General features: G+C 59.8%; 45 protein-coding genes, 3 rRNA genes and 1 pseudogene (2 of these 49 running past the window's edge). 21 read left to right on the top strand and 28 right to left on the bottom strand.

What is annotated here, in order from left to right; all coding sequences use genetic code 11:
- The 3 genes and pseudogenes from H2O65_RS04025 to H2O65_RS04015 form a co-directional block, all read right to left on the bottom strand.
- A pseudogene (locus H2O65_RS04025) lies at positions 1–1,388 on the bottom strand (IS1634 family transposase) (it extends 177 nt beyond the left edge of the window).
- A gap of 25 nt (positions 1,389–1,413) precedes the next feature.
- A complete protein-coding gene (locus tag H2O65_RS04020; protein ID WP_182142366.1) occupies positions 1,414–1,716 on the bottom strand; it encodes a hypothetical protein in 303 nt (100 codons plus the stop codon).
- Positions 1,717–1,803: 87 nt separating this feature from the next.
- Positions 1,804–2,379 (bottom strand): hypothetical protein, encoded by a 576-nt coding sequence (locus H2O65_RS04015; protein WP_182142365.1) that lies wholly within the window; start codon positions 2,377–2,379, stop codon positions 1,804–1,806.
- A gap of 792 nt (positions 2,380–3,171) precedes the next feature.
- Here H2O65_RS04015 and H2O65_RS04010 point away from each other — a divergent pair.
- Positions 3,172–3,660 (top strand): hypothetical protein, encoded by a 489-nt coding sequence (locus H2O65_RS04010; protein WP_182142364.1) that lies wholly within the window; start codon positions 3,172–3,174, stop codon positions 3,658–3,660.
- Positions 3,661–4,718: 1,058 nt separating this feature from the next.
- Here H2O65_RS04010 and H2O65_RS04005 read toward each other — a convergent pair.
- Positions 4,719–4,907: a hypothetical protein gene (locus H2O65_RS04005; RefSeq protein ID WP_182142363.1), complete on the bottom strand. Its 189-nt coding sequence runs from the start codon at positions 4,905–4,907 to the stop codon at positions 4,719–4,721.
- Between the two features lie 463 nt (positions 4,908–5,370).
- Here H2O65_RS04005 and H2O65_RS04000 point away from each other — a divergent pair, with 463 nt between their 5' ends.
- The 7 genes from H2O65_RS04000 (at position 5,371) to H2O65_RS03970 (ending at position 10,176) form a co-directional block, all read left to right on the top strand.
- The gene (locus tag H2O65_RS04000) at positions 5,371–6,531 is read left to right on the top strand and encodes a DegT/DnrJ/EryC1/StrS aminotransferase family protein (protein ID WP_220458792.1); all 1,161 of its coding nucleotides are present in this window, start codon (positions 5,371–5,373) and stop codon (positions 6,529–6,531) included.
- Positions 6,524–7,141 (top strand): sugar transferase, encoded by a 618-nt coding sequence (locus H2O65_RS03995; RefSeq protein WP_182142362.1) that lies wholly within the window; start codon positions 6,524–6,526, stop codon positions 7,139–7,141. Before H2O65_RS04000 ends, H2O65_RS03995 begins: the two co-directional genes overlap by 8 nt.
- Complete coding sequence (locus tag H2O65_RS03990; RefSeq protein WP_182142361.1) at positions 7,138–7,794, top strand: NeuD/PglB/VioB family sugar acetyltransferase; 657 nt, start codon at positions 7,138–7,140, stop codon at positions 7,792–7,794. Before H2O65_RS03995 ends, H2O65_RS03990 begins: the two co-directional genes overlap by 4 nt.
- A gap of 121 nt (positions 7,795–7,915) precedes the next feature.
- Entirely contained in the window at positions 7,916–8,434 is a 519-nt protein-coding gene (locus tag H2O65_RS03985) for a hypothetical protein (protein WP_182142360.1), read from the top strand.
- 37 nt (positions 8,435–8,471) lie between these two features.
- The gene (locus tag H2O65_RS03980; protein WP_182142359.1) at positions 8,472–8,849 is read left to right on the top strand and encodes a helix-turn-helix domain-containing protein; all 378 of its coding nucleotides are present in this window, start codon (positions 8,472–8,474) and stop codon (positions 8,847–8,849) included.
- On the top strand, positions 8,846–9,307 hold the full coding sequence (locus tag H2O65_RS03975) for a hypothetical protein (protein ID WP_182142358.1): 462 nt from the start codon (positions 8,846–8,848) through the stop codon (positions 9,305–9,307). The genes H2O65_RS03980 and H2O65_RS03975 overlap by 4 nt, the downstream gene beginning before the upstream one ends.
- Positions 9,308–9,669: 362 nt before the next feature.
- A complete protein-coding gene (locus H2O65_RS03970) occupies positions 9,670–10,176 on the top strand; it encodes a hypothetical protein (RefSeq protein ID WP_182142357.1) in 507 nt (168 codons plus the stop codon).
- Here the strand turns inward: H2O65_RS03970 and H2O65_RS03965 are convergent.
- Entirely contained in the window at positions 10,173–12,086 is a 1,914-nt protein-coding gene (locus tag H2O65_RS03965) for a nucleoside-diphosphate sugar epimerase/dehydratase (protein ID WP_220458791.1), read from the bottom strand. The genes H2O65_RS03970 and H2O65_RS03965 overlap by 4 nt on opposite strands.
- 227 nt (positions 12,087–12,313) lie before the next feature.
- Between H2O65_RS03965 and H2O65_RS03960 the strand changes: the two genes are divergently transcribed.
- Complete coding sequence (locus H2O65_RS03960) at positions 12,314–13,285, top strand: hypothetical protein (protein WP_182142356.1); 972 nt, start codon at positions 12,314–12,316, stop codon at positions 13,283–13,285.
- On the opposite strand, the gene H2O65_RS03955 is transcribed toward H2O65_RS03960, so the two are convergent.
- Entirely contained in the window at positions 13,282–13,953 is a 672-nt protein-coding gene (locus H2O65_RS03955) for a TetR/AcrR family transcriptional regulator (protein ID WP_182142355.1), read from the bottom strand. The genes H2O65_RS03960 and H2O65_RS03955 overlap by 4 nt on opposite strands.
- A 79-nt stretch (positions 13,954–14,032) precedes the next feature.
- Here H2O65_RS03955 and H2O65_RS10365 point away from each other — a divergent pair, with 79 nt between their 5' ends.
- From H2O65_RS10365 to H2O65_RS03940, 4 genes are all read left to right on the top strand, one after another.
- A complete protein-coding gene (locus H2O65_RS10365; RefSeq protein ID WP_220458790.1) occupies positions 14,033–14,239 on the top strand; it encodes an FAD-binding protein in 207 nt (68 codons plus the stop codon).
- Entirely contained in the window at positions 14,221–15,306 is a 1,086-nt protein-coding gene (locus H2O65_RS03950; protein WP_220458789.1) for an FAD-binding protein, read from the top strand. Before H2O65_RS10365 ends, H2O65_RS03950 begins: the two co-directional genes overlap by 19 nt.
- Positions 15,307–15,526: 220 nt before the next feature.
- Positions 15,527–16,153 (top strand): nucleotidyltransferase domain-containing protein, encoded by a 627-nt coding sequence (locus H2O65_RS03945; RefSeq protein ID WP_182142354.1) that lies wholly within the window; start codon positions 15,527–15,529, stop codon positions 16,151–16,153.
- Positions 16,150–16,554 (top strand): hypothetical protein, encoded by a 405-nt coding sequence (locus H2O65_RS03940; RefSeq protein ID WP_220458788.1) that lies wholly within the window; start codon positions 16,150–16,152, stop codon positions 16,552–16,554. Before H2O65_RS03945 ends, H2O65_RS03940 begins: the two co-directional genes overlap by 4 nt.
- 252 nt (positions 16,555–16,806) lie before the next feature.
- On the opposite strand, the gene H2O65_RS03935 is transcribed toward H2O65_RS03940, so the two are convergent.
- The 3 genes from H2O65_RS03935 to H2O65_RS03925 are packed head-to-tail and all read right to left on the bottom strand — an operon-like array spanning position 16,807 to position 22,685.
- A complete protein-coding gene (locus H2O65_RS03935) occupies positions 16,807–17,676 on the bottom strand; it encodes a fructosamine kinase family protein (RefSeq protein WP_182142353.1) in 870 nt (289 codons plus the stop codon).
- 9 nt (positions 17,677–17,685) lie between these two features.
- A complete protein-coding gene (locus tag H2O65_RS03930) occupies positions 17,686–19,971 on the bottom strand; it encodes a hypothetical protein (RefSeq protein ID WP_182142352.1) in 2,286 nt (761 codons plus the stop codon).
- The gene (locus H2O65_RS03925; protein WP_182142351.1) at positions 19,971–22,685 is read right to left on the bottom strand and encodes an MMPL family transporter; all 2,715 of its coding nucleotides are present in this window, start codon (positions 22,683–22,685) and stop codon (positions 19,971–19,973) included. Before H2O65_RS03925 ends, H2O65_RS03930 begins: the two co-directional genes overlap by 1 nt.
- A gap of 114 nt (positions 22,686–22,799) precedes the next feature.
- Between H2O65_RS03925 and H2O65_RS03920 the strand changes: the two genes are divergently transcribed.
- Together H2O65_RS03920 and H2O65_RS03915 are read left to right on the top strand one after the other, a co-directional pair.
- On the top strand, positions 22,800–23,438 hold the full coding sequence (locus H2O65_RS03920) for a TetR/AcrR family transcriptional regulator (protein ID WP_182142350.1): 639 nt from the start codon (positions 22,800–22,802) through the stop codon (positions 23,436–23,438).
- Between the two features lie 122 nt (positions 23,439–23,560).
- Entirely contained in the window at positions 23,561–24,394 is an 834-nt protein-coding gene (locus H2O65_RS03915) for a Sir2 family NAD-dependent protein deacetylase (protein WP_220458787.1), read from the top strand.
- A gap of 141 nt (positions 24,395–24,535) precedes the next feature.
- Here H2O65_RS03915 and otsB read toward each other — a convergent pair whose 3' ends face one another.
- Positions 24,536–25,378, bottom strand: coding sequence for a trehalose-phosphatase (gene otsB / locus H2O65_RS03910; protein WP_182142349.1), 843 nt, complete (start codon positions 25,376–25,378; stop codon positions 24,536–24,538).
- Between the two features lie 112 nt (positions 25,379–25,490).
- Between otsB and H2O65_RS03905 the strand changes: the two genes are divergently transcribed.
- Positions 25,491–26,927: a trehalose-6-phosphate synthase gene (locus H2O65_RS03905; protein WP_182142348.1), complete on the top strand. Its 1,437-nt coding sequence runs from the start codon at positions 25,491–25,493 to the stop codon at positions 26,925–26,927.
- A gap of 233 nt (positions 26,928–27,160) precedes the next feature.
- Positions 27,161–28,294, top strand: a complete 1,134-nt coding sequence (locus H2O65_RS03900; protein ID WP_182142347.1) for a hypothetical protein — start codon at positions 27,161–27,163, stop codon at positions 28,292–28,294.
- Positions 28,295–28,643: 349 nt separating this feature from the next.
- Here the strand turns inward: H2O65_RS03900 and eda are convergent, their stop codons facing one another.
- The gene (gene eda / locus H2O65_RS03895; protein WP_182142346.1) at positions 28,644–29,285 is read right to left on the bottom strand and encodes a bifunctional 4-hydroxy-2-oxoglutarate aldolase/2-dehydro-3-deoxy-phosphogluconate aldolase; all 642 of its coding nucleotides are present in this window, start codon (positions 29,283–29,285) and stop codon (positions 28,644–28,646) included.
- A gap of 240 nt (positions 29,286–29,525) precedes the next feature.
- Here eda and H2O65_RS03890 point away from each other — a divergent pair, with 240 nt between their 5' ends.
- Positions 29,526–29,735 (top strand): CsbD family protein, encoded by a 210-nt coding sequence (locus H2O65_RS03890; protein WP_182142345.1) that lies wholly within the window; start codon positions 29,526–29,528, stop codon positions 29,733–29,735.
- Between the two features lie 44 nt (positions 29,736–29,779).
- Complete coding sequence (locus tag H2O65_RS03885; RefSeq protein WP_182142344.1) at positions 29,780–30,043, top strand: GlsB/YeaQ/YmgE family stress response membrane protein; 264 nt, start codon at positions 29,780–29,782, stop codon at positions 30,041–30,043.
- A gap of 89 nt (positions 30,044–30,132) precedes the next feature.
- On the opposite strand, the gene H2O65_RS03880 is transcribed toward H2O65_RS03885, so the two are convergent.
- The 9 genes from H2O65_RS03880 to H2O65_RS03840 all read right to left on the bottom strand — a co-directional run bounded on the left by H2O65_RS03880 (position 30,133) and on the right by H2O65_RS03840 (position 40,589).
- Positions 30,133–31,059, bottom strand: a complete 927-nt coding sequence (locus H2O65_RS03880) for an N-acetylglucosamine kinase (RefSeq protein WP_182142343.1) — start codon at positions 31,057–31,059, stop codon at positions 30,133–30,135.
- Entirely contained in the window at positions 31,049–31,933 is an 885-nt protein-coding gene (locus H2O65_RS03875) for a MurR/RpiR family transcriptional regulator (protein ID WP_182142342.1), read from the bottom strand. The genes H2O65_RS03880 and H2O65_RS03875 overlap by 11 nt, the downstream gene beginning before the upstream one ends.
- Positions 31,930–32,802, bottom strand: coding sequence for an ABC transporter ATP-binding protein (locus tag H2O65_RS03870; protein WP_182142341.1), 873 nt, complete (start codon positions 32,800–32,802; stop codon positions 31,930–31,932). Before H2O65_RS03870 ends, H2O65_RS03875 begins: the two co-directional genes overlap by 4 nt.
- Positions 32,799–33,731, bottom strand: coding sequence for an ABC transporter ATP-binding protein (locus H2O65_RS03865; protein ID WP_220458786.1), 933 nt, complete (start codon positions 33,729–33,731; stop codon positions 32,799–32,801). The genes H2O65_RS03870 and H2O65_RS03865 overlap by 4 nt, the downstream gene beginning before the upstream one ends.
- Positions 33,728–34,804, bottom strand: a complete 1,077-nt coding sequence (locus tag H2O65_RS03860) for an ABC transporter permease (RefSeq protein WP_220458785.1) — start codon at positions 34,802–34,804, stop codon at positions 33,728–33,730. The genes H2O65_RS03865 and H2O65_RS03860 overlap by 4 nt, the downstream gene beginning before the upstream one ends.
- Entirely contained in the window at positions 34,797–35,792 is a 996-nt protein-coding gene (locus H2O65_RS03855) for an ABC transporter permease (protein ID WP_182142340.1), read from the bottom strand. The genes H2O65_RS03860 and H2O65_RS03855 overlap by 8 nt, the downstream gene beginning before the upstream one ends.
- 97 nt (positions 35,793–35,889) lie before the next feature.
- Positions 35,890–37,590: an ABC transporter substrate-binding protein gene (locus H2O65_RS03850; RefSeq protein ID WP_182142339.1), complete on the bottom strand. Its 1,701-nt coding sequence runs from the start codon at positions 37,588–37,590 to the stop codon at positions 35,890–35,892.
- A gap of 166 nt (positions 37,591–37,756) precedes the next feature.
- On the bottom strand, positions 37,757–38,920 hold the full coding sequence (locus tag H2O65_RS03845) for an exo-beta-N-acetylmuramidase NamZ domain-containing protein (RefSeq protein ID WP_182142338.1): 1,164 nt from the start codon (positions 38,918–38,920) through the stop codon (positions 37,757–37,759).
- Between the two features lies 1 nt (position 38,921).
- A complete protein-coding gene (locus tag H2O65_RS03840) occupies positions 38,922–40,589 on the bottom strand; it encodes a glycoside hydrolase family 3 protein (protein WP_182142337.1) in 1,668 nt (555 codons plus the stop codon).
- A 158-nt stretch (positions 40,590–40,747) separates the two neighbouring features.
- Here H2O65_RS03840 and murQ point away from each other — a divergent pair, with 158 nt between their 5' ends.
- Entirely contained in the window at positions 40,748–41,665 is a 918-nt protein-coding gene (gene murQ / locus H2O65_RS03835; protein ID WP_182142336.1) for an N-acetylmuramic acid 6-phosphate etherase, read from the top strand.
- Between the two features lie 63 nt (positions 41,666–41,728).
- Here the strand turns inward: murQ and H2O65_RS03830 are convergent, their stop codons facing one another.
- From H2O65_RS03830 to argH, 7 genes are all read right to left on the bottom strand, one after another.
- Positions 41,729–44,767, bottom strand: coding sequence for an FAD-binding and (Fe-S)-binding domain-containing protein (locus tag H2O65_RS03830; RefSeq protein ID WP_182142335.1), 3,039 nt, complete (start codon positions 44,765–44,767; stop codon positions 41,729–41,731).
- A 534-nt stretch (positions 44,768–45,301) separates the two neighbouring features.
- Positions 45,302–45,418, bottom strand: a 5S ribosomal RNA gene (gene rrf, locus H2O65_RS03825).
- A gap of 233 nt (positions 45,419–45,651) precedes the next feature.
- Positions 45,652–48,784: ribosomal RNA gene (locus H2O65_RS03820) — 23S ribosomal RNA — on the bottom strand.
- Positions 48,785–49,197: 413 nt separating this feature from the next.
- Positions 49,198–50,732, bottom strand: a 16S ribosomal RNA gene (locus H2O65_RS03815).
- The 16S, 23S and 5S rRNA genes sit together here, the layout of an rRNA operon.
- Before the next feature lie 406 nt (positions 50,733–51,138).
- Complete coding sequence (locus tag H2O65_RS03810) at positions 51,139–52,554, bottom strand: threonine/serine exporter ThrE family protein (RefSeq protein ID WP_182142333.1); 1,416 nt, start codon at positions 52,552–52,554, stop codon at positions 51,139–51,141.
- A 72-nt stretch (positions 52,555–52,626) separates the two neighbouring features.
- Complete coding sequence (gene tyrS / locus H2O65_RS03805; RefSeq protein WP_182142331.1) at positions 52,627–53,895, bottom strand: tyrosine--tRNA ligase; 1,269 nt, start codon at positions 53,893–53,895, stop codon at positions 52,627–52,629.
- 114 nt (positions 53,896–54,009) lie between these two features.
- Complete coding sequence (gene argH, locus H2O65_RS03800) at positions 54,010–55,452, bottom strand: argininosuccinate lyase (RefSeq protein ID WP_182142329.1); 1,443 nt, start codon at positions 55,450–55,452, stop codon at positions 54,010–54,012.
- A gap of 132 nt (positions 55,453–55,584) precedes the next feature.
- Between argH and H2O65_RS03795 the strand changes: the two genes are divergently transcribed.
- Positions 55,585–56,838: an arginine deiminase gene (locus H2O65_RS03795; RefSeq protein WP_182142327.1), complete on the top strand. Its 1,254-nt coding sequence runs from the start codon at positions 55,585–55,587 to the stop codon at positions 56,836–56,838.
- On the opposite strand, the gene H2O65_RS03790 is transcribed toward H2O65_RS03795, so the two are convergent.
- Positions 56,835–57,671, bottom strand: partial view of an argininosuccinate synthase gene (locus tag H2O65_RS03790; protein WP_182142326.1) — the 3' portion only. 387 nt of this gene lie beyond the right edge of the window; the window shows 837 of its 1,224 coding nt (coding positions 388–1,224); its start codon lies off the right edge, out of view — the gene reads right to left on this strand; it ends in the stop codon at positions 56,835–56,837. The two genes, H2O65_RS03795 and H2O65_RS03790, sit on opposite strands and share 4 nt — an antisense overlap.

Raw genomic sequence — 57,671 nt, 5'->3', positions numbered from 1 at the left:
GGCGAGAGCCGTGAACACCACGGTCAAATGGGCTTCAACAGCATCTCGCTCACGATGGAAGATAGGGCGAGCCTGCAGATCGGTTTTACTCATGCGGAAAGACTGCTCCACATGCCACAACTCGTGGTAAGACCCCACGATCTCTTGGGCGTCCATCACGGTTTTAGGGATGTTAGTGATGTAGCCTTTCCACCCGGCAAGCAGGAGGGCCCGCTCAAAAGTGGCTTGGTCAAAAACACGTTTGGTGCCAGTGGTTTTCACAAACCTGGCCGCTTTACCGGGCCTTTCACCGCTGATGACTGCTTCGGCTCGTTCACGCTGCTTCTGGAGAGTGTGACGGTCCCTGACTGCGCGTTTGTGGCGGTGTTGCCACACCGTGCGCCACGACCTGGCGTGGGCCGCATTGTTTGGGTCCCACACCGGCTGAGTGAGAGGAACACTGCCCTCCGGGTCAGGGCGGGGCTTACCGCGTTTCAAGGTAGTGGTGTCAACGATTTGACCATCGGTAGCGTCACTGCCGTGCCAGTGGAAGTGGCCCGCCAGGTCCTGGGGTGCTTTCGTCATTCGCGATCCCACAATGAACCGCAACCCGGCTTCCTCGATGGCATCCAGGTTGGTGGCTGACAGCATTCCCGCATCTGCTACCACCACCATGTCAACCACGTTATTACGGTCAGCGAAGGCTTTGATGACTGGAAGGATGGTTTGGGTTTCGGGTTTGTTACCAGCAAAACAGTGGATCTCTAAAGGGAAACCCGCCCGATCCACCAGTAAGCCCACCACGATTTGAGGTCAACCCGGCGTTCTTTAGAGAACCCAACTTTGCGGTAGTCATCCTCCTTCTCAGCCTCAAAATACAAGGTCGTCACGTCGTAAAGCAGCAAAGACAAGCCACTCGTAACCAGGGAATGATTGAAACAGGCCTTCGCGATTTGGCCCCGGTAATCACGCTCCCCAGCCCGCGTCAAGGCTCGTTTGAAGGTTGAGTAATGCACGGGGGTGACCCCCAGTTCTTCCAACACGCGGCGACTATCAACCATTGAAGTTGGCTCCACCAAACGGGCCAGGACCAGTTGAAAGAACCCCTCATCTGCAATTACATCAAACCCCAGAGCATCCCACGCATTCTGGATCACTTCCACCAACAAGCGTGATGACTGAGACTGCACAACAGCCCCACCACGCACGGCTGGGTCTAAACCTAAATCCAGTTCCTCTTGACCCGGATGCAACCGCTCCCGACCTACCTGCATTAGTGCGGCAAGCTCACCGGGGCTGTGAGCTGACCCCAGATGCTCAACAATGCGGTACTGGCCCCCACTCTTATCCACGATCTGCACCGCGGTCGCCCCCGAAGCGGTGGGAACTTTACGCAAAAAGGGACTCACCTGGGCATTCTACCAACCCCGTTAGTTACCCAAACCCCAAACCCAAACCACCCATGACCAGCACAAACACAAACCCAACACACCAAAAGAGCCCCAGGTGGTCCAAGTCAGGTGCGACAAGGGCTGTTTTGAAGGACGTCTTATCGGCGATTGATTCCGTCAGGAGATCATTGATCGCTTGTGTATGCGTAATAAACGCACGAAGCTCAGGCACGAAATCGGCATGATTGCCGGTGGCCGCATAGTACCTAGACACAGCAGCCTGTAGATCACGCATGCGAGACCGTAGCGCCTCTGCCGTCAGCAGGACGGTTTGAGCTGTTTCCACATAACGATGCTACCAAGGTCGTTCTCCGCTCACCTAGTCAAAGGTGCCGGGTGCAGCAGTGATCTCGCGAACCTCAGCAAGGGGACATCACTCGATGTCAGGTTTCCACGCGATCTCACGTCGCAGAGCCTCCCCTAGAATAGACGTGAGGGCCTGATACCCGTCGTTTAGTTCCACCATGCTAACCGCGGCCCGGTTCTCCAACTCGTCACCAGTGAGTCCATCGAGGTGTCGCGGCGAGGTGGACAGACGAGCAGATGTCTCGTCGAAGGCGTCAACGGCGGCACGAACTCCGGGATCGAGCACGCGGGTTGCCAGACGGCGCACCTCGACACCGTTGGAGTGTATGTCATCACTGAGAGCGTCGGGAAGCTGTGTGTATTTATGTCCACGTGCCTGCATGTGATCAAAGTGCATCGCCTTGTAGGTAAGCCGCGCCATGAGCTGAACTGCATCCTGAAGCGCCAGTAGGGTCTCGCGCTGGAAGGCATGCGCCGCATCGTCACGCCGTGACGCTCGCTCGGCACCGCGAAGCTCCATCTCGCGCGCCAGCGTCCGAGCATCGCGGCGGCGCTCATTCACTCCGGCAAGCAAGTAGCCACCCAATGACGCGAGCAGCGTCGCAGCGGCAATGACGAGCTGGGTAAAGACCACAGGTTCCACGCGCACCCACCTCTCTCGCTTACAAGTCACACTATCGAGGAACGTGGTCATACTGGGAAGCAATTCGTATGGCTTGCCTTACACCACACGCGTTCTCACATGATGAGAGGCCGTCCATCTGAACCTTCTAACGTTCCAACTTCAATTCATTCTGTGTCCTCGCCGCTGTCGACCGTCTCGTACGTCTCTCTGTGTAGCCACTGCGCCCAAGTGGAGAGAGGAAGCCGGAGTGACGGCTTCTCGATCCCAGCCCAGCACGATATGAACTGGCAGCAAGCACAGAGGGGATCGACACAACTCCGAACGGCGTATTGCTGCCCGTGATCATGGCTTCGTTTACCGAATTCCACTCCCGCAACCTTGCGCAAGAAGTCATAAGAGGGATGCGTCAGAAAGCCATGCGTGGCGGCATGCCGAGTCACGCACCGATCAGCTACGGCAATGTTCCATGACAGCCCGCTGACGGTCGGGAGGTCCGAACCGTCGTGATCGACGCAGAAAGAGCTCCGCATGTCGTGGGTGCATTCAAGGCATACGCAACCGGCGAGTGGAACGTCGCTCAACTCGTAGCTGGGCTCAAGAAGTGGGGTCTGCAAACACGACCTGCCCCGGCACGACCGGCTGCTGTTCCCACGGTCACGAGCTTTCACTGGGTGCTGACCGATACATACTAAGAGGGCGTGGTCGCCATGAACGGCGTCAGGTGTCTTTGATCGCACGAGGTTACCGTCTCGGTGGCAAATGGGGATACGGCGCAATGACTCCTCGGGGTAACGACAGACGCAGCGGCAGGTGGGGCAGTCTCACCTCCGACGACTCGACCGCCACGCGTGTGACAATGCGCAGAGTCTGGCCGAACTCGACGAGCAGACTGAGGCTCTGATCTCGCGTCAGGAGAAGCTGCTCGGCCTCTGTTACTCAGGCGGCATCCCGTGTGAGATGCTCACCGAAGATCACAAGAAGCTGTCGCAGGAGTTGGCTCGGATCGCAGGAGAACGCGAACGTCTCAGCCAGGGTCTGGCCTACATCGTGCAGCGTAGCACTGACGTTTTTGATCTTCTCGATGGCGCCCACTCCCGCTGCCTCACTGCTACGTCGGATCCTGCTCGGAAGCAGACGAACAACGCACCGTTCAGTCGTATCTTCATCGGATCACCCATGAGGATCTTCGCGTCGAGATGCGTGCCGGAGTTTCGGCGATTTTGTCCGGCTGAATGGACCAGAGGTGTTCGCGCACCGGTCTTGGGTGGAACTAGCGGGACTCAAACCCCGATGTACTAAATAAAGCAGTGTTCGTATGGCGGGAGTCGGGAGTACATAGAGATGCTTAGCCCTGCGATGGTAAAACCGTCCGTCGACGAAGACCCCAAAACAGCGAAGAACGCTGATCCGGTCACTCCCAAAACGCACCCCAGTAGCGCGAGCGCTCATCAGATGCATACGTAAGAATTCACTCGAAAGGACCTAACGATGACCGCCTCAGCCTCGCCCACGCCGCATCATGTCGTTGCGATTCCACGGCATCCACCGCTTCACAACGTGTATTCATGCATGACCTTCTTTGTCCGAGAACACCCGGACTTGCACGCCGCCATTGTGTCCGCGGAGCGTATCTACGCGAGCATGAGTCAAGATCCCACTCGGAAAGCCGAGCACCTGACGAGTCGCGCAAAGATTGAAAACTCCACGTTCCCTGTCTGCAGAGTCGAAGTCTCTCACGGGGATGCCAAGGGTTTGGAAAGATGTGGTCCAACGTGCAACGATTCACATAATGTAAGCTGGAGAGCGAGTTGCCGGTGTTCGAAGGACTGGCTATTCTTGCCGGAAGGCGGTAGGCCGTGACTGGAAGGGGAGGGTGCCCAAGGGGTGCCTAGTCCCGCGCTCCGAGACTGGCGTCCATTTAGTTGGCCCGCTTCAGGAAGCGCACCCTAACTCTAACCTGAGCCTGCTGGACTTGGCAGCACTTAGCGATGATAAGTCGCGCTCAAATCGGATTTGACAATGCTCTACGGGTTCGGCTCCCTCGCGCCGCTGATCGTTCTCACCTCATCTGCAGTTTTACTGCATGGGTTGATACGAGCGTGCGTCATCGCAGTAGCACTATTCACTCAGGATTCTATTCGTCGACAAACAGCGCTTCGGGTACTGAAGTACATCACGTGCCGCCGGCTTAGTCGTCTGAAGTAGGCTACCCGAAGCAGCCACTCTCAGACGTGCTCTCAGCGGGTCGATGACCGCACGCCGGGCGGGGACAGGACCGTCATCCGCCATGTCCGCCGCTAGCGTGCAGCCTGCCATCGCCGCTGCATCTCTTCGATCGCCTGTAGTCCGGCGCCGTGTCAACCCGTGTCCATGCTGATGGTGAGAGGCGCTGCGACGACGGCTACGGACATCGTCTCAGCCGCGTACGCGATCGCGGCGTGAATCGCATTCGCCTCCTCAGGCGCCAGCGCGCTCCGCGTCAACACTGGCCGACGCAGACGCGAGACGTGATCCATCGGGTTGCGCGACAATACCTCATGCGTCACTGCCAACCCCGACGTGGGTCTTGGAAACGAACCGCTCTGGCCGTTCAAAGGCAGCAAACGGGGTCAAAGTGATGAGTTTGAGATGACCGGATCAGATCTTACCAACAAAAAAGCGAATGTCTCGAGGTACCGCGAGTTCGTGGTCGGGCTGACCGGAAACCTGCGACCCCATGACCTCCGGACATGCACATCGAGCCAGACACCTCTTGGGCCGCAACTTCGGCAGCAATGAGACGATTTACGAACGTGGAGAAGTTCTTACCACCCAGACCCACGACCTGAGCAGCCTCCACCGAGAATGGCCCAGACTCCCCCCACCAGCCACCACTCCCTTTCCATCACACGGTCATATTGCCTATGTCCAAGATAACTACCCGCGGCGATCACCGCGCCCCTTACCCGACCTAAGCTGAACACGTGACCAAACTGGCCTCACCCAAGAACGTGGAGTAGTGGTAACACCGTGCAACCCTCAGCCGCAGAACGCATCTACATGTCATCCCCCGACGTTGGGGAACTGGAACGAGAGTACGTAGAGAAGGCCCTCCGCGGCGGATGGGTCGCTCCCCTGGGTCCGGAGGTGGACGCATTCGAGGACGAGGTCGCTGCCCGCACAGGCCGTGCTTATGCCGTGGCGCTGAGTTCCGGAACTGCTGCCCTGCATCTTGGTCTGCTCGCGATGAGTGTGGGACCGGGCGACACTGTGGTTACCTCATCAATGACGTTCGCAGCGACAGCCAACGCCATCACCTACACCGGTGCGCAGCCGTACTTTGTGGACTGTGACGAGACCGGCAACATGGACCCCGCCCTCCTCGCCGAAGCGTTAGAGACACTAGCGTCCTCCCACGCGCACGTCGCCGCGATTATCCCCGTGGATTTGCTTGGAAAGATGGCAGACTACCCGGCCATCATCGAACTAGCCAATCAGTACGGCATCCCGGTGTTCTCGGATGCGGCCGAGTCCTTTGGCGCCAGCCTTGACGGCCACCCAGCCGGCAGTTTCGGTGAGGCCGCAATCCTGTCCTTCAACGGCAACAAGGTGATGACCACATCCGGTGGTGGCATGTTCCTGACCGACAACAAGGAACTTGCGGACAAGGTCCGCTACCTGGCAACGCAGGCACGCCAGCCCGTCCCCCACTACGAGCACGTCGACATCGGTTTCAACTACCGTATGAGCAACATCTTGGCTGCCCTGGGACGCGCCCAACTTTCCCGCTTGGATGAGATGATCGGCAGGCGTCGTGAGATGCGCTCCACCTACAAGGCATTGTTCGAGGGCGTCCCCGGCGTCACCGTCTTCCAGGCCCAGGTGGATGACGAGGACGAGCAGGAAGACAACTGCTGGCTCACCGCGATCCTTGTAGATGAGGACACAGCAGGCTTCTCCCCCGCTGAGCTCACCGCAGCTTTAGCCGAGCACAACATTGAAACCAGACCACTGTGGAAGCCCATGCACCTGCAGCCGGTGTTCGAGGGCGCACCAGCCATAACCAACGGCATCAGCGAGCAACTCTTCGCAACAGGGCTGACTTTGCCGAGCGGATCTGCGCTCTCCAAGGAACAGCGAGCACTGGTGGTTGATACGCTCACCGACTTTGTGAAGAGTGCACGTGGCTGAGCCATCACGCTTCTACGCTCCGACCAAGAGGCTCCTGGATGTCGCAGCCGCAAGCGTTGGCCTGATTGTTGCGGCCCCCATTATGGCGGTCACGGCTGTGGCAGTGCGACAGAACCTCGGTTCCCCTGTCCTGTTCAAGCAGGAGCGGCCCGGGAAAGACGAGAAGATCTTCACCCTCTACAAGTTCCGCAGTATGCGTGATGTGGACCTGGAGAAGGGTCTGATTACAGACGCGGACCGCCTAACAAAGTTTGGCAAGCTGCTCCGTTCATCAAGCCTCGATGAGCTCCCCTCCCTGTGGAACGTTCTGAAGGGCGACATGAGCTTGGTTGGCCCCCGACCCCTGTTGGTCGAGTACCTTGCGCTTTACACCGATGAGCAACGTCGTCGACACCTAGTACGGCCCGGTATCACGGGCCTTGCCCAGGCTAGCGGGCGCAATGGCTTGGAATGGGAAGAGACATTCGCCCTCGATGTCGAATATGTTGACAACCGCTCCCTGGGCGCAGATGCGAGAATCTTGCTGCAAACACTGCTGACAGTCTTACGCCGGGAAGGTATCTCTTACCCCGGTCAAGCCACGATCCATCGGTTCGAAGGTGCGAAATGACCGATGTTGTCGTTGTTGGAGCTGGCGGTTTCGGCCGGGAAACCCTCGATGTGATCGAAGCACACAACCGCGTGTGCATAAGGCCCGAGGATCATTTGAACGTTATGGGCATCATCGATGACAACCCATCAACGATCAACATTGATCGACTGCGGAGCCGTCATTACGAGGTGCTTGGCGGGTTGGACTTCCTTATCGCAAACAGGCCAGCAGAAGCCTACGTGCTTGGTATCGGTTCCCCGCGGGTGAAGAAGCAAATAGCTGAGCGGTTAGACCGTGAGGGGCTCCACGCACAAGGAGTGATCCACCCTCAGGCGGTAGTCGGATCAGACAACATAGTGGAACCCGGCGTGATCGTGTGTTCAGGAGCCCAGATCTCTACCAACGTGCAACTCGACAGGCACGTGCACGTAAATCCGAATGCAACAATCGGGCACGATACCCACCTTGCGGAGTTCACATCTATCAACCCGGGTGCCATTGTCTCTGGCGAAGTGTACGTCGGACCAACCACACTGGTCGGGGCTGGCGCGGTTATCCTGCAGGGTCTGTTTGTGGGCACCGGCTGCACGATCGGTGCAAACGCATGCGTGACCAAGGACGTCCCGTCGGGCAAGACCGCAGTAGGAATACCTGCCCGCTGGGCGACATAACAGTGGTCCTCAGCTGCGAATACCGCGGCGTAGCTTCCGCTACCGGGAGAGACTAGGGAGCTCCACAGAGCCCTGTGGCATCCGAAGCCAAAATGTCGGAACGTCGACTTACCATCGAGATATGCTTCCTGGACATTCCTCATACTGTGCGAGCGGAACCACAGTCACGTTTCACTGGCGCCGCTATGACCACACTTCGCGCGCAATTGATGAAGCGTTGGACTCTCTCGAAGAGGCCGTCTTTGGAAAAGAAGGTCGTCTACGCAATCCCTACATGGTCGGCACTGCCAGAGGCGTCTTCCGCGCAATCCTTGAGCGCGCCGAAATCGGAGCCCTGGAAGACCCAGATGAGGTCAGGAGGATTGTTCGCCCAACGCCAGGGCGAATGTTCGAGTTCCGTTGGAACGACATTGTTGTACTGGAAATGCACGCGGGGGTGCAACGACGGCTTACGGTTCCCGTGCGCCTGCTGGAGATTGAGGCTAGCATCAGGCCGAATGAAGCACTTGGGCTAAGAGCATTTGAGAAAGACACCGCAGGCTCTCCCGATGAAATACGCGCCGCCCAGAACCACGAGATAGATCTGGCCTCCAGAGCATTCACCGCGCTCATTACAGACCAGCCACATTCTCAGAAATAGGAAGTGGCTAGTGCAAATGAAGTATAAGGTTTAGTTTATGAACGATCAGGACAACATCGAAGACGCAGAATCCATCGAACGACGAGCTGCGCATATTCGCCACGATCAACTTCAGATGCTGTCTTCACTTGTCCAGGTGCGCAAGAGGCAAGACCTAAGCCAACTGCAAGTGGCGGAGCGCATGGGTGTCACCCAGCCAATGGTGGCCACTCTTGAGCGGTACGACTCGAATCCGACGCTGTCGACCTTGCTCCGCTATGCAGTGGCAGTCGGCGCGAGGATAAACACCTCTGTTGAGTGCGACGTTTGCGGCTTATGGAGTGATGAAGTGATCCACCAACGGCTCAAGGTGCAGCCCATCGTAAGGAGACCCTCGTGGAAGGCGACGCCCCAACTGAAGAGAGTCGGCGCGTGAGCGCCAGAACGAGTCTGTTTGCCTCACTGGAGTCGGAAGCAGAACTTATCAGTATAAGAACCATGACGGTGAAAGCCTCCAGATACATCGACGACCAAGAATTACAAGAGAACGATCCTCATGGGGACGGGGCATTCGATATAACAGTGTCTTGGCGCGTTGGAAAAGGTGAGGATCCTGGGCACTTTGCCATTGAAGTCACAGGTGAACTTGTTGGGCTCCCGCAGGGAGAGCTTGAACTAACCGTGCAAGCCCGTTTCCATGCTCCTGGTTGGTCAGCAAAGGAACTCTCTACTGAGCTGATCGAACAGTACGGCGCAGAATGCGGAATCAGGATCCTGTACCCGTTCGTACGCCAAGAAATCATGGACCTCTCACGGCGGGTCCTGAACGGCGAGGTCCTGCTGCCGCTCTTGCTGCCACGCGTGGACTGGGTTAGCGCCGAGGAGGCGGACTAAAGTAGTTCATCGGACATTGCGCCATTCGAAACCTGGGCGCATGATGGGGGAACTCTAGAATCACCGTGGAAATGTGCACAGGTTTCCCGCTGCTCTAACACACCCAGAATCACGCAGGTCCGCGTACGCATGTAACTCAGTGTTATGTGTCCCGGACGCGTTCTCCTGGGACCTGCACTTGTGGTCAGTGTTGATGGATGGTGATTGATGGACTGCGCGCAATGGAACCGCGACGTGCTTGGCGAAGAGACCTGTGCTGCGGTTGTTGGTGTCACTGCTAGATTCGTGGCTTAAGCAGCAGGGTTCACTAAGCCGTCTTGCTCGCCTGGCGGGTGACTCATCTGTAGCCGAGGAGAAGAGAAATGACTGAGATTCCTATAAGGGTGCTCGATCTAGAGATCGACAACGAAGCCATTGAAGACGTTCTTACAGAAACGCTGGGAGCGTTTCTTGTTACCGGTTCTGAACCTGTTTGTAGGCTGTCGATTTTTGTTGAGCACGGAGAAGTTGTTGAACAGGCGGTAGGCCTCGTGCGCGAGCTGCAAGAGAGGCTCCCCGCGGCCACATTCTTAGATGTGGACCGCGACCTCGTCGGAAGCTCGCAGATCGCACAGAGAATTGGCGTCTCGCGGGAAGCGGTTAGAAAATGGACTCACTTGCAATCGTTTCCAATAGGCCAAGCCAACCTTGACGGTCAGGGCAAGCAGCTGTGGGTCTGGACCCAGATTGTTGACTGGGTGGAACAGTACAGGGGCTTGGACCTCGAAGAGGCTCTCCCCACTTTGGATGAGATCACGGCCATTGAGTTTGGGATCCTCACAGCAAGAAAGCAGAGCAAGAGGGAACGCCATTCGTCAACCGAAAACTAGACCTGCACGCCCTTACCTGCGTCCACGTGCTCAGCGTCAAATGCGTCCTTAGCCTCTTCAACGGCGGCCATCGACTCCAGCTCGATGCGATGTGCTTCTTGTGAGCGCTGGTTTGCGTCGTAGGCGACCATGTCGTTCCAGGCGTCCTTGTCGAGGTCTGTGGGGCACAGGCCAAGGACTGGGGCGTGGCTGATCTTGGGGTGCAGGGGTGCGACCTCGACCTCAAAGTCGCTGTGCAGTTCTTCGTGGAGTTTTTCGCCCTCACGCAAGCCCGTGAAACGCACCTCTAGGTTCTTGCCGGACATGGCAATCATCTTGTTGGCGACGTCAAGAATGCTGACGGGTTCACCCATGTCAAGGATCAGTACCTCACCAATGCGACCGATGGCGCCGGCTTGAAGGACCAGTTGGCAGGCTTCGGGGATGGTCATGAAGTAGCGGGTGGCGTCCGGGTGCGTGACGGTAACCGGCTTACCGGCTTCAATGAGGCTGCGGAAGGTGGGAAGCATGGAACCGCGGCTACCAATGACGTTGCCGAAGCGAACCGACAGGTAGCGGCGGTTGGACTGGCCGCCATGCCATGACACAAGGCGTTCAGCGACACGCTTCGACAAGCCCAACACCGAGGTTGGGTTGGCAGCCTTGTCAGTGGAGATGTTGATCAGAGTCTCAACGCCCGCGGCTTCGCAAGCGCGGATCACGTTGAGCGTGCCAAGGACGTTTGTTTGCCAGGCTTCGCTGGGGTACTGCTCCAGCATTGGCAGGTGCTTCAGGGCTGCGGCGTGGAAGACGACGTCGGGCTTGCGGTCTTGGAAGATAGAGGTCAGGGTTTCGCTGTCGCGAATGTCGGCCAGAACGACCTCGTCCGTATCAAGTAGACCGTTGCCACGAATGTTGATCTCAGTTGCTTGCAGGCCCGTCTCATCACGGTCAAGAAGGATCAGTTCGGCGGGGCCGTGCTTATTGATCTCAACACACAACTGCTGGCCAATGGAGCCGCCAGCGCCGGTAACCAGCACTGTCTTCCCGTTGAGGTAGCCGGCAATCTGAGAAACGTCAGTATCAACCTGGTCGCGGCCCAGAAGGTCTTCAATCTTTAGGTCGCGCAGGTCATGGGAACTAATTCCCTCACCCAGCATGTGAGCCATCGAGGGCGTGACCTGGACTTTGATGCCCAGTGGTGTCGCGGCCTCTTCAACCTTCTTGAGGACGTCTGTGCCCGGGTCGCCCATCGCAACAATGAGGGTTGTCGCACCCGTTGCCTCTGCCACGTCAGGCAGATCGTACAGTGTCCCGGCCACCGGAACGCCTTGCAGTACGAGGTGCTTCTTGCGGATGTCATCATCAAGGAAGGCAACCGGACGAATCGACCCATTTGAATCGGTCATCATCTGCCGTGCTAGGTGATCCCCCACTTGACCGGCCCCGTAAAGAAGAACAGGGTCCCCTGTGGGATCCGGCTTGGAATGGCGCTGGCGGTTATACCTGTCTAGGTAGCGGATCCCGCCCATGAAGAGGACTGCCAGGGCTGTCGCGATGACAGGAACAGTGCGGGGAATACCGATGAAGTCCGGGAACATCAAATCCAACACCCAGATGGTGATACCGACCAGCGCTGTCACTGAGATCAGGGTTCGCAGATTTTCAAACGAGCCGCGCAGGTGACGCCCTCGGTACAGCATGAGGAACCAGCCGTAGAAAAGCTGCAAGGCGATGGCAAGTGCTATTACCCAGCCAATGTGTCCCCAACTGACGTCGCTTGTCAGGCTCTCAAACCTCAGCAGCATCGCCAGAGGTAAGGAAACCCCCCATGCAAGTGCATCAAATGGGAAGGAACGAATAAGGTAGCGGAACCTCGATTCGTCAATGCTTGGTTTATCAGGTACTGCGGTGCGCTCTGAGTCCAGCAACGTTTCCCAACCCCGTTCATTAGACCTCTGGTGGTGAAGTTGGGAACGGCAAGACTTACCACGTTCCCCCACCAGATGACATGCGCCGATTGAGAATCACCCACATTCCCACCGGCGTTTGTCTGATCAGATAGTACAACGTTATAGATGTGGAGCGGCTAGGCCCCAAGGGATGGTTCTTGTACTAATATCGGTGGAGCCGCCGAACGGAAGGTACTGGCCTGAGTATGAACCGCGAACAGGGTGTTAACTGGACCTCAATTGTGGGGGTTGTGGCGATCGGGATCGTGACGGTGATCCTGGCTGTCTTGGCACTCAATAGTGTCCGTGGGCAGGTCCTCAATGCGGGCGAAACCCCAGGTTACAGCCCTTCTGCCCAGGATGATCAACAATCGGAAGGTGCGCCCTCGGACCCCGCAGAAGAGGGCGAGGACGAGGTTACTCCCGCTCCCGAGCCGGTGCTGACTGTTCCCGCGCTCAGTCGGGTTTTGGGTGTGCAAGATAACGATGTGGCGTACCGCGCAACCAGCGGCGCATGCCCTGAAGCTGGGTTCACGGTAGAGACCAGTGGCGATGGTGGAGTGACGTGGACAGTCAACGGTGATGGGGCTGCTACAGGGTTGAGTTCCCCGAATCGGATCCTCACGGGTGCTGACGGTTACGTCAACGTCGTGGCACAGAACGCCTCAAACTGCGCTGAGGTTGTGGTGGCACAATCCTATGGCTATGGCGACTACTGGGAAGCAGTGGCAGGTGGAGCAGACCTGACATGGCACCTGGATCCCAGTAATGCGGCTGCGGCTTTTGTACCCCAGGTTGGCGCAGTGGCGCTGCCTTGCGAGGCGGCGCGGATTGCAAGTTTGAGTGCAACTGCGGCATCGGTACTGTGCTCTGATACGCGGATTGCTACCACTTCCGATTCTGGAGCCAACTGGACGTTGTCCGAAGCATTCCCGGGCGCTGAAGCCCTTTCTGCAACGGGTGACACCTACCTGGTGGCGCAGACCGGCGCGGCAGACTGCGCTGGAACACTTGTGAGTCGGGTCAATCCCGAGCACGCCGTTGAGTCCAGCGCTTGCGTTGGAAGTGCTGCTTCAGTTGGGGCGACGGCTCTGGCTGGCACCGGTAGCGGTGTGGTGTGGCTGTGGGCGGGGGATGTGGTGCTGCGCTCTACTGATGGCGGGGTTAACTGGGGCTAGCGGCCGAGGAGGCGGCGCACAGCCTCCAGTGAGAGAATCTCACCCAGCCACTGCGGTGTCACTTCGCCATCGCGGCTGGTGATGACTAGGCCGTGGGCCATGCGCCACGCTTGGGCTAGATCTTCGGCCTGCAGTTGGCCGACCTCTTCTATGCCTGCTTTGCGGGCGCGGTCCAATGCGATACCCAGTTGGGACCGCAAGCGGGTTGCGCCGTTGTAGTCGGCGACCTCGGCCCGCGCTGTGCGGAGGGCTTCAATGAAACCCACGTCGTCAACGGCTTTGACAAGCAGCCAGTCCCACAGTTGGAAGATGGCGTGCTCGCCCCCATTCTCAACAATGTCTTCCATTGCTACGAAGTTGTCTTCAAACACTTCCAGTGCAAGTTCAAGGCGGCTGCGGAAGTGGCGGTACATGACACCCTGGCTCACCCCTGCTTCGCGGGCGATTAAGGAGAGGGGAATGTCGTAGCCCTGCTCGGCAAGGAGGCGGCGGGCGGCACCGAGGATGGCGGCGCGGTTCTCTGCGGCTGCGGCAGGACCGCGGTTGGCTTGTGTCGGCGTGGAGCGCTTTGGGGCGGCGCGTTTTGGGGCGACGCGCTTTGGGGCGGCGCGGGTGGTGGTATCCGCCGACTTACTTGTGGGGTTGACGGCATCGGTTCGGCTTGTCATGCTTAAAGCATAGCGACCGGACAATACTGTCCGGTAGTTTGTGGGTTTATCGCTTCAACTTCAAGGGGGAAGAAAAGTAATGGCGCAAAGCTTCGATGAGGAATTCGGTGACAAGTTTGATGAGGTCTTTGATGTGGTCGTCGTCGGCAGTGGTGGTGCCGGGTTTGCGACGGCACTAGGTGCGGCTGATTCCGGGCTGTCAACGGTGATCGTTGAGGGGTCGGAAAAGTGGGGTGGCTCGACCTCCATGTCCGGTGGGGGATGTGGTTGCCCAACAACCCGCTGATGCAGAGGGACAGGGTTGGGGACTCTCGCGAAGAGGCCATTGAGTACATGATGTCCGCGATTGGGACGCCCTCGAAATCTGCATCACCGCAGCGGCAGGCGGCGTTCGTGGATGGGGTGACCGGCAAGCGACTGACAGGGATCGGGTCAGCATGGGCGACGGCGTTCCTGGAGGCCGTCGTGCTGAAACTCGGCGTGCCGTTGTGGCTGGACTCCCCCATCGAAGAACTCATCATGGACGACGGGCGCGTGATTGGCGCCGTCATCAACCGTGAGGGGAAGAAGGTACGGGTTGGGGCTCGTCGCGGTGTCATGCTGGCTGCCGGCGGGTTTGAGTCCAACGTGGAGTGGCGTAAGAAGTACCACGGGATTGAGGGCTCGCCCTCGGGCAACGAGTACAACACCGGCGCAACCATCACCTTGGCGCAGAAGGCTGGGGCGGCAGTGGAACTGATGGACGACGCGTGGTGGGGTGGCTCGATTGAGGCCTTCCCGGGTGGCAGCCCGTCATTCATTGTTGGGGAACGGTCAATGCCGTACTGGCTGATCATGGATTCACGCTACGTCGTGCGCTACTTCCGCACCTTCGCGATGGACCCGCGCGCGAACAAGGCGCGCAAGGAAGCGGGGCTCGAAGTCAAGGCGAAGACGCTGGATGAGTTGGCGGGGAAGATGAACGTCAACCCGGCAGTGCTGCGCGGTACAGTGGAGCGATTCAACGGGTTCGCGCGGGCCGGGGTCGACGGTGACTTCGGGCGTGGCAACTCGGCGTATGACCGCTACTACGGGGATCCCACCGTGCACCCCAACCCCAACCTGGGGGCTGTGGAGCGGGCGCCGTACCACGCCTACAGGGTCGTCCTCGGCGACCTCGGCACCAAGGGTGGGGTGCTGACGGACGAGGACGGGCGGGCGCTGCGCTCGGACGGCGGCGTCATCGAGGGGCTGTATGCGGCTGGGAACAACTCTGCATCCGTCATGGGGAACACGTACCCCGGGCCGGGATCAACCATTGCACCGGCTGCGGTGTTTGGGATGCGGGCTGCGCGGGAGATGGCGCGGAAGTAGTTGTCAGGCGCGGGGCCCCGCGGGAGTTGTGTGCGGGGCCCCTGCGGCGACAGCGGAGTCCGGCAACGGGCTATGGCGTGCAAGTACGCACTTCAGTGTCTAGTTGTGTACTTTTGTGTGCATTTGTGTGCTCTTGTGTATATTTGTGTGCACACGTGTATACCCGTATACACCTTGGTGTAGCGGCCTGTAACGGTCCACCAACGCGAAGGGGCAGCAATTGCGCTTACAGAACCCGTTTGCGGCCCTCGCGCCGGTAGGTTTAGACTCTCAGGTCCTGACCGTTTTGTCTCGTTCTCGCGACCATCTAACCGCTGATCAGATTCACCGCGTGCTACCAGAACACGGGTCACTGAGCGGCGTCAGAAAATCGCTTGATAGGCTTCTTCGTCAAGGCATCGTTTCTGAAAGAGCCGCCGGACACACCAGTGGGTATGCTCTGAATCAAGACCACCTTCTTATCAACGCAGTATTGATGGTCGCCGACGCGAAGTCTGCGCTGACTACTCGCATCCGGGAGACGGTTCAGCAGCAGTTTAGCTTCGAGCCCACCCTCGTGGTTATGTTCGGCTCAGCCGCTCGGGGTGACATGAGTGATGACAGCGATATTGACTTGCTCTTCGTGATCCCGGATGGAGTGCCTGAGGAACAGGCCGAAGACCAGCTCTCTGACCTCGCACACAGTGTGCTCACCTGGACTGGAAATTCAGTCGGCCTACTTACCTATCGGGAAGGAGAGGTCGCGTCTGCGCCGATCTTTGACTCAGTCATGCGAGAGGGGATCGAGATCCTCGGAGATATGGCCTGGTTGCGGCGGGCATCCAGAAGAGCTAAGGCAGCATCATGATGTCACCGAGGCGAGCGCAACGCACGGTTCCTGCAGACAAGTCGGTAGCTGTAGGCCGCCTAACGAAAGCCCAGAGCTTCTTGAGCGTGGCTGATGAAGCACTGGACCTGGCTGACAACGAGAACGATGTTGCTGATGCCGCCGTAACCTTGTACGTACACGCTGGCATTGCCGCAGCGGATGCAATATGCGCATCGGCACTTGGACTTCACGCCAAAGGCTCAGACCACGCACAGGCTGTGACGTTGCTGGCAGAGGTGGATAAGCCTGCATCGAGGCAACTGTCTACTCTCATCGGGATGAAGACCCGCGCAGGGTACGGGCATGATCCGATGAACTCAGACCAGTTGCGGCGCGCGAGACGGGCAGCGCAATCGCTCGTGAACCGCGCCCGCACCTAGGTGACCTTATTTGTATGCACTAGATAGTGACGATCCAAAGCTTTCCAACTTTCCAGAGCCCTGTCCGGTGACGTCGGTCGCTAGAGAAGGTGTCTGCCTCGCTGGCAGCTTTCCGCCCGCACCGGCAGGCTAACGGAGCGAGTTTGGTCCACCCCCGCCTAACGGAGCGAGTTTGGCTCAGATAACACTGTCATATTGGGCAGAATCGAGCCGAACTCGCACCGTTAGGCCGAACTCGCACCGTTAGGCTCGTCAGGTGAGTGCTGCGCTGGTGGGCACGCCGCGGACCGCCGCCATTGTCTGCGGCACGTACCTGCGGCCAAACAGGTAGCAGTGGACGGTGAGGATGTGTATTTGGTGCAGGCCGACGCGCTGCTCCCAGCCGGAGGCCAGCGGTGAGACTTCCTGGTATCCGGCGATGATATGGGCCAGGTGCGGGGCGCCGAAGGTGTGCAGGGTGGCAAGGTCCTCCTCGGCATGACCGCCTTGGGCTGCAGGGTCGATCAAGGTTGGGCCGCTCCTCCCCCACATGATGTTGCCACTCCACAGGTCGCCGTGGATGCGGGCGGCAGCGAAGCCAGCCTCGCGGACCGCTTGGGGTTGGGGGTGGTCGAGGGCGCCTGATGCAAGCAGGGCGCAGAGGGCTTCGACCTCGGCTTTCTCGGCTGCGATGAAGGTGCGGGCCAGGTAGGGGCGGATGCGGTAGTTCGCGTAGAAGTGGCCCCAGCCGGTGGTTTGCTGCGGCGCGGCATCTTCCGGCAGCCCGGCCATTTCCGGTGTTGCGGCACTGTCCGGCGGCGCGGTGAGGAGCGGCAGCGGCGCGGCTCCCATCCAACCCGTTGCAGGATCGTGTCTGGCAGGGTCTGGGTAGCCCGGCGGTGGTGCGCCAAACCAGGGGGCGCCACTGGCGTGCAGGTGGGCGAGCATGGCGCCTAGTTGGCGGGCGGCCTCGGCGGTTGGGGCGGCCTCGTCGATACGTTCGGTGACGAGCCTGGTGCGGGTTGCCTCGATCACCTTTGGGACGCGCGCACCACCCTCGGCCAACCACGCCAACCCGGCCGCCTCATAGAGGGGCTGACCCGGGGTGGCGCCAGCTTGTTTGGTGAAGGTCGCGTCTGCCATACCTCCAACCTATCCGGCGGCGGCTGCTGCCGCGACCTCTGGATTCTTCCGTTTCGAACTGGTGGCGACAATGGAAATCACCACGGCCAGCGCCCCCCACAGTCCCAGCAGCACCGCGGCGCCCGCGATGGAACCAAGGCCGGGGACGAGGAGGCCCGCGAACACCTCACCCGCGAGGCCCGCCGGGAGCATGCCCGCAAGGCTACCCAGTGCGGACACGCCCGCTGGGGCCAAGGCTGCGGAAACCCCGATAACCAGGGCCGCGACCGAGGCCGTGACCCAGCCCTTGGGAAGGACTAGGGCCAGGGCCTGCTGCACGGCGGCAAAGACCAAGCCAGCCAGGATGCCGAAGGCGAGAAGGCCGAAGAAACCACCCACGCTTGCCGAACCGATCATGGCGACAATGATGCCGCCCACCGCACCGATCGCACCCGACCACAGCGCCGGGTGTCGCAGGGCGCGAACGGCAAGGAACGCCGACGAACGCGTTGAAGACGCAAGGTATGTGGCCGCAGGCGGGTAAACGCTCTGCAGCAACATGGAGGCTAGCCACAGCAGCAGACCCAGCGCCACGGCAGGCGCTGCTGACTGACCGGCTGCAACAACCGGGCTCTGCACCGGGGAGGCCAGAGCCTCACCGAGGGCTGCGGCCTGCTCGTCGCTCACGCTCGGAACCGCGTCCCCAGCCATGGCGAGGCCGTCGGCAAGCTCGCCGGCGCCGTCACCCAGCAGGCCTAGGCCATCGCCAAGTTCGTCAGTGCCATTGGCAAGCGCCTGCGCGCCGTCAGCCAGTTGCCCGACGCCATCCTGGGCCTGACGCGCACCGGAAGCCAGTTCACCGGTGCCGGAAGCGGCTGTGCTTGCACCATCGGCCAGCTGGCTAATCCCCCCGGCAAGCGGCGCGGCACCAGCAGCGATCTGGGAGACGCCGTCGGTGTACTGCTTGACGCCACCCACGTACTGGGTCATGCCGTCAGCAATCCCGCGTGCCCCGGGCACCAACTGCTGGGTGCCGGTGGCCGAGAGCTGGTTCATGCCATCAGCCAGCGCCTGCAAGCCGTTGAGCAGGTCATCAATCTGCCCCACACCGCTGTTGATTTGGTCGAGGACGGCTTGGATCTCCGCGATGATCTGCTGGTTCAACCCGGCTTCAATCTGAGCTCGCAAGTCCACTAGCCACTGGGCGAGGACGGCATCCAGCTCTGCTCGCACCTCCGGCGCACAGAGCGGACTGTCAGGGTAGGCGACGCAATGCTGATCAAGCAGGGCGGGCAGCTGATCCAAGACAACCTCAATCTGAGCCAACAACTGGTCAACCAGCTCCTCAACATTGCCATCAACTTTGCCCAGCGCGTCCTTGAGAGCATCGAGGATGGGCGTGAGCTGCTGGACACCGTCATTCAACTGGTTGACGCCACCAGCCGCTTCACTCACCCCTGCAACATACTGTTCGAGGCCGTTCGTGAAAGCCTGACTGCCCTGCGCCAACTGGGTGCCACCGGCGACTAGTGCCGGACCACCTGCTGACACCTGCCCCAAGCCCCCGGCCAACTGGCTGGCACCGCTTGCGGCTTCACCGGCGCCGCTGGCGAGTTGGCCCAGGCCCGCCCCGAGCTCATCGGTGCCCGCCGCCAACTGACCCAAGCCATCGGCCGCTAGCCCGGCGCCGTCACCCAGTGTGCGGTTGCCGTCGGCGAGGGCGGAAGCGCCGGACTGGGCGCCCTCGGCCCCATCGGCAAGTTGTTGGGCGCCATCGGCAGCTTCCTGCAGTTGCGGACCCATTTCGCTCAGGCCCCCGAAGATGCCGGCGACGAACTCTTCGGTCATCATGGAGCCCAGGTTGGCGGTCGCCTTCCACACCTCTAATTCCACCTCGGTGTCACGGGATGCGGAAGATCCGGGAGCAACCTCGACCTCAACCGAAGCCTGTACCGCGTTCGACAGCGATGACAGGGAGGTGACGTCGGCAGAGAACTCCGGCGGAATCGTCACTGCCGCAGCGTAGCGACCCGACCTAAGGCCAGCGGCGGCGCGGTCGGAAGTGGTGATCTCCCACTCGAAGGGACCATCCAAACTGACCAGTTCAGCCGTGAGTTGGCGGCCCATGGGGACAATCTGGCCTTCGACCTCGACCGAAACGTCATTGTTGACGACGGCGGCCAACCGCGAATGAGCAGCGGCAGGGCGCATCCCTACCAGGGACAACGCAAGGAGGGCGAGGGCGACCAGCGCGGTCAAAGCGACCAGCATGGTGCGCTTGCGGCGAGGGTTTGCGGAAGTGGTTGGGGTGGTCATCACTGCACCTCCTGCAGTTGTGCCGGCGCGGGCGTGGTGGTGAGGCTGAGGGTTTGCCAGTTTTCGATAGCGAGGTTGGGTGGGGCGGTACGGGCGCCGACCAGCAGGATCGGACCGCCCACATCCGCGGCGGGAATGCCAAGTAGTCCAGCGTCGGCCTTGAGGTTCTCCCCCAGGTCGACGGCAATGATAGGGGCGCCCTCACGCAGGGCACGCTCGACCTGCTCGCGAACCCGGGCGGCTCCCCCGGTGGTGGGGGGTCCGGCCTGCACGTAAGCGACGCGGCGGCGTACGGCGGAGGCACGCTCCGGGATCAGCAGGTCGGCAACCTTGAGGGTGCCGGAAACGGGGGCTTCGCGGCCGGCCAGGGCTCGCAGCAGTGGGCGAACGTCCTGGGTGTCGCCGGTGATGAGCAGGGACTGGCCGGGGGGAAGCAGGAAGGAGACCGCGGTTCCGCCCTCGTCCACTACCACGTCGTTGGCGGCAGCGGTGGCGGGAGTGCCGGGCCAATCCTTGAGGGCGCGCTGGCGGACCACGCTTTCGCCCTCGATATCAAATACGGGCAGGGCGCGGTCCAACCACTTCGGCAGCCACCAGGCACGGTCGCCCAACCACATCATGATGGCGGGGATCAGCGTCATGCGGACAACGAAGGCATCGATGGCGACACCGATGGCCAGGCCGAAGGCGATGGGTTTCAGGCTCATATCGCCCTCGGGAACGAAGGCCGCGAACACGGACACCATGATGATGGCGGCGGCGGTCACGACTTTGGCGCTGCCCAGGAACCCGGAGGTGACCGAGGCGCGGGCGCGGCCGGTGTGGACGTAATCTTCGCGCATGCGGGAGACCAGGAAGACCTCATAGTCCATGGAGAGGCCGAAGAGGATCCCCATGGTGACAATCGGCATGAAGTTGATGATGGGGCCGGTTCTGGTGACTTGCAGGAGGTCGGCTAGGAAGCCCCACTCGAAGACGATCACCGAGATGCCGAAGGTGGCGCCGACGGTCAGAAGGTAGCCGAGCGCAGCCGTGACCGGGACCGCGATGGAGCGGAAAACGATGGTGAGCAGGACCAGGGAGAGACCGACAACCACAAGCGCGAAGGGCAGAAGGGCGCTGGAGAGTTTCTGGGAGACATCGATCCCCACGGCGGTGTAGCCGGTGACGGCGATGTCGACGTCGTACTCGTCGGCAAGTTGGTCGTGGAGAGCGCGAATGTCGTACACCACTTGGCGGGTCTCCTCCGAGGCCGGGGCGCCGGTTGGGATGACCTGGATGATGCCGGTGTCGGCAGTCAGGTTGGGGGTGGCGAGAGGGACGCTGACGACGCCGGGAATCGCCTCGATCTCTTGCTTGAGACTGTCCATCAGGCCCAGTGGGTCGGTGGAGGTGACGATCGGCATGGTGACGATGAGGGGGCCGTTGAAGCCTTCGCCGAACTTCTCGGCGACGACCTCGTAGTTCGTGCGGGCTTCGTTGCCTTCGGGAAGGACCCCGGCGTCAGGAAGGGCCAGGCGTAGGCCGAGGGCGGGCACGGAGAGCGCGCCGAGGACCACCACAATGATCACGGTGGTGACCGCGGGGCGCTTCGTGGCGCCGCGGACCCAGAACTTGAAGAAACGGTTTGGGGTGGGCGGGGCGACGCCGCCGACCAGGTCGGACGTTTCACCGGTGGCGAGGGCGGCGCGTTCCTTCTTGGTGAGGACGCGCAGGCCCGCGAAGCCGAGGATGGCGGGCAGCAGCGTCAGTGCGGCAACCACCGCCACGCCGACCGCGGCGGACCCGACTGCGCCCATCATGGTGAGGAAGGGGATGCCCGCGACGCTAAGACCAAGCAGGGCAATCATCACGGTAATGCCAGCAAACACGACGGCGGAACCGGCGGTGCCGAGGGCGCGGCCGACTGATTCGGGGACAGAGATCCCCGCGCGGAGTTGGTCGCGGTGGCGGGAGACGATAAAGAGGGAGTAGTCGATGCCGACTGCCAACCCCAACATGACGGCGAGCAGAGGCGTCGTTGCGTTGATGGTGAAGAAGTTTGCGATCAGGAAGAGGATGGCCATTGAGACGCCGACACCGCTCAGCGCGGTGATCAGCGGCAGGCCGGCGGCGAGCAGGGTGCCCAGGGTGAAGATGAGGACGATGAGCGCCACGACGACGCCGAGGGCCTCCGTGACCGACAGTGTGGGGAACTCCTGGGCGAACAGGGCGCCGCCCAGGTAGGCGCTGGAGCCTTCGGGGAGCTCAGCGTTGAGCGCGGCGGTGACTTCGTGGAGTTCGTCTTTGACCTCATCGGGGACGTTGGCTTGCGCGGCAGTTAGCTGGATGGTGATCAGGACGCTGGTGTCGTCGGAGCTGATTTCGGCGGGAGTGTACTCGTCCACCAGCGGGGTCACGGTGTCCACGTCCGGCAGAGCGGTGAGGGCATTGGTGGCGTTGTTGATGGCTTGTGCGCTGGCGCCCTCGTTCACGACCCCCGGGCCTGTTACGACAATCTGGGCGGAGGCTCCGGCCACCTGCGGGAAGGTGGCGGCGAGTTGCTCAAGGGCATCCCCGGATTCGGTGCCGGGGATCTCCACTGAGTTGTCGAGGCTGCCCATGTTGAAGAAGACGAGGCCGCCGAGGACCGCCAGGACGGAAACCCAGACAAGGACAACCATTTTCCGGGCCTTGACTGCGCGCCTACCTGCTAAGTAAAGGAAAGAGGACATTCCCGCTCCTGATGCTTCTGCGTCCCGATGGCTATGAGCGTTCCCAGACCCCAAAACGCGCCGATACACTAGTGTATCGGATACAGTACTGTATCGACAGGAGGTTGCGACGACATGCAGGAACTCTCTCCAAAGCGAACGCAAACTCAGCAGCGCTTGCTGGATGCGGCGTTCCGCGTACTCGCCAGCGACGGGTTTGCTGGCGCTTCGATCGAGACGATTGTGGCTGAGGCCGGGTTCACGCGCGGGGCCTTCTACTCAAACTTTGAAAGCAAAGAAGAGCTGTTCGCTGCGGTGGTGGATAGGGAAATGCGCAGGAGGCTGAAGCTGGTCAAAGTCGCGGTCGCTCAACTCGGTGAGGGGGATGTGCCGGTACCGGTGACGGCGGACGTCCTCGGGAAGCTTCTTGAGGCGGTGATCGTGGATCCGCAGACAGAGCGTGAGTGGCAGATTGTCATGACGGAACTGGAGCTTGATGAACTGCGCAACCCTGGCGGCCCAAGTGCATTGGCGGAGCCGGATTTGACCTACATCGATGAGGTGGCGGAAGCCCTGATCCCGGCGTTGAACCGGCTGGGGATTGAGTTTGACGGGGACCCGGATGTGATCATTCGGTTGCTGATCAATGGGTATCTGGCGGTGATTCGCCAGGCGCTGCGGGGGCTGCCGCGGGGTGCGGACATATCGATCACGCCGCAGTTGGAGTGGTTCACGGTGTTGGTGGAGAAATTCTTGAGGGTCCCGCAGGACTGACCTCGCCCTCCGGCACCGCCCGCCCTCTCGTCCCGGGCCCCACACGCCGTGCGGCCTATGCTGGAACGAGGACTAGGGATCAAGGGCCAGAGACCAAGGACCAAAGAAGGGATGCAGGCACGGTGACGCAAGCAACGGAAGAGCTCGAAGAGTTGGCACAGATGTTCACGGACGGGCCAGTTGCACTCCTGACCGGGGCCGGAATCAGCGCCGACTCGGGAATCCCCGACTACCGCGGCACAGGCGCTCCGCTGCGGGCACCCATGAGTGTCCAGCAGTTCCTCGCCGACCACCACTACCGCCAACGCTTCTGGGGCGGCGCGCGAGTAGGCGCACTACGAACCCGAAACATCGCACCCAACGAAGGCCACCGGGCCACCGCCCGCATGGAGGCCGCGGGCCAACTGTCAGGTGTGATCACACAGAACACGGATGGCCTGCACGCCCTCGCAGGAAGCCACGATATCGCCGAACTGCACGGGAACGGGCGGGTCATCCGCTGCATTGAGCACGACCACCGCTGGAATCTGTCCGAGGTTCTCGCCTGGTTCGACACTGCAAACCCCGGGTTTGCCGACCGCAACGCCGACGCCCAGATCACCCCCGACGGCGACGCCGACGTGACAGACGTGGAGGGCGTGGCCGTCCCTGTTTGTCCGGCTTGCGGCGGGATGCTGCGGCCCAACGTTGTCTACTTTGGCGAGCACGTCCCCTACGAAGTCTTCACCCACGCCGAGGAAATCCTTGACGGGGCAAATGCTCTCGTAGTTGCTGGCACCTCACTGGCGGTGAACACGGGGGTACGGCTCGTCAACCGGGCGGAGCGGCGTGACATGCCCATCGCCGTCATCAACAAAGGGCCAACAGCGATTGACATGCGGCCCTCGGTGGAGATTCGCATTGAGGGCGGGACCAGCCAGTGGCTGGCTGCCCTGGCAACCCGGCTCGGCGCCTGACGGGGGCAGGGCCAAACCCCCTCCGCCCACCCCGCCGCGCCCCTTCTCCGCGAGATCGCTTAACTCCGCCAGTTTCAAGCACAATAACGCTGTTATGTGGCCAAGTTGAGCGATCTCGCGGAGAGAAGGGGGCGCATACAGTCACACTGAGCGCGGCACGCCTCCCGCCACAGTGTCAGCGAGGGCGGTGAGCCAGGCAGCCACCCCATCCGGCCCGTCGCAGAGGACGTCAGCGCGAGCGGCGACCTCGGGCGCTTCAGGCGACCCGGAAACGACAGCGCAGGTCCCACGCCGCGCCGCGATTTGCCCCAAAGCATCAAAAGCCGCCATGTCCCCCAAGTCGTCCCCGGCGAACAGCACTTCCAGGGGATCGACCTCGTCCACAAGCGCCGACAACGCATCCCCCTTGGTGACGGTGGCACCGCGCAGTTCCCACACGTAGCGACCCGGCTCCACGGTGAGGCCGTAGCGCGAAGCAGTGTCACGCATGGCGTCCTCGACCTCGGCGAAAGCGGCATCAGGTTCGGCAGCGTTGCGGACGTGGAGGGCGACGGCGAGGCCCTTGTCCTCGACGTGACTGCCGGGGTAAGCCGCCGCGACCTGCAACAACGCGGCCTTAGCCGAGGCGATTCCGAGAGGCGGCGTAGGAACGGAAGCCCGCCCCGTCGCCATGTCGAGGCGTTCGGCGCCGTACTGCCCCAGGAGGATCGCACTGGCAAGGCCGGGCCGGTCCGCGGCGCGGGAAAGTCGAACAATCGACTCGACGGGCCGCCCGGAGATGATGGCGACTTGCACGCCCTCGGCAGCGAGCCGCGCGAGGGCGGAGGCCGATTCCTCCACCATCGTCGCGTCCTCCGGGTGTGGGGTGATCCGCGCCAGCGTGCCGTCAAAGTCGAAGGCTGCCAGGGTGCGGGACGGGTGGCTCGCGACGCGTTCGGGGAAAGCTGCGGCGGCCGGCGTGACGTCTATCCATGGTTCGCTCATGTCCCCCACTGTGCCAGATTTGTGGGGCCCGCGCCGCGCCCTCGACGCGAAGTGCGTGACGGGACGGGCGTTTAGCGGCTACCGTAAGGAGAAGATGAACCAAGGAGGCACCATGCCAGAAACCACGACGGACCCAAGTTTCGTTGTCGTCGCCAACCGTCTGCCGGTGAACAGAGTGACGGACGCGGACGGGGGCACATCCTGGCAGACTGCGCCCGGGGGCCTGGTGACCGCCCTCGAACCTCTCATGAGAGAGAAGGGCGGGGCGTGGATCGGGTGGATCGGCGCTCCGGATGAGGTCGTGAAGCCGTTCCGCCACGACGGCTACCAGATTGTTCCCGTTGAGTTGTCGGAGGCCGAGGTCGAGGACTACTACGAGGGATTCTCGAACGGGACGCTGTGGCCGCTCTACCATGACGCCGTGGCGTTCCCGGAGTACCACCGTGAATGGTGGGACTCATACAAGCAGGTCAACAAGCGTTTTGCCGAGGCCGCGGCGGCGAGCGCCGGGCACGGTGCGACCGTGTGGGTGCAGGACTACCAGCTGCAGTTGGTTCCTGCCATGCTGCGCGAGTTGCGACCGGACTTGAAGATTGGTTTCTTCCTACACATCCCCTTCCCACCGATCGAGCTGTTCGAGCAGATTCCGTGGCGCAGGCAGATCATCGAGGGGCTGCTCGGGGCCGATCTGGTTGGGTTCCAAACCCCGGCGGGGGCGCAGAACTTCCTGCGTCTGGTGCGCAAGCGCACCGACAACCGCGTGGAACGCTACCGCGTTTTCGTGAAGGACAGCCATGTTTGCGCGGCGAGGGCGTACCCGATTTCGATTGATGTGCAGGGCTTCCACGACCTCGCCCAGAGCCCCGAGGTGAAGGCGGAGTCGGAAGCATTGCTGGAGGAGCTCGGCCACCCGAAGAACATCCTGCTCGGCGTGGACCGGCTGGATTACACAAAGGGTTTGCGCCAGAGGATCCGCGCGGTTGGAGAGTTGTTTGCCTCCGGCCAGTTGGATCCCGCCGAGACAGTGTTCTTGCAGGTCGCGACGCCTTCGCGCGAGGACGTGGAGCAGTATCGCGTGCTCCGCGACGACATTGACTTGCTGGTGGGGCGGATCAACTCGCAGGTTGGCGGGGTGGGACGGCCGGCAATTTCCTACAGGCACGCTGGTTTCCCGAGGGCGACGATGGCTGCGATGTACCGGATCGCTTCGGTCATGCTGGTGACGCCGCTGCGCGATGGGATGAACCTGGTGGCCAAGGAGTATATTGCGTGCCACCCGGGGCGTGCGGGCGCGCTGGTGCTGTCGGAGTTCGCTGGGGCGGCGCGGGAGCTGAAGCGGGCGTACATCGTCAATCCTTACGACCTCGACGGTTTGAAGGAGACGATTATGGAGGCCCTGACAGATCCGTACGCGGAACGTTCCAAGCGGTGGAGGGCGATGCAGCGCCAGGTTTGGAACCACACGATTGACGATTGGGCGAACAACTTCTTGAGGGATTTGGAGGGCGAGCCGGAGCCGGAGCCGGAGCCAGCCGAGCCCGAGGCCTAACCAACCGAGCCCGAGCCCGAGCCCGCCAAGTCGGCGCCGACCAGCGCCCACCGCCAACGTCGCCGAAGTCAACAAGGGGCGCCGACAAATCGGCCAAACAGCGGCGACCTATGGCGACATCGGCGACATGGACCCACAGCAAACCGCTGTCCCCAGAACATCATTTCCGGCGTTATCCGCAGGCGTGGTTATCGCTGGTTGATTCCGACTCGGCACCAGAGCTGAATGTCGAGATGACAGAAACCATCATTGAGCCGGTCACTGCCTCGACACTCCTCAGATCAACTCGAGCGTCGCCAGCATCTCGTAGCAACGAACGTGATCCGCACGCGGTATTGCTGCGCCGGGGTCACTTCCTTCGTGTCTCAACCATCCCGCAAGAAGCCGCACGCTGGAAGGTTCGGCGAGAGATCTCAATTGCGCGATCTCTTGCCGTAATGCTCGACCAACCAAGTGTGCACACCCGATCAACGTCCATCGGCGATATCGACCACCCAATCGCGGCTTTGACTATGGATGCAGCCTTGGCCATTCGTGGGATAGAGAGCTGGCTGAATGTTCCCGATGTCCACTACTGGCCGCCCGTCGCAGGGTCTCGGACGATACTCAAGAAGTTGCCCGAGGTCGAAGTACACGGGCACAAAGTGCCAGTCTCCAATGTGAGGCGCCTGGCGGGAATACGGCTGCGTGCAGACACCGAAATGGTCCGAGGGGTACCGGTCGTAAGTATTGAAGAAGCAATGCTGGATCTCGCCCGTTATGCTCATCCACTGCAAGCTTGGGTTGGATGCTCCATGGCACTACGGGCCATCGCGCCATTTGATCCGAGGGATCCAGCGGCATCTAGGCGTCAAGCCGACAGAGTTAAACTTGGACTGCTCGAAGAGGTCAGCCGAAAAATCGCCAAACGACAATCACGTCGAGCCCAGGACATCATCCGTGGAATAGATAGCGGCAACCAGAACTCTGGCGAGGCTGCACTGTACTGGCTCACAAGTGTGGTGCTCCGTGGCGACGAAAGCAGTGCTTCGCGCCCAGTGCCTCAAATGTCAGTATCGACGCCAGGCGGTAGGTTCTTCCTCGACATCGGGTTCCCGGAAATCGGATTGGGACTTGAGATGGATGGGAGAACCAAGCTCTCTATGGGTGCGGACGCACTCGGATCGTGGATGGATCGCCAACATGCCCTCTTGCGGGCGGGCTGGAAACTGGTGCGATATCCGTACAGCTCCCTGAGTGATCCCGAGGGGCTCGCTCACTTGCTTGCCGCCGATCTCTCAGCGCATGGACTTCGCGCGCAGGCGCCAGGCGGGCCGATGTGGCGGCCGGTGAGCAGCTATCTGCTGGCGCCTGAGCGAAGGTTCTGAGGCCCAGGTCGCCGAAGTCAACACAAAAACCACCCAACGTCGCCGATATCAACATGGGTCGCCGATGTCTGGGTGAATTAGCGGCGACCCATGTTGACATCGGCGACGTTGGCCAGGGTGGCGCGGCGCAGCACGGCTGGGATGGCGTGGGATAGCCGGTATGTGCAGGCGGCGTGAGCGCCGACGCGCCAGCGGCGCAGCACGGCTGGGGTGTGAGGGCGCGGCTGGGCTGCGGGGCCCCAGCGCGCGCCGGCGCGGCTGGGCCGCACCGCTGGGGGTGCCGGGGCGATGCTGTGCGTAGGAGCTTGGCGGTGCGGGATGCTGAGGCGCGGACGTCCGGAGTGCGGTCCTACTTCGCGCGCTTCGGCACCGAGTTCGCCAAGCGAACCGCGTGTGCCGTGCGGTCGCGAACCTCCTTGAAGTCGCCGCGCCCAAGTGCCTGCCCCGGAACCATCCAAGATCCACCAACGCTGAGGACGGAACGCAACCCCAGATAGTCCTTAATATGAGCGGCCCCAACGCCGCCAGCAGGTATGAACTGCATGGTCGGGAACGGTTCCGCCAACAACTTGACGCCCGAGACCCCACCAATTGCAGCCGCCGGAAAAAGCTTGACAATGTTGAAGCCAAGATCGAGGGCGTTGAGGACGTCCGTCGCAGTCGCGGCTCCGGGCACGGCGGGAATACCTAGCTCCGCACACCTCTCGAGCACCGGAATGCTCAGACCTGGTGAAGCAACATACTGGGCACCCGCGTCAACTGCTAGATCGACCTGATCGGCATTGAGAACTGTGCCCGCACCGACAAGCATGTCCCCCCGGTCAGCCAAAGTGCGCACAATCTTCTCAGCACCTTCGGTGCGGAAAGCAATCTCTGCCGCGGGAAGACCGCCCTCGACGAGAGCATCAGCCAACTTCCCCGCATTCTCAGGCTTGTGTAGGACAACAATGGGAACAATCCGATAGTTAGCGAACAAATCCAAAACGGACATTAGCTTCCTTTACTTACCTGCAACGTACGAGGCGGGAAACGCAAACTTGAACGACTCAAGACTACCTGTTCATCTCCCGTACATACAGCCGAGAACAAAGGTGCACCGCACACTAGGCCACTGAGCGCCACCCCTTGAACATACGATCCCAAGCTGTTAGACATGATAGAGGCGTGAGTCACACTATTGCGCCAAAGACGGACATCAAGAACTGGTGTCTCCTCAGGAAGGTGGTAGCCAATGGGCTTAGAAGACAAGTTCTCAGCGAACAAAGACAAGGCCGAAGGTAAGGCTGAGGAACTGGTAGGCAAAATAACCGAAGATGATGAGAAGGTCGCCCACGGCAAGGGCAAACAGCTACGCGGAGATGTCAAGAGTGCCGGCGAAAAAATCAAGGATGCCGGAGAAGATGTCGTCGAGGGCGTGAAGGGCCTGTTTGACAAGAAGTAGGCCATCTCTCCTCAAATTGACTTCGATCTTGAAAGGAGACAACCATGGGTTTTCTAGCTTTTCTGCTACTCGGTCTGATAGCCGGTTCAATCGCCAAGCTCATCCTGCCAGGAAGGCAAAATGGTGGCTGGTTCTCGACCCTGATCTTAGGTGTCGTGGGCGCAATGCTTGGAGGATGGCTGGGGTCGGTGCTGTTTAATGCACCATTGGAAGAGTTCTTTTCGATCCAGACCTGGCTTGTCGCCATCGGTGGTTCCCTGATTGTGCTGCTGATCTACGGGGCACTTGTAACCTCGAGAAGACCGTAAAAACGCTGGGTTCTATACAAGGCGAAGGGTCCGCTCCAGATGTGGCGGGCCCTTCGCCTCACTCTTGGGGACCGCAGGCAACCGCGCGTCTATCCCCCGCTCGCCTCCGCCGTAGCCAGAGCCACAGCCCCCGCTATCCCGTCCCCGCCTAACACATAACTGACGTCGCGAGAATCCAGCAGCTCCCGAAGACGCACACCCACCGGGTTGGCGCCTGCGGCAATGCTGCCAACAAGCACTAACGGCGCTCCGTCCGAGGGCGTGTCCCCCACCGCACTCGCGGCGGCAAACAACTCCTCCGCAGCCTCACCGGCGATCAGTGTGGCGACCTCGTCACCCAGTTCTACCGCACGATCAATCAGTGGCGCGTATCCGCCCAGGTCACGTGGCGGTTTGCGATATACGTCGGCAATCACCTCTGCACTGGATCGCCCAGATAATACCAAGTCGGTCAGCATCGTCTTCGGCCCCCGCCCAGAAGCGCCATCAAGGCCAGCACGCACAGCCTGCTGCCCCAGCCACACACCTGCACCCCGGTCGCCAAGAAGGTAGCCGTATCCGTCACACACCGCGCCAACTTCGCTGCCGTGGATAGCTGCCGCGACAGCCCCCGTCCCCGCAATCAGCACGCGCCCCGACCGACCACGTGGCGCAGCACCAGTGGAGAACCCCGACCAGAAGGCAACCACTAGGTCAGACACCACGCGAAGCTGTGTACTAAGTCCAGCCTCAGTCCAGGCACTCTGCGCCGCCGTCTCCAGCACGTCAGGGCTGGTCAGATATCCTGCTAGCCCCGCAACCCCACCGACAATGGCGTCCCGGGTCCCGGCCGGACTTTGGTCGAGGGCGTCCGCCAACACCTGTCGCAACACGGGACCGGGTTCCCCTCCCGAGTTCGGGTTGATACCCCCACCACGCGCCTCTGCCACAATCCGCCCAGCGAGGTCGGCGACAACCACCCGGACCGCGGTTCCACCCCCATCGATTCCGACGACGAGGGCGTCCTCACCGACCACTCTGGCGTGCCTCAAGATCAGCTACGGCGGCGCGCGTATCCTCCAGTGCCTGGATGCTCCGGTCGAAGGTTTGCTGCGCGATCGCTACGAACAGGCAGTCCACAACCGTCAACTGCGCAAGCCGACTACCTGTCGCCCCGGCGCGGAACGTTGTCTCACGTGCCGCAGTGAACAGGGTGCGGTCCGCTAGTTGAGCGATCGGTGAGCTGGGCGAGTTCGTCACAGCCACCGTCTTCGCCCCGCGCGACTGAGCGATACGCAGAGGCTCAATGGTGTCGATGGTTCGACCGGAGTGTGAGAACCCAAAAGCAACGGTTTGTGGCCCCGCAAGCGCCGCGGAGGACACGGACTGGTGGGAGTCAAAAAACGCAAACGCCGTCATCCCGATGCGGTGTAGTTTCTGCTGGAAGTCTGCGGCGACCAGCCCGGATGCGCCGACTCCGTAGATCTCGATCCGGGTTGCGGCAACTACGTCGTTGACGACTGCCGCCAGGTCTCGCAGGGAAAGCGCATTCGTTGTGTCCGCAACGGAACAGGTGTCAGCGTAGGCGATCTTCTTCACCACGGAGTCGATGTCGTCGTCGGGGAAGATGTCTCCGTTCTCAACATCTGGCCCCTGCCGGTCCCGCGCCCCCATCTCCGTTGCGAGTGCCAGGCGCAACGCTGAGTATCCGGAGATACCCAGCGTCCGGCAGAATCGGATCACGGTGGTTTCAGAAGTTGCGGCCTCGCTGGCAAGCACAGAGATCGCCATGCCTGAGACGCGCGCGGGATCTGCGACGATGATCTCCCCAACCCTGCGCATAGCGGGTTGGAGGTCGGGCAGTGCACCGCGGATTCTTACGCTGAGTGGCACTTCGGGGTCCGAGATCATTCTTCCTCCGCGAGCACGTTCTTACCGAACTGGTCAAAACTGCCGCCCTCAGCCATTTCTGCACGCACCGAGTCACGTAGCTTACCGTGGTTGGCAGGGATAGGGGCCGCGCTGAGGAGCAGTTTGGTGTACTTATGTTGCGGGTTCAGGATAACTTCATCGGACGGTCCGCGCTCGACGACCTGCCCCTTGTAGAGCACCATGATTTCGTCGGAGAAGTGGCGCGCGGTCGCGAGGTCGTGGGTGATGTAGAGGACACCCAGGTTATCTTCGCGTTGGAGTCGCGCTAGGAGATTGAGTACGGAGAGGCGAATCGACACGTCCAGCATGGAGACCGGCTCGTCTGCTACCAGATACTTTGCCCCCGGTGCGAGTGCCCGAGCGATCGCAACCCTTTGCCGCTGCCCCCCGGATAGTTCGTGGGGGTTGCGGTCGGCATAGGACTGCGCGGGCTCCAGGTTGACGCGAGAAAGCAGTTCCAGAACCTGTTCATCCACTTCCTCGCGGCTCTTGGCTTTTCCGTGAATCCGCAGCGGCCGCTCGATGTGGTGCCCGATGGTGTGGAACGGGTTGAGCGATGCGAAGGGGTCCTGGTAGACCATTTGCACCAGGTGGAGGTACTCCTGCCCTTTGATTCCCCGAACGGTGGACCGTAGCCCGTCAACGGTGATGTGGCCCCTGGTGGGCTGCTCCAGCCGCATGATGAGTTTGGCAATTGTCGACTTTCCTGAGCCTGATTCACCGACGAGGGCGATGGTTTTGCCGGGCTCTAGTGTGAAAGAAACATCGTCAACTGCTCGCAGGATTGAGGATTTGAAGCCCTTGCGAATCCGGAACTCCTTGGTGACGTGGTCAACGACAAGACTCACTTTCCTACCCCCTGGTTTGCAGTGGAACCTGCTCGGCCCGTGCCGGTGCGAACGAAGTCGCCCTCGTCCCCAAGCAAGCTGGGGAATGAAGACAGCAGCTTCTTCGTGTAATCGTGCTGTGGGTTCTCGTAAATGTTCTTCGAGGTGTTGAGTTCGACGATCTGCCCGTCACGCATGATGGCGATTCGGTCGGAAATCTCAAGGAGGAGCGGCAGGTCGTGGGTGATGAAGATGACGGCGAAGTTGAGTTCTTCGCGCAGCCGCATGATCTCCCGTAGAATCCCCCGCTGCACCACGACGTCGAGGGCGGTGGTGGGTTCATCCATGATCATGATTTGCGGGTTCAGCGCCAGCGCCATGGCGATCATGACACGTTGACGCATCCCACCTGATAGTTCGTGAGCGAAGGCGTTGAGCCTGTTTGGGTCGACCCCAACAAGTTCCAAGAGGTGACGTGATGCCTCGGTCTTCTCGGCCTTCGTCATGCCTGGACGGTGTGTCTTGAAGACGTCAAAGAGCTGGGCGCGAACCGAAATCACCGGGTTGAGGGCATTCATGGCGCCCTGGAACACCATGGAGATTTTCTCCCACCGAAACTTGCGCAGGCCATCACCGTAGAGGCCGGTGACGTCGATGTCTGTGCCGCTCTTGTCATGCATGGTCACGGTCCCACCTGTGAGCATGGCGGGTGGTTTGAGGAGCCTGTTAATCCCGTATGCCAGGGTGGTTTTCCCGCAGCCGGATTCGCCGGCGAGGCCGAGGATCTCCCCACGGTTCAGGACCAGTGAGACGTCTCGGACGGCGCGAACAGGCTCTGCTACCTCGTACGTGATCGACATGTTTTCCGCGGTGAGGACCGGGATTTGCTGAGCCATGTACTCGTCGTGTTCCGGGGTTGTTAGCGGCCCCGTATAGAGAGTTTCAGTCACTTTGATGCCTTCCCTGCAGAAGCCAGTGTCTTGCGTTGTGCGTCCTTGCGGCGCAGTTCACGTTCAGCTTTGCGGACTGACCGAACTGCGTCGGGTGCGGCACGCAGCTTCGGGTTGATAGTTTCGTCAATCGAGAAGTTGATCAGCGATAGGCCGCAACCCAGCAGGGCGATTAGAAGCCCCGGGGGAACAAACCACCACCACGCACCAACGTGGAAGGCGTTCTGTTGGGCGGCCTGATTCAGCATTGTTCCCCAGGTGATTGCGCCGGATGGGCCAAGCCCAAGGTAGGACAGACCGGCCTCGGACAAAACTGCGAGGACAACTGCGGAGAGGAACATCGAGGCCAGCAGTGGCAACAGGTTGGGAAGGATTTCAACCAGGATGATCCGGTATCCCTTCTCACCTGCGGTTCGCGATGCGGAGACGTAGTCACGGTTGCGCAATGACTTGGCTTGCAGGCGCAGCACGACCGCGGATCCCGCCCAGGAGGTGACGCCGAGGACGAGGGCGATCATCCACATCGAACGGGTTTCCATGTACGCTGCGACCACGATGACCAGCGGCAGGCCGGGAATGACCAGCATGATGTTGGTGACCAGGGAAAGCGCCTCGTCGACAAACCCTCCCCGGTAGCCTGCAACGATACCGAAGAACAGTGAGAACACCACGGCAATAAAGCCTGCTGTTGCCCCAACCAGTAGGGACCCGGCTGCGCCCTCGGCCAACTGGGCGAGGACGTCCGCCCCCAGGTTGTTGGTCCCCAGGAGGTGTGCGCCGGAGGGCGCCTGCATGGGGGCGTTGCCGTACTCGCGCGGATTCTGCGTCAGGAATGGGCCCAGGATTGCGAAGAACACGATCCCGAGTGTCAAGAAAAGGCCGAGGCCGAGCTTGATATCCATGCGTGGAAGCGACCGACGAAGGCGGCCCTTCCTGCGGGAGGACAGCTGCTTCTCAAGGATCTCTTCGCCCTCTGAAAGTGGCGTGGTTGCCTGTGATAGTGCCGCTGAGTCTGTGGTGTCGACCTGGAGTGGAACTCCAGCCAGTACGTTATCTACTTGTTCACTAGACATTGCTACGCGCCCTCGGATCAATGAACCCGTAAACCATGTCCATAATGAAGTTGGCAAGGAGAACGGTGATGGTAATTATCAGGAAGACACCTTGCATAAGTGCAAAGTCCTTGTCTTGAACGGCGGTCATGAGCAGTTTGCCGACCCCGGGGTATGAGAACACCTGCTCCATAACGATCGAACCTGCCACGACGAAGCCGAGGTTGATTCCGAAGGCTGCAAGTGATGGCAACGCAGCGTTGCGTCCCGCATACCAGGTGAAGATGCGACTGTTTCGCAGGCCCTTAGCCTCGGCGGTGACCACGTAGTCTTCCGACAGTGTCGACACCATCATGTTGCGCATGCCGAGCACCCATCCACCCACTGAGGCGATGATGATCGTCAGGGCAGGGAGGAGCCCGTGGTAAATGACGCTGGAAATGAAGGGCCAGCTGAGTTCGGGTCCTGCTGGGAAGGCCCTCATGGAGTAGCCGCCGATGATGGGGAACCAACCGAGTGAGACGGAGAAGAGGGAGACGAAGATCAGCGCCAGCCAGAAGTAGGGCACCGACTGAAGGAGCGTCATTCCGGGGATGAGGGCGTCAGCGGCGGTTCCGCGCTTCCATCCGGCGAAGGCACCGATTGCGACACCGAGGATGAAGGAAATGATGGTGGCAATACCCACCAGCATCAGTGTCCACGGCAGCGCATTGCCAATCAGTGTGGAGACCTGGGCGGGGAACATTGAGCTCGACACACCGAGGTCACCCTTGAAGAGGTTGCCCCAGTAGTTGATGTACTGGTTCCACATCGGTGAGTCATCGGCACCGAAGATGAGGTTGATCGAGTTTTCCATCGCGGGGGTGATCTCACCGCCGCGTCGCATGATTTTCTCGATGAAAATGGTTCTGGGGTCGCCCGGCATCAACCGTGGCAACATGAAGTTCAGCGATACTGCGGCCCAAAGTGTGAGCACGTAGAACGCAATTCGTCGCACGTAATATCGCACGCGCCACCGCTCCTTTGCGTGTCTTAGGTAGTCCGGCCACTCCCCTCGCGAGGAGTGGGAGTGACCGGACCTTTTCTATGCTGCGAGCAGCGGTTGTTTACTTGTAGGAAAGCTTCGAGAGGATGTAGGCGGCTGAGACACCATCCCAGGAAGCAGGGAATGCGTACAGGTCATCTTCGGTTGGCCAGCCGGTGAAGTCAGTCTGGTTGAAGAAGGTCTGTGATCCACCGTGGAACAGGGAGATGTAGGGGACGTCCTCGACAATGTTCTCTTGAACAATGGCGTAGGCGGCCTTCAACTGCTCCGTGTCGTTGGTTGTCGCCGCTGCCGCAACGGCCTCGTCCACTGCCGGGTTGGAGTAGCGCGAGTAGTTGGTCTGGTTCGGCTCAAGCGACGTTCCAACCGGCTGTGTGAAGTCGGTGGTGAAGGAGTTGCGGTAGATGGTGAACGGATCTGAAATCGGGGTTCCGAAGAGCGCACCCGTGAACAGTTGGTAGTCACCGGTCATACGACGGTCGGAGTACTGGTCGTTGGTGATGGTACCGTTCTGCAGTTCAATGCCGGCGGCCTTGGCCTGGGAAACCATGAGTTCCGCGGCGGCGTTCTGGTCGGACCAGCCCTCAACCGACTCCAGTTTGATGGAGGCGCGTTCGCCGTCCTTCTCATAGATTCCGTCTGAGCCGAGCGTCCAGCCGGCGGCTTCCATAACTTCCTTGGCCGCTGCCGGATCGGCATCGTCCGGGTTAGTCAGAGGCATGCCTTCTGCAACCCAGGCTTCGTCACGGTCGGGCTTGACGAAGGTTGGCGAGGCCGGCTGCGCCAGGTTGTAGTATGCCTTCTCGTTGATTTCGCCGCGGTTAATCGACAGGTTCAGTGCCTGGCGAACTTCCTTGTGTGTCTGCGCTCCCGTGCAACCGAGTTCCGCATTGCTGCAGATCATCACTACCGTGGGGTTCGGTGAGGCGACATTGAGGTAGCCCAGGTCGTGAGGCTTCACGAGGGCGTCCGGCTGGGGAACAAAGAACGTTGAGTAGTCCAGCTCACCTGCCTTGAAGAGGGACTCGGCCGAGGAGTTGCCGTCGATACCAAGGTACTGAACCCTGTTGATTCCGGGGCGCTCAGCATCCCAGTAGTCGGGGTTAGCAACCATGGTGTAAGCAGCGTCGGTGACGTTTTCGACCATGAAGGGTCCGGTTCCAACGGGGGTGGTGGCGTTATCGAAAGTCACCAGATCCGATACGCCGCTGAAGACGTGTTCGGGAACGATGTAGGTGGCGCCGAGAATCGAGTACTCATTGGTGAATGACGGCTGGTTGAAGTGCAACTTTACTGAAGTGTCGTCGATGACCTCCACGTCCTCGACGTAATCCATCTGTACGCCCTCGTTGGTGAAGGAGTACTTGATGTCGTCTGAGGTGAGCGGCTCGCCATCATTCCACTTGACGCCGTCGCGGATCTTGATGGTTAGTTCTGTGCCATCTTCACTCCACTCGGTTGATTCACCGAGCAGAGCGATTGGCTCGCGGGCTTCAGCCTTGTTGTAGAAGAACAGCGGCTCATAAACTCCGCCGAGCGCCGCGTGGAGCGCAGTCGGCGAGTAGGGGTTGAAGTTGGCAACAACTGGTGTTTGTGTGCCAGCAAATGCAATCAGGGTGGGTCCGTCGGCAGCGCCTTCTCCGGACTGACCTGCGGACCCATCTGTGCCTGACCCACCGCCGCCACACGCGGCCAGCAGACCGAGGGAAGCAGCTAAACCAGCAGCGAGTGCTGCGCGCTTCCATTTCCTATTCGGGGACATCCTTGTTCCTTTCGCAGACCCCATCCGAACGACCATTGAACGGTGGGAATAAATGCATTGTATGTAGATTTGTTTCCGACATTCAACCTGTTAGGTCATTTTGTTACGTTTGTGCAACAGATCACCCTGGAAGTCGAGGTCGCGGCAGAGCTGCTGCCAACCGGCTCTAGTAGATCTGAGGCGCAAGATACGGCCGTGGCGCGGGTGATCGCGAAATGATTTCGAGGGCGCCACAGCCTCCATCAATCCCATCGCGCAGGACCGGGCTGCCCCAGAGTAGATCGGCAAATGGCCTTCTGACCTGCTCACTCTCCCACTCCGGACGCCTCCAGACAAATTGCTCGCCCGATATTTCGTGAGCGATTTCGAGCATGGTGACTCCCGTGAGAACCGGGCGGAATGCCTCGCGGTCCGTGACATAGAGCTGGCTACCGCACACCGGTTCGCCCTCGTGCTTCTGAAAAGTCGGCACAAACCAAGCGGGACGGAAAGCAGCTCCCGGCAGTGAACGCGAGTTCAAAGCTGTCGCGAATGACTCGCGGAGCCAAGGGGCGCCCACCAATTCGAAGGGTCGCGTAGTTCCCCTACCTTCGGACATGGTGGTGCCTTCGAACAGTGCGGTGCCCGGGTAGACCAGAGCGGTGTCAACCGTGGGTAGGTTCGGGGACGGCATCACCCAGGGGAGCCCGGTGTCCTCCATGTACATTTCCCTTGACCACCCCTCCATGGCGATGACTTCGACGGGGGCGGAGGCCAGGCCATCGGCGCTGTCGCGCGCAGAACACTCGCGCGCCAACTCTCCGATTGTCAGACCGTGGCGGATAGGGATACTGCTGCGGCCGACGAAACTCTCAAAACCCGGAGCAAGCCCCGGCCCTTCCACGACTGCTCCCGAGAGCGGGTTGGGACGATCAAGCACGTAGAAGGGAATCCCCAGCCGGGCTGCGCTGCGCATGCAGTCAACCACGGTCCAGGCATAGGTGTAGAACCGCGTTCCCACGTCTTGGATGTCTGCAACCAGGGCATCCAGGTTGAGTGCCTCGATCGCTTCATCCAGCTTGTCGTCAGTGAGCCCGTAAGTGTCGAGGACGGGCAATCCGGTCTGGGGATCACGGTCGGCGGATTCCGCCAGGCCCGCCTGGGCTGTTCCCCGCAGGCCATGCTCGGGCCCAAGGATAGCCGCGACCTTCCCATGCTCGCGATGAAGAGCAACCGCACTGAGTTCCAAGTTCGCGAGGATAGCGGTGTAGTTGGTAATCAGCCCCCAGCGCTGCCCGGGGACCAGACCGGGGTTTTCGAGCAGGCGTTCCGCTCCGATCTTCACGGGCATGCTACTTTCCTGCCTCCTGTGCTGCTTCCAACGTGGTGACCGGCATGGGGAGCCCACCGTCGGGCTTCTCTTTCCCGACGAGGACGTTCCCAGCCGCTTCGATGGCGAAGAGGTTGTCACCGTAGGTGAACAAAACCGAATGCTTCTGCGACACGGAGGCCGATTCGTGCGGCGACCTCAGCGCAACCACATGAACATTTAGACCGGCTTGGTCAAGTTCAGCCAGAACCTCGGCGACGGGGAGTGAGTCCTTCCAAGCATCACGCAGGACAACCACGGCCTCGGTTGCATCTTCGGTGGCAGCCGAGTCCAGCCCGCGCCACGGTCCGCCCTCGTCTTCAGTTGCCCCCCATTCCACCAGGGTCACGGAGTGGTCGGCGCCCTCGAGGATCGGTGTGAGGACATCGCCCGGGTTGGCTCCGCGTTTTTGGGGGTCCTTCCCCGGGTGGATGACGAGGACGTTCGAGCCGGGCATGAGGCTCGCTTCCACCGAGGCATCACGCTCAGCAACAGAGGCTGCCGCGGCCGCGCGGGCAAGTTCGGTGTGGTGAGGATTGTCGAAAATTTCGAGATCGGGAATCTGTGGGCTATCGAGGCCGAGCTTCTTCTTGAGCCTGAGGATCCGCGTGGCAGATTTCTCCAACTCAGCGCGATTGAGTCGCCCTTCACGCAATGCTCGTAGCACCGCTTCGTAGGCTTCGGGCAGATCGACGGGCATGAGGATCTGGTCGGCACCTGCCTGGAGTGCCACCACACACGCTTCCGCGGGACCTTCGGGGCGCTCAGCCCCACCCATGTCCATTGCATCGGTGATAATGACGCCCTCGAACCCGAGGTCATGACGCAGCAGATCGGTGACGATCGGGGCTGAGAAAGTCGCAGCATCCTTGGGATCTAGATCAGGGAAGGCGACATGGCCGAGCATGATCGAGTCGGCACCGGCGTCAATCGCTGCCTGGAACGGAAGGCGTTCAGTGTTCTCCCACTCTTCCCGAGTCAGTGAGACGGAAGGTAGGCCAAGGTGCGGGTCCGCCGCGGCGCTGCCATAGCCGGGGAAGTGCTTTAGGGTCGAGGCAACCCCGCCCTCGGCTAGTGCACGTGTGACGGTAGCCAACTGGCTTGAAGCCTTTTCAGGGTCTGACCCAGCAGAGCGAATGTTGACACCTGGATTCTCCGAAAGAACATTGACGTCGGCGACAGGCGCGAAGGTTTGGAAAATGCCTACAGCACGCAGCTGTTCACCGGTGACGTGTCCGACCTCGGCCCACAGCCGGGGGTCTTCGGTAGCGCCGAGCGCCATCGCACCCGGCATGTGTGCAGCCCCCACCCGGACGCGGGCCACCGTCCCGTTCTCCTGGTCGGTCGCGATCAAGAGGGGGATATCCGCAGCGGCCTGCAGATCCAGGTTTGTGGCGCGAATATCGGCGACAGGCTCGTGATCTCCCCCGGGCGGGAAGTAGATAACGGCACCGAGGTGGTACTGGCGGATGTACTCTTTGAGGCGCTCATGGACTTCTTCTTGAAGTTCCTTTTCAGTTCCACCCCCGAATCCGAGGATGTCTTTCGCGGCGTGGCCACCACTCGCTACGCTGAACAACTGTCCTACGAGAACCTCATCGCTCCAGCCGGACACCTCTGCCAACGCTTGTTCTACTGTCTTCTTTCCCATTGGGCACTCCTTTGATACCAACCTATGAGCCGTAACACCAGTCTCAGAAATTATGGCCTGGCGCACCTGTCTGTAATATAGTTACACACATCGAGTCATTAGTGAAACATTCTTACACCGAGATGGCGTGATTTGCCATCCCTCAGGAGAGGGCACCCATGGAGCTCATCGTCGAGCAAGCCGAGGCCATTAGCGAAGCAACTACGGAGTCTGTGGACCCACGTTATGCAGATCTTGACCTGCTTTCCACACAGCAAATCGTCTCCGCCATGAATCAGGCGGAAATGGAGGTTCCGCGGGCTATCGAAGCAGCAATCCCGCAGATCACCGCCGCGATCGACGCCATAGCTGCGGGCATGAACGAGGGCGGGCGGCTGTTCTATGTCGGTGCGGGAACATCCGGTCGCCTGGGCGTGTTGGATGCATCCGAGTGCCCGCCCACCTTTTCCTCGGACCCCTCGCAAGTAGTGGGAATCATTGCGGGTGGCGAGGAAGCACTTCGCAACGCGATAGAGGGCGCCGAGGACGACTACCAGGCTGGATATGAGGCTGCAAAGGAGTTCGAGCTCAGAGCCACGGACGCGGTGGTTGGGATTGCCGCGTCAGGGCGTACTCCCTATGCACTCGGAGCGGTGGCAGCCGGACGTGAGGCCGGTGCGACAACTGTGGGGATCTCAAACAACTCACCCGCTGTGCTCTCAGATGCCGTCGACTTCCCGATTGAAGTCGTCGTGGGGCCTGAAGTACTGAGCGGCTCAACCCGGCTCAAGGCCGGATCTGCGCAGAAGCAGGTCCTCAATATGATCTCTACGGCGACCATGGTGCGACTGGGGAAGACGTACGGAAACCTCATGGTGGATGTCTCGGCCTCGAACAAGAAGCTGCAGGTCCGGGCGCGGAACTTGGTCATGAGGGTGACGGGCTGTGACAAGCGGGCAGCCGAGGACGCCCTCGCACTCGCCGACGGCAGTGTCAAAGTGGCATCGGTGGCAATCTTGCGTGAAGTCTCCCCCGCGACCGCACGTGAGCTGCTTGAGGAGCACGGCGGCAACATGAGGGCGGCACTGGGAAACTAGCGCCCGCATTCCCCCTCAGCCCGCGCTGCGCTCCAGCGCTGACCTCAGCACCCGCATTCCCCCTCAGCCCGCATCGCGCACGGCTGCAGCCAGCACGGAAATGACGCCCAAGTAGTCTCGTCCGCTCCCGCGCGACATCCCGATTTCACAAGTACGGTTACTTGAAACAAACTTGGTCTCGCCCGCGCGGGACTGCGCCAGGCTGCCAACTTCGGCGCATTCCGCTCTGGTTGCCGACTCAGTGAGTTCAGGGTGGAGCATTCCGCGATCCCCAGCGAAAGCGCAGCAGCCCCAGGCGTCGGGAACATAGACCTTGCCACTAATCGACTGCATAATGTCGACCACTGCTTCAGTGCTGCCGAGGTGGGTAGATGAGCAAGTGGGATGAACAACCGCGAGAGAACCCGCGTCAAGCTTCAAGCCTCTCCCTCGAAGCACGGGCAACACGTGGTCCCGAATGAAGGCCGGACCGTCGATGACCTGCAAACCTTCCCCTTTGAGAAGCTTGATGAGGCCCTCGGTGCACGACGAGTTATCACAGACGACAGGCAACGAGCCACCACCGGTAGAAGCGTAAAGGGCGGCGACAGTGCGAGCTTGGACGTCCTCGTACCCATTGCCCATCCCTTTCGACGACCAAGGGGTCCCGCAGCACAGCGACTCTATTGAGCGTGGAATGAGGACGCGAACCCCAGCTCGCTCGCAGAGGTACTGGAAGTCATCTTGCAGTGTGTTCGCGCCACCACCTCCGGGCGCAAACATGGCGTTAAGGCAGGAGGGCATGTAGACGGCAACCGGTGATGACGGCACTTGCCCAGACTGTGGGATAACTTCACTGCTACTCGCACGCACCCCTGATCTGCTCCCATCGCTTGCTGAGCTCACATTCAAGCCTAACTCACCACTGCTCGCGCGCACTTCTGCAGCGAACCTACGTGGTGTCAGGTATCGTCTTGCACTCGCCTCACGCGACCTTCCCCCGGCTGGGAGGTCGGGTGTCCACAGCGGCATCTTGTCCTTTCCAAGAACAGCGCGGAGTGCTCGGGTGGTCCCTTCCACTGCCTTGGGTGGAAGGAGTTTTGCGGCGCTCAGGGCCAGACCCGCACCCTGGGTCACTGCGGGCCACGCCTTCGCAGCAGTTCCCCAAACGCCGCTCCATGGCTGATCCGCTTCGTCGCGGCGCTGCTTGCGGACGATATCTGCAGTGTTGATACCAAGTGGGCATGAAGTCGCGCAGAGACCGTCGACTGCACAGGTCTCGGTACCTGCATACTCGTAGGCAGACTGGAGCTGAGTTGCGAGCATGTTGTCGCCTCGCGAGCTTGCAGCCTTGATCTCTCGGAGGGCGACAATCCTGGTGCGCGGCGTTAGTGTGAGATCCTTGCTGGGGCAGATCGGTTCGCAGTAGCCGCATTCGACGCAGCGGTCGAAGAACGGATCGACCTCGGGTGTCTCCTTAAAGTGGCTAAGGTGCTGCCCAGCAGAGTCCCCGGCGATTATGACACCGGGGTTGAGGATGTTGTGGGGGTCGGCGGCTCGCTTGATGCCAACCATGATCGAGTACAACTCGGACCCATACTGTCGTTCAACGAATGGCGCCATAGCGATGCCCGTACCGTGCTCCGCTTTGAGGGAACCACCATTCCTCAACACCAAATCCACCATATCTTCGGTGAAGGTCGCGAGTCTGGTCTTTTCGGCCGGATCCTCAAAGTCTCCGGTCAGCATAAAGTGCAGGTTGCCATCCTTCGCATGCCCGAAGATGACGGCATCCTCATACCCGTGACGCGACAGGAGCTGTGCCAGTTCAGAGCAGGTTCGGGCAAGCGTGGGCACCGGGACCACAATGTCCTCAAGAAGGGCAGTCACCCCTGGGCGACGCGCTCCGGCCACGGTCGCATACAGACCTTTTCTGACTGACCAGAGCATGGCTCTGTCTTGAGGGTCAGAAGTAAATGAGGCCTTGAGACCCAGAGAAGCGCAAAGGGTAGTCGCCTCCGCGACGCGGGAAGCCATGGCTTCTGAGCTGTCCTCCTGGTACTCAACCAGCAGCGCAGCGTGATCAGTGACGTGCAATGCCGCAATAGAACCGGGGATGGTGTCGAAGGTTTGGGCGACCCGGAGCGAGGTCGAGTCCATGAGTTCGACGGCTGACGCACCACTGTCGACCAGCGCAGGAATAACCTCCGCTGCTCTGATAACGCTTGGGAAAACCCACAGTGCGGTCGCTACATCACCGCGAATCGGGAGAGTGTGGAATGTCGCCTCTGACACGAAGCCCAAGGTACCTTCGCTTCCGACCAGGAGATGACTGAAAATATCGATTGGCCTGTCGTAGTCCAGGAACGAGTTGAGACCGTAGCCCATGGTGTTCTTCATGGAAAACTGCCGCTCCACCTCTGCCTTCAGCGCAGGACTAAGACGAATCTGTTCTCGGAAACGCTCCAGAGCCTGATAGAGACTCGGCTCGAGTGCGGCAAACCGCGAGTCTTCGCCAGAGTTCGCGGTGTCGAACTGATTGCCACTAGCGAGAATGAAAGAGAGGGAGTCGATCATGCGGTAGGAGTTATGCTCTGTACCGCACGACATCCCAGACGCGTTGTTTGCGATCACGCCTCCGATAGTTGCCGCGATCTCACTGGCTGGGTCGGGCCCCATGATCCGCCCACTTCTGCGGAGGACAGCGTTGGCATGCCGAATGGTAACACCGGGTTCGACGCGGAGCCGCGTGCCACCGTCGAGTGGTGCAACACCGCGAAATCCACGCCGAGTATCCACGAGGATACCGTCGGTCACAGACTGCCCGTTCAGGCTGGTCCCGCCTGAGCGGAAGGTGATGTGGGCGCCACCAGAACGCGCGTCAGCAAACACGTCCCTAATATCGTCAAGAGTGCTTGCAACTCGGACTTCTGATGGATACTTCAAGAAGTGGGAGGCATCGTGGGCGTAGACCCTCCGATACAGCTCCGACCGGGCAGGATCATCTAAGGTGCGCCGGGCAGGATCCCCAAACCTGCGCCGGTCATGATCGCCGAAGCTCGGCCGGGCATGATCCTCCGCCGCGTTGCAAGCTGAGTTGTCAGCATCGAAGTGAGAATGCACGGACTGCCTCCTGATGAACGTCAGTGTTCCTGGGAATACGGGAAATCAGACGATCCCTATCCGTAACTATCCTACTCTCCCACATCCTTTTGTGTACTTTCATTACATACATTGTGTTTCATACCCCGAGGGTGATCTATACCCGCAGCCCACGTCCTGGCCGGCCTGGTTTGCCTGGCCGCGCCAACCGTCCCAACCGTCCCAACCGCGCCAACCGTCCCAACCTGCGCGGCTCACCGTCTGGCCCTCCTGGTCTGCCGGTTGGCTTGTCGTTTCTGGTTCTGCTCTCGGCGTCGTTGCGTGTCCTGGTTGCAGTGGCTGGGTTGTGGAATGTTTGTGTGGGGGTGGAATGTTCGCGTGGGGTACCTACCCCAAGCAAACATTTCGCCCCCACGTATACATTTGGTGGCGGTGGCGGTCATGGCGGGTAGTGTGAGGGTTTTTGTTGGCCGCCCAGGTTTTGATGGTTGCTGGGCTTAAACCAGTGGTGCCCCTGGACCGGTGTTGGTTCAGGGGCACTACATTGTTGTTGATTTGCGGGGGGGTGCTATTTTCCCGCACCCTATGGAGTGGAGTATCTTCGCCGCTACAAGGCTTAGCTTCCAGGTTCGGAATGGAACTGGGCGTTTCCCTTGTGCTATGCCCCCCGCAAAACTTGTTGTTCACACACTACCCACCCACCGGCTAGGGTTTGTAACCCTACTTTTTGTTTGTGAGTGTTTGTTGTTGGTGTGGCAACCCCGTAACTAAATCTTGTGTTACTTGGGGTTATCACATTCTTTGTGTGTGGATTATTAGTGAATTTGCATAGTGATTGCTTGCAAATCTAAATGATTGTGTGGGTTGTTTGCATATGCTCGTAACACTTTGTTTTGTGTTGTGTTTGTTTGTAGTGTCGGCCGATTAGTACCAGTTAGCTTTAGAACACCTTACGATGCTTCCACTCCTGGCCTATCTACCCCATAGTCTCTAGGGGGCCTTCACACCCACAATGTGGGTGTTGGAAACCTAATCTCAGAGATGGCTTCCCGCTTAGATGCTTTCAGCGGTTATCCAACCCGAACGTAGCCAACCAGCGGTGCCCCTGGCGGGACAACTGGTATACCAGAGGTTCGTCCATCCCGGTCCTCTCGTACTAGGGACAGATCTCTACAAGTTTCCTGCGCGCGCAGCGGATAGGGACCGAACTGTCTCACGACGTTCTAAACCCAGCTCGCGTACCGCTTTAATGGGCGAACAGCCCAACCCTTGGGAGCGACTCCACCCCCAGGATGCGACGAGCCGACATCGAGGTGCCAAACCATGCCGTCGATATGGACTCTTGGGCAGGATCAGCCTGTTATCCCCGGGGTACCTTTTATCCGTTGAGCGACCACGCTTCCACAAGCCGTGGCCGGATCACTAGTTCCGACTTTCGTCCCTGCTCGACTTGTCAGTCTCACAGTCAAGCTCCCTTTTACACTTACACTCAACACCTGGTTACCAACCAGGCTGAGGGAACCTTTGAGCGCCTCCGTTACCATTTAGGAGGCAACCGCCCCAGTTAAACTACCCACCAGGCACTGTCCCCAAACCCGATAAGGATTCAAGGTTAGATGCACATTAATATCAGAGTGGTATTTCACCAATGACTCCACCAACACTAGCGTGCCAGTATCACAGTCTCCCACCTATCCTACACAAACACTAACGAACACCAATACCAAGCTATAGTAAAGGTCCCGGGGTCTTACCGTCCTGCTGCGCGTAACGAGCATCTTTACTCGTAGTGCAATTTCACCGAGCTCGTGGTTGAGACAGTAGAGAAGTCGTTACGCCATTCGTGCAGGTCGGAACTTACCCGACAAGGAATTTCGCTACCTTAGGATGGTTATAGTTACCACCGCCGTTTACTGGGGCTTCAATTCAAAGCTTCACACACTCAAGAGCGTGTTGACCTTTCCTCTTAACCTTCCAGCACCGGGCAGGCGTCAGTGCGTATACGGCGCCTTACGGCTTAGCACGCACCTGTGTTTTTAGTAAACAGTCGCTTCTCTCTATCCTCTGCGACCCCCAAACGCTCACCACCGCAAGGATGGATCACTTCCAGGGGTCCCCCTTCTTCCGAAGTTACGGGGGTATTTTGCCGAGTTCCTTAACCACGATTCACTCGTACGCCTTAGTATGCTCTACCTAACTACCTGTGTCGGTTTAGGTACGGGCGGCTCTGACCCTCACGTCGAGGCTTTTCTTGACAAAACAGGCTCACCACTAAACCCCACAAAAGGGATTCCCATCACGCCTCACCTATCACGTTCCCGGGTTTACCTAGGAACAGGCCACACGCTTAGACACACACAACCACCGGTGTGCAGCAGCTACCACTTTGTGTCACCCCTGTTAACACGCTCACCATACCCACGCTCACCAAAACGACCAAACACAAACCTAACAAACCACCACAAAAGCGGAATGAAAAACTCGTGCCCAGCGGTAAAGACTCACTGCTAGATACAATGTTGAACGGATCAAAAGCCGGTACCAGAATATCAACTGGTTATCCATCGACTACGCCTGTCGGCCTCGCCTTAGGACCCGACTAACCCAGGGAGGATAAACCTAGCCCTGGAACCCTTAGTTATACGGCGGAGGGGATTCCCACCCCTCAAATCGCTACTCATGCCTGCATTCTCACTCCCCCACAATCCACAGCAGTTCACACTGCTGCTTCACCTCATGAGGGACGCTCCCCTACCCAACAAAACAATAAAGTCTTGATGTCACGGCTTCGGCGGTGTACTTCAGCCCCGCTACATTGTCGGCGCGGAATCACTTGACCAGTGAGCTATTACGCACTCTTTCAAGGGTGGCTGCTTCTAAGCCAACCTCCTGGTTGTCACTGCAACTCCACATCCTTTCCCACTCAGTACACACTTAGGGGCCTTAACCGGTGATCTGGGCTGTTTCCCTTTCGACTACGAAGCTTATCCCCCGCAGTCTCACTGCCGCGCTAACACTAATGGCATTCGGAGTTTAGCTGATCTCAGTAACCCACAGGGCCCATTAACCAACCAGTGCTCTACCACCACCAGGCAACACACGACGCTGCACCTAAATGCATTTCGGGGAGAACCAGCTATCACGGAGTTTGATTAGCCTTTCACCCCTACCCACAGCTCATCCCCCCAGTTTTCAACCTAGGTGGGTTCGGTCCTCCACAGCGTCTTACCACTGCTTCAACCTGGCCATGGGTAGATCACTCCGCTTCGGGTCTAGAACACGCGACCAAAAAACGCCCTATTCAGACTCGCTTTCGCTACGCCTACCCCACAACGGGTTAAGCAAGCCACATGCCACTAACTCGCAGGCTCATTCTTCAAAAGGCACGCCATCACCCCCACACCCAAAGGCACATAAGGCTCTGACGGCTTAAAGGCATCCGGTTTCAGGAACTATTTCACTCCCCTCCCGGGGTACTTTTCACCATTCCCTCACGGTACTATTCACTATCGGTTATCAAGAAGTATTCAGGCTTACCAAGTGGTCTTGGCAGATTCACACAGGATTTCACGAGCCCCGCGCTACTCGGGCACCAAACCAAACCAATGCACACATGAACCATCTACGCGACTATCACGCTCTCCGGTCAACCATCCCAGGTTGTTCAACTCCACGCACACACCAGCCACACCCCCCAGCGAAGGAATGTGTATCATGTCTGGCCCCACAACACCGCATGCGCAACCCTCGCTGGGTATCACACACACACGGTTTAGCCATCATCCGCTTTCGCTCGCCACTACTAACGGAATATCTCTTCCTATGGGTACTAAGATGTTTCACTTCCCCACGTTCCTCCCATACTGGCTACTTAACTCACCAGCAGGTAACACCCCATTACAGGTGCTGGGTTCCCCCATTCAGAAATCCCCGGATCAACACTTGCTCGTCAACTCCCCGAGGCATATCGCAGACCGCCACGTCTTTCATCAGCTCTTGATACCAAGGCATCCACCGAACGCCCACAAAAACTACAAAAACAAACACACAAATGAACCAACCCCAAACACACCAACCAACAAAGGAAAATGCGTCTGAAGTCTAAAAATCACTCAAACAAAACAAAATCACACAAAAATAAAGATGCAAACAACCACTATACAATTCACCAACAACCCACACCCAACACACCAAACAAGCCCCAAAAGGCCAGCCAGCAGTGTTGAACGTAAACCCGATAGTGTGCCCCAACCACAATCAAAAGACCATGACCAGAAAATGTTTGCCACCCCAACAAAGAAGTGAAAAGAATACCCAACCAACCAAAAATGTTGGCCCGCATCACAAGCCACCGCGGCCCATAATGACTAACAAAACAAAACCCCCACAACAAACCCACCAAACAAACACACCCAACATGAGTGCGCCAGCAGGCCAGTGAGGCTCCTTAGAAAGGAGGTGATCCAGCCACACCTTCCGGTACGGCTACCTTGTTACGACTTCGTCCCAATCGCCAATCCCACCTTCGCACGCTCCCCCCAAAAAGGTTAGGCCACGCGCTTCGGGTGTTACCAACTTTCATGACGTGACGGGCGGTGTGTACAAGGCCCGAGAACGTATTCACCGCAGCGTTGCTGATCTGCGATTACTAGCGACTCCACCTTCACGAAGTCGAGTTGCAGACTTCGATCCGAACTGAGACCGGCTTTAAGGGATCCGCTCCACCTCACGATATCGCTTCCCTCTGTACCGGCCATTGTAGCATGCGTGAAGCCCAAGACATAAGGGGCATGATGATTTGACGTCATCCCCACCTTCCTCCGAGTTAACCCCGGCAGTCTCCCATGAGTCCCCACCATAACGTGCTGGCAACATAGGACAAGGGTTGCGCTCGTTGCGGGACTTAACCCAACATCTCACGACACGAGCTGACGACAACCATGCACCACCTGTACACCAGTATCAAAGAGACCACCATCTCTGGCAGCTTCCGGTGTATGTCAAGCCTTGGTAAGGTTCTTCGCGTTGCCTCGAATTAATCCGCATGCTCCGCCGCTTGTGCGGGCCCCCGTCAATTCCTTTGAGTTTTAGCCTTGCGGCCGTACTCCCCAGGCGGGGAACTTAATGCGTTAGCGCCGGCGCAGAACCCATGACAGGCCCCACACCTAGTTCCCAACGTTTACAGCGTGGACTACCAGGGTATCTAATCCTGTTCGCTCCCCACGCTTTCGCTCCTCAGCGTCAGTAATGGCCCAGAGACCCGCCTTCGCCACCGGTGTTCCTCCTGATATCTGCGCATTCCACCGCTACACCAGGAATTCCAGTCTCCCCTACCACACTCAAGCCTGCCCGTACCCACCGCACTACCACAGTTAAGCTGCGGAATTTCACGGCAGACGCGACAAGCCACCTACAAGCCCTTTACGCCCAATAAATCCGGACAACGCTCGCTCCCTACGTATTACCGCGGCTGCTGGCACGTAGTTAGCCGGAGCTTCTTTACCTCATACCCTCAACAACACCAAAATGCTGCCTTGGTCAAAAGCGAAAAAGGTTTACAACCCGAAGGCCTTCATCCCTCACGCGGCGTCGCTGCATCAGACTTCCGTCCATTGTGCAATATTCCCCACTGCTGCCTCCCGTAGGAGTCTGGGCCGTATCTCAGTCCCAATGTGACCGGTCACCCTCTCAGGCCGGTTACCCGTCAAAGCCTTGGTAAGCCATTACCCCACCAACAAGCTGATAAGCCGCGAGCCCATCCCCCACCAGAAAAACCTTTCCAACCAAAACCATGCGATTCCAGCAGAATAATCAGTATTAGACACCCTTTCAGGTGCTTATCCCAAAGAAGGGGGCAGGTTACTCACGTGTTACTCACCCGTTCGCCACTAACCACTCAGTGCAAGCACCAAGCAATCCGTTCGACTTGCATGTGTTAAGCACGCCGCCAGCGTTCGTCCTGAGCCAGGATCAAACTCTCCAACAAAAAAATGCCAGAAAAAAACAACCAAAAAGGCTGCAATCCCAACCAAAAAAACACCAACAAAAACAATTTATTGAGTACACTCAAACAAACAAAAACACACTATCAAGTTCACAAACAACACCCCATTTAGCAATAACTGCTGGGCGTTTCGCCGTTCTCGGTTCATTCCCTCGTGGGCTTTCCCCGTAACTTCCGGCGAGAGACAACATTACCGAAAACCCCCCACCCCGTCTAGTCCCGTCCGTATGACGGGCACCACACCGTTTGAAACACCTTCTGACCTGGGTGTTTAGAGGCGGTCCGAATGACTACCATGCTCCGTGTTCGGGCGTGTCCTAGGGCTAGAATCCGCCCTCGTCCTTCGCGGAGCAGGTCGTTAATCGACATTCTGTTACCGACGTCTCTTCTAATGGTGCAAGCCGACGCGGGCTTGACTGACCCGGCGCAGGGTGGAGCGAACCGGGGTTGCCATATAGAGGCCGAACGAGACTCCTGCGGCCAACGCAACCGCCGTGATCGCAGCGATGACCAAGGCGTTCCCACCAATGACGAGGCCATCGAACGCGCCCTCGGCCTGAACGATGCCCAAAAGTCCCCTGAATATTGCGACTCCGGGAACCAACGGGATGATGGCCGCTGTGGTCACGGCGATGGCGGGGATGTGCAGTCTCTGCGCAGCGACCCCGCCAACAAACGATGAGGTCAGCGCCCCCACTCCACTCGCTGTCGCCATATCCAAACCGAACGCCGTGGCAATCGCGAAGCCAACCATTGTCACGGCGCCAAGGATCCCGCTGACAAGAATCGTCTTGAGCCGCCCGCCGTTTGTCAGCGCTGCAGCAGCGGAAACCACCGCGGCGCCAACCAGCTGCTGAGGAACCGAACCAAATGGCAATGCAGTCGGAAGGAGAGGGACAACCGTCCCCATCACGACCCCAAGTTGCAGACCCAGCAAGATGCCGATGACAACACCTAGCGTCCGCATCATCACGTCAAGAATGCGCCCGCTCGCTGTGACCGCAAACCCGTCGATTGCATCCTGGGTTGCACCCACTGCCGACATTCCTGCCAGCATCATCATGATTCCCGACGCCACAATGATTGATGGCCTAACGTCGGTGAACATCTCAACCCCTAGGTCACCGGCCGCAGTAACGCCAACAGCCACCAGTGTTACTACAAACCCTCCGGCGACCTGGTTGAAGAACAACGGCAATCCCGTCCTCGCCAGCGTTGCCTGCACAATCGCAGCCATTAGTGCAGCAACGAACGTTACCGCCATGACCACCGCGGATGCGCCGAACATGACGCTCACGCCCATGGCAAGCAACGCTGAGGCGGCTACGACGGCGCCCGATCTATAGGGGAACCTGGTGCGGCGGATTCTGCGCAATCGCGCCCTGGCAAGACCGAGGTCGAGGCCGCCCTCGATCCGATACAGCAACTCCTGCAGAGCCTGCAGCTTCGAATGATCCGGTGCATCCCATTTGACGACCCGCATGACCGTCGCCGGCCACTCGTCCTCGCCCTGTTGGAAGGACACTGACAGGGAGTTGTATGTGACGACAACGTGTACGTCCGTCAAACCGTACGCGCGAGCAGCCCGCGTTGACGCCACCGTCACTTCATGTGCTGAAGCGCCCACGGACAGCATTGCATCCCCGAGTCGGGTTGCGAGGTCGAGGACGTGCAGGATGACGCGCTCATGCTCTTGCGCAGTAATGAGCACATCATCTGGCTCATCCGACGTATCGTCGGGCGAGCCATTGCGGAGGAGTCGCCACCACAGTGACCCGACTGCTCGACTGACAGACTCAAACATGGCGGCCTTCTTCGCGTAGCAGTGACCTACTTGGGAAGCCGCGGGTGCCGTATGCGGCCGAGGTCCGAAAACCTAGCCGTCAACACGCCCAGCGGCCAAGGTTTTTCTGCCCTTCCGGAGCAGCACCACACCGCCGGCCAGCAGATCCTCATCCGACAGGACTCGGTCTGGGTCGGTGACCTTGACGTTGTTGATTGACAGACCATTCCCCTTGACCGTGCGCAGGGCGGCCTGGCGACCACTCTCTAGACCGGAGCCAAGCAGAGCATCGAGAACCGTGGTTTCGCCGGGAACAACCGTCGTCTGGGGAAGATCTTGGATCGCGGAGGCCAGGGTAGCCGCGTCAACCTCCCACAGATCACCACGCCCCCAAAGCGCATCTGTTGCCGCCATGACACGTGTCAGTTCATCTTCGCCGTGAACAAAGCGTGTTACCTCAGCCGCGAGGGCCTTCTGTGCAGCGCGCGCGTGAGGCTGCTCCTCAGTCGCGACTTCCAGCGCCTCAATCTCTTCGCGCGGCAGGAAAGTGAATGCCTTGAGCATTCGCACGACGTCCTCATCCGCAGTCTGTAGCCAGAACTGGTAGAAGTCGTACGGGCTCATCATCTTCGGGTCGAGCCAGATCGCCCCGCCCTCAGACTTACCGAACTTGGTTCCATCCGCCTTCGTGATGACCGGTGTGGTCAGGACATGAACATTCTTGCCCTCTACCTTGCGGATCAGCTCCATCCCGCCAATCAGGTTGCCCCACTGGTCATTGCCCCCGGTTTGCAGCGTGCAGCCGTAGCGGCGCAACAACTGAAGGAAGTCGTTGGCCTGAAGAATCTGGTAAGAAAACTCCGTGTACGAAATCCCCTCATCCGATTTGAGCCTGCGTGCAACCACATCTTTGGAGAGCATCGTTCCCAAACGGAAGTACTTGCCAATGTCACGCAGAAGACCAATTGCCGACACGTCAGCAGTCCAGTCCAAGTTGTTGACCATCCGAGCCGGGTTTTCCTCAGTATCAAAGTCGAGGAACCGCTCAATCTGACTGCGGAGGCGGCTTGCCCACTCTTCCACCACTTCGGTGTCATTCATGGATCTTTCCCCAACATCGCGGGGGTCACCGATCAATCCGGTAGCCCCTCCGACGAGGGCGAGTGGCCTGTGCCCAGCATTCTGCAGGTGCCGCATCAAGATCAGCTGCACCAGGTGACCGTGGTGTAAGGAGGGTGCGGTTGGGTCGAAACCACAATAGAAAGTGACAGGACCGTCCTCGAACGCCGCGGACAAACTCTCTTCGTCCGTGTGTTGTGCAACCAGTCCGCGCCAGCGGAGTTCTTCGATGAGGTCGCTCACCGTATCTCCTTCATATCTGTCAATTCATTAGGTGCGCCAAGACGGCACCTATTCCCGCACGCTCAGATTACGTCGGCGCACATTCGTAGACAAAGTTGCCCCGGTCAAGGTGGCCTAACTCTCGCACCACCTCGCGGCCGCGACGGTTTGCTCCCGTAGCTCCCCAATCTGTTCACGCACCCGCACCGGAGCAGTTCCGCCAGCCCCACTGCGGGCACGCACTGAACCAGCAGTCGTGAGAACCCCGAGGACGTCGGGGCTCAAATGTGGGTCAATGTTCGGCAAATCGTCTTCTGTCAGGTCGCCAAGCTCAATCTGCCTATCCTCACAGTAAGTAACAGCCGCCCCCGCAACCTCATGCGCAACCCGGAACGGAACACCTTCGCGAACCAGCCATTCCGCGATGTCGGTCGCAAGCGAGAAACCCTGCGGCGCCTCTTCCTCCATGCGCGCATAGTTGAGTTTCATGGTTGCGATCATTCCGAAAAATGCGGGAAGCAACGCATCAAGAGTGTCGATCTGATCAAAAAGTGGCTCCTTATCCTCCTGTAGGTCCCGGTTGTACGCCAACGGCAACCCCTTCAAGGTTGCGAGCAACCCGGTCAGGTCGCCGATCATCCGCCCAGCCTTGCCGCGCGCCAACTCTGCAATATCCGGGTTCTTCTTCTGCGGCATGATCGAAGAGCCAGTGGAGTACGCGTCATCAAGACGAACGTAACCGAACTCATGGGTGTTCCAGATAATGATCTCTTCAGAGATGCGGCTGAGGTTTATCCCGATCATCGCAAATACAAAGGCAAGCTCGGCCATCACATCGCGCGAGGCCGTCGCGTCAATTGAGTTGTTCTCAACCCTGTCGAACCCCAACTGTCCTGCAATCTGCTGCGCATCCAGCCCAAGGGTGTTTCCCGCCAGAGCACCAGCACCATACGGCGAAGCAGCAGCCCTCTTATCCCAGTCCTCTAAGCGCTGCACATCCCGCACTAGCGGCCACGTATGCGCAAGCAGTTGGTGCGCCACAAGAACCGGTTGCGCGTGCTGCATGTGGGTACGCCCTGGCATGATTGCATCCCCCGCGGCCTGGGCTTGCTCAATCAGGGCGTCAACAAGGGAGAGCGTCAAAGCCCCGATATGGCGCGCCTGGCGCCGCAGGTAACGCCGGGTTAGCGCCGCAATCTGGTCGTTGCGGGAACGCCCGGCGCGTAGCCGCCCGCCAAGCTCAGCCCCCGCGCGCTCCATAAGTCCACGTTCGAGGGCGGTATGCACGTCCTCGTCCTCAATTGTCGGAAGGAAGTCCCCCGCCAACACGTCGTCAAGCAGCACGTCAAGCGCGGCCAGCATGTCACGCAACTGCGTTTCGGTAAGGAGCCCCACCTCAGCAAGGGCGCGCGCATGTGCCTTGGACCCCGCGATGTCGTCCGAGGCGAGGCGCCAGTCGAAGTGGGTCGAGAGGCTGAGCCGCGCCAGCTCCGGAGAAGGACCTGAGCGGAACCGGCCCCCCCACAACGATGCGGACTCGGTCGCGCCATCACTCTTAGTTTTCTGTTCGTCAGCCATGTCTCAATCATGCCTTTTCGAAACGCATCGCGCATTCAAGTCCGCCCCTATCTGTGGATAACACCGCATCCGCCGTACGGGGGACGGCCGACCTGGGTATCCTCGTAGGTAGCCTGAGAAAGTCGAGTTCGAATGAACAACGAAACCACCACAGATGCTGCGCGAGGGACCTTCAGGATCAATGTGGAGGATGAAGTTTCCCCCCTCAAGACCGTCATAGTTCACAGACCGGGGCGGGAGATGGAGAGGCTGACACCGCCGAACCACGACCACCTGCTGTTTGATGACCTGTTGTCACCAGGGCGCGCAAGAGAAGAGCACGAATACTTCGTAACGCAGATGCAAGACCAGGGCGTAGTCGCGCTGGAGTTCATGGATTTGTTCGAGGAGACGCTCAAGAACCCGGAGGCCAAGGAGTTCGTCCTCGAGCACACCATCAACTACAAGCGGCTTGGCCCCCTGCTTTCGCCCTCGTTGAAAAGCTGGGCAGACTCCCTCACGCCCGAACAAACGGCACACCTCTGCGTGGAGGGAATCACCAAGTCCGAGTGGGAGAAAATCGCTGAAGTTCCCTCCTTGGTCGCGCAGACTTTGAACGAGGACGACTTCCTCATCGGCCCTCTCCCCAACCACCTCTTCACCCGCGACGCATCGGTGTGGATGTACGGCGGAGTGGCGGTCAACTCGATGAGCCGCGAGGTGCGGCGACGCGAATCTCTGCACTACAGCGCCATCTACCAGTACCATCCCGGATTCAAAGATGCAGACTTCGACATTTGGACCACCGGGATGTCAGGCGCGCACCGCTCAGCCGAGGGCGGCGATATTCTCATCCTCGGCGGTGGCGCGTTGGCCGTGGGGGTCTCTGAAAGGACTACCCCCCAGGGTGTGGAACGACTTGCAGAGCGCCTCTTCCACGCCGGTAAGGCCACCCGGGTCCTCGCCGTGATGCTGCCGGAACGGCGCGAGTTCATGCACCTCGACACAGTTTTGACCCAGGTTGACCGGGATAAGTTCGTCATCTATCCGGAAGTGATCGGGTCACCCTGTGTACTACTCGAATGGGATGCAGATGACGAACGCATTGTCGTCCGCGCAATGCCCGAGGACGTCCCCAAAGCACTGGAAGCAACTCTGGAGCGGCCACTCCAGTTCATCTGGCCCGACGCTACCGCCGCAGAACTGTCCCGCGAACAGTGGAACGATGGCTTCAACATGTTGGCGCTGGCGCCCGGCAAGGTCATCGCATACTCAAGAACCCCCCGATCGAATAAGGCGATGCGTAACGCTGGCATCGACGTCATCGAAATCGAGGGGTCTGAGTTGGGTCGAGGACGCGGCGGCCCACGGTGTATGTCCTGCCCCGTGGAACGTGCGAACTCCTAGATCGTTACTCCCCGCCCGTACTTGGCATCACGGGCTGCAGCGAGCTTTGAAGTCATCCCGAAGATCTCAATGAACCCACGCGCGTTGGTCTGATCGTAAGTATCGCCCGTCTCATACGTTGCAAGGTTGAAGTCGTACAGGGAGGTATCCGAACGCCTCCCCGTCACCGTCGCCCGACCGCCATGCAATGTCATGCGGATGTCGCCTGACACGTATGTCTGCGTATCGTCAATGAACGCATCCAGTGAACGCTTCAGCGGGCTGAACCACTGGCCGTCATAAACCAGTTCCGACCAGCGCTCATCAACACGTGACTTGAAACGGGCCTGCTCGCGTTCGATCGTTACGTTCTCCAGCTCCTTGTGGGCTGTGATGAGGGCGATGGCACCCGGCGCCTCATAGATCTCCCTGGACTTGATACCGACCAAACGATCTTCAACAATGTCGATACGCCCGATCCCCTGGGCCCCCGCACGCCTGTTCATCTCTTGAATGGCCTGCAGTGGCGTCACGGGACGGCCGTCGATCGCAACGGGAACACCCTGGTCAAACGTGATTACGACCTCGTCCGGAAGCGGCGGGTAGGTCGGGTCATCCGTGTAGTTGTAGACGTCCTTAGTGGGGGCATTCCAGATGTCTTCAAGGAACCCTGTCTCAATTGCGCGTCCCCAAACATTTTGGTCAATGGAGAAGGGGTTGTTCTTGGTTGTTTCAATCGGCAGGTCATGCTTGACCGCGTAGTCGATCGCCACGTCACGTGTGAGGGCGAGGTCGCGAACTGGTGCCAGACACGTCAGGTCGGGGCCCACCGAAGTAATGGCGACCTCAAACCG

This window comes from Schaalia sp. JY-X169 (assembly GCF_014069575.1).
In the GTDB taxonomy this organism is placed as follows: domain Bacteria; phylum Actinomycetota; class Actinomycetes; order Actinomycetales; family Actinomycetaceae; genus Scrofimicrobium.
The sequence above is the reverse complement of the archived record's forward strand: the minus strand, read 5'-3'. Positions and strand labels throughout refer to the sequence as shown.

Excerpts from the sequence above, each read along its gene's own strand:
- H2O65_RS03990 (WP_182142361.1), top strand. The coding sequence starts at position 7,138 with ATGACCGATGTTGTCGTTGTTGGAGCTGGCGGTTTCGGCCGGGAAACC.
- H2O65_RS03985 (WP_182142360.1), top strand. The coding sequence starts at position 7,916 with ATGCTTCCTGGACATTCCTCATACTGTGCGAGCGGAACCACAGTCACG.
- H2O65_RS03980 (WP_182142359.1), top strand. The coding sequence starts at position 8,472 with ATGAACGATCAGGACAACATCGAAGACGCAGAATCCATCGAACGACGA.
- H2O65_RS03970 (WP_182142357.1), top strand. The coding sequence starts at position 9,670 with ATGACTGAGATTCCTATAAGGGTGCTCGATCTAGAGATCGACAACGAA.
- H2O65_RS03960 (WP_182142356.1), top strand. The coding sequence starts at position 12,314 with ATGAACCGCGAACAGGGTGTTAACTGGACCTCAATTGTGGGGGTTGTG.
- H2O65_RS03955 (WP_182142355.1), bottom strand. The coding sequence starts at position 13,953 with ATGACAAGCCGAACCGATGCCGTCAACCCCACAAGTAAGTCGGCGGAT.
- H2O65_RS10365 (WP_220458790.1), top strand. The coding sequence starts at position 14,033 with ATGGCGCAAAGCTTCGATGAGGAATTCGGTGACAAGTTTGATGAGGTC.
- H2O65_RS03940 (WP_220458788.1), top strand. The coding sequence starts at position 16,150 with ATGATGTCACCGAGGCGAGCGCAACGCACGGTTCCTGCAGACAAGTCG.
- H2O65_RS03935 (WP_182142353.1), bottom strand. The coding sequence starts at position 17,676 with ATGGCAGACGCGACCTTCACCAAACAAGCTGGCGCCACCCCGGGTCAG.
- H2O65_RS03930 (WP_182142352.1), bottom strand. The coding sequence starts at position 19,971 with ATGACCACCCCAACCACTTCCGCAAACCCTCGCCGCAAGCGCACCATG.
- H2O65_RS03925 (WP_182142351.1), bottom strand. The coding sequence starts at position 22,685 with ATGTCCTCTTTCCTTTACTTAGCAGGTAGGCGCGCAGTCAAGGCCCGG.
- H2O65_RS03920 (WP_182142350.1), top strand. The coding sequence starts at position 22,800 with ATGCAGGAACTCTCTCCAAAGCGAACGCAAACTCAGCAGCGCTTGCTG.
- otsB (WP_182142349.1), bottom strand. The coding sequence starts at position 25,378 with ATGAGCGAACCATGGATAGACGTCACGCCGGCCGCCGCAGCTTTCCCC.
- H2O65_RS03905 (WP_182142348.1), top strand. The coding sequence starts at position 25,491 with ATGCCAGAAACCACGACGGACCCAAGTTTCGTTGTCGTCGCCAACCGT.
- H2O65_RS03900 (WP_182142347.1), top strand. The coding sequence starts at position 27,161 with ATGACAGAAACCATCATTGAGCCGGTCACTGCCTCGACACTCCTCAGA.
- eda (WP_182142346.1), bottom strand. The coding sequence starts at position 29,285 with ATGTCCGTTTTGGATTTGTTCGCTAACTATCGGATTGTTCCCATTGTT.
- H2O65_RS03890 (WP_182142345.1), top strand. The coding sequence starts at position 29,526 with ATGGGCTTAGAAGACAAGTTCTCAGCGAACAAAGACAAGGCCGAAGGT.
- H2O65_RS03885 (WP_182142344.1), top strand. The coding sequence starts at position 29,780 with ATGGGTTTTCTAGCTTTTCTGCTACTCGGTCTGATAGCCGGTTCAATC.
- H2O65_RS03875 (WP_182142342.1), bottom strand. The coding sequence starts at position 31,933 with ATGATCTCGGACCCCGAAGTGCCACTCAGCGTAAGAATCCGCGGTGCA.
- H2O65_RS03860 (WP_220458785.1), bottom strand. The coding sequence starts at position 34,804 with ATGTCTAGTGAACAAGTAGATAACGTACTGGCTGGAGTTCCACTCCAG.
- H2O65_RS03850 (WP_182142339.1), bottom strand. The coding sequence starts at position 37,590 with ATGTCCCCGAATAGGAAATGGAAGCGCGCAGCACTCGCTGCTGGTTTA.
- H2O65_RS03845 (WP_182142338.1), bottom strand. The coding sequence starts at position 38,920 with ATGCCCGTGAAGATCGGAGCGGAACGCCTGCTCGAAAACCCCGGTCTG.
- H2O65_RS03840 (WP_182142337.1), bottom strand. The coding sequence starts at position 40,589 with ATGGGAAAGAAGACAGTAGAACAAGCGTTGGCAGAGGTGTCCGGCTGG.
- murQ (WP_182142336.1), top strand. The coding sequence starts at position 40,748 with ATGGAGCTCATCGTCGAGCAAGCCGAGGCCATTAGCGAAGCAACTACG.
- H2O65_RS03810 (WP_182142333.1), bottom strand. The coding sequence starts at position 52,554 with ATGTTTGAGTCTGTCAGTCGAGCAGTCGGGTCACTGTGGTGGCGACTC.
- argH (WP_182142329.1), bottom strand. The coding sequence starts at position 55,452 with ATGGCTGACGAACAGAAAACTAAGAGTGATGGCGCGACCGAGTCCGCA.
- H2O65_RS03795 (WP_182142327.1), top strand. The coding sequence starts at position 55,585 with ATGAACAACGAAACCACCACAGATGCTGCGCGAGGGACCTTCAGGATC.